The organism is Streptomyces sp. NPDC017676 (assembly GCF_044329325.1).
Lineage (GTDB): Bacteria > Actinomycetota > Actinomycetes > Streptomycetales > Streptomycetaceae > Streptomyces.
Genome location: NZ_JBIRJA010000001.1, coordinates 921,794 through 976,730 on the forward strand (window position 1 = coordinate 921,794; position 54,937 = coordinate 976,730).

The 54,937-nt window shown below is 72.9% G+C and carries 55 protein-coding genes (2 of these 55 cut by a window edge); 18 read left to right on the forward strand and 37 right to left on the reverse strand.

All coding sequences use genetic code 11. The annotated features are described in order from the left end of the window. From ACH4LD_RS04115 to ACH4LD_RS04125, 3 genes are all read right to left on the reverse strand, one after another. Positions 1-441, reverse strand: partial view of a winged helix-turn-helix domain-containing protein gene (locus ACH4LD_RS04115; RefSeq protein ID WP_398053547.1) — the 5' portion only. Its footprint begins 135 nt before the window's first position; only the first 441 of its 576 coding nucleotides appear in the window; its start codon is at positions 439-441; its stop codon lies off the left edge, out of view. A 493-nt stretch (positions 442-934) separates the two neighbouring features. Beyond that, positions 935-1,966, reverse strand: coding sequence for a glutamine synthetase (gene glnII / locus ACH4LD_RS04120; protein WP_398053548.1), 1,032 nt, complete (start codon positions 1,964-1,966; stop codon positions 935-937). Positions 1,967-2,164: 198 nt separating this feature from the next. Next, positions 2,165-2,650: a MarR family transcriptional regulator gene (locus ACH4LD_RS04125; RefSeq protein ID WP_398053549.1), complete on the reverse strand. Its 486-nt coding sequence runs from the start codon at positions 2,648-2,650 to the stop codon at positions 2,165-2,167. Positions 2,651-2,698: 48 nt separating this feature from the next. Here ACH4LD_RS04125 and ACH4LD_RS04130 point away from each other — a divergent pair, with 48 nt between their 5' ends. After that, positions 2,699-3,553: an alpha/beta fold hydrolase gene (locus tag ACH4LD_RS04130; RefSeq protein WP_398053550.1), complete on the forward strand. Its 855-nt coding sequence runs from the start codon at positions 2,699-2,701 to the stop codon at positions 3,551-3,553. A 3-nt stretch (positions 3,554-3,556) separates the two neighbouring features. On the opposite strand, the gene ACH4LD_RS04135 is transcribed toward ACH4LD_RS04130, so the two are convergent. Together ACH4LD_RS04135 and ACH4LD_RS04140 are read right to left on the reverse strand one after the other, a co-directional pair. Then, positions 3,557-4,204, reverse strand: coding sequence for a hypothetical protein (locus tag ACH4LD_RS04135; protein ID WP_398053551.1), 648 nt, complete (start codon positions 4,202-4,204; stop codon positions 3,557-3,559). A gap of 119 nt (positions 4,205-4,323) precedes the next feature. Continuing rightward, positions 4,324-4,695 carry an arsenate reductase family protein gene (locus ACH4LD_RS04140; RefSeq protein ID WP_398053552.1) on the reverse strand — a complete coding sequence of 124 codons (372 nt, stop codon included), beginning with the start codon at positions 4,693-4,695 and terminating at the stop codon, positions 4,324-4,326. Between the two features lie 163 nt (positions 4,696-4,858). Between ACH4LD_RS04140 and ACH4LD_RS04145 the strand changes: the two genes are divergently transcribed. Next, positions 4,859-5,173 carry a hypothetical protein gene (locus tag ACH4LD_RS04145; RefSeq protein WP_059263820.1) on the forward strand — a complete coding sequence of 105 codons (315 nt, stop codon included), beginning with the start codon at positions 4,859-4,861 and terminating at the stop codon, positions 5,171-5,173. A 53-nt stretch (positions 5,174-5,226) separates the two neighbouring features. On the opposite strand, the gene ACH4LD_RS04150 is transcribed toward ACH4LD_RS04145, so the two are convergent. Beyond that, a complete protein-coding gene (locus tag ACH4LD_RS04150; protein WP_398053553.1) occupies positions 5,227-6,408 on the reverse strand; it encodes a winged helix DNA-binding domain-containing protein in 1,182 nt (393 codons plus the stop codon). 191 nt (positions 6,409-6,599) lie between these two features. On the opposite strand from ACH4LD_RS04150, the gene ACH4LD_RS04155 reads away from it, so the two are divergent. Next, positions 6,600-6,881, forward strand: coding sequence for a hypothetical protein (locus tag ACH4LD_RS04155; RefSeq protein WP_398053554.1), 282 nt, complete (start codon positions 6,600-6,602; stop codon positions 6,879-6,881). Positions 6,882-6,900: 19 nt separating this feature from the next. Here ACH4LD_RS04155 and ACH4LD_RS04160 read toward each other — a convergent pair whose 3' ends face one another. From ACH4LD_RS04160 to ACH4LD_RS04180, 5 genes are all read right to left on the reverse strand, one after another. Beyond that, positions 6,901-7,485, reverse strand: a complete 585-nt coding sequence (locus tag ACH4LD_RS04160) for a hypothetical protein (RefSeq protein WP_398053555.1) — start codon at positions 7,483-7,485, stop codon at positions 6,901-6,903. A 3-nt stretch (positions 7,486-7,488) separates the two neighbouring features. Then, entirely contained in the window at positions 7,489-8,409 is a 921-nt protein-coding gene (htpX, locus tag ACH4LD_RS04165) for a zinc metalloprotease HtpX (protein WP_132783788.1), read from the reverse strand. Between the two features lie 129 nt (positions 8,410-8,538). Beyond that, positions 8,539-9,915, reverse strand: coding sequence for a hypothetical protein (locus ACH4LD_RS04170; protein ID WP_398053556.1), 1,377 nt, complete (start codon positions 9,913-9,915; stop codon positions 8,539-8,541). 209 nt (positions 9,916-10,124) lie between these two features. Next, the gene (locus ACH4LD_RS04175; RefSeq protein ID WP_014672294.1) at positions 10,125-10,379 is read right to left on the reverse strand and encodes a hypothetical protein; all 255 of its coding nucleotides are present in this window, start codon (positions 10,377-10,379) and stop codon (positions 10,125-10,127) included. 99 nt (positions 10,380-10,478) lie between these two features. After that, entirely contained in the window at positions 10,479-11,438 is a 960-nt protein-coding gene (locus ACH4LD_RS04180; protein ID WP_398053614.1) for a GlxA family transcriptional regulator, read from the reverse strand. Between the two features lie 141 nt (positions 11,439-11,579). On the opposite strand from ACH4LD_RS04180, the gene ACH4LD_RS04185 reads away from it, so the two are divergent. Then, on the forward strand, positions 11,580-12,170 hold the full coding sequence (locus ACH4LD_RS04185) for an isochorismatase family protein (protein WP_132783791.1): 591 nt from the start codon (positions 11,580-11,582) through the stop codon (positions 12,168-12,170). Between the two features lie 72 nt (positions 12,171-12,242). Here the strand turns inward: ACH4LD_RS04185 and glnA are convergent, their stop codons facing one another. Beyond that, positions 12,243-13,652 carry a type I glutamate--ammonia ligase gene (gene glnA, locus ACH4LD_RS04190; RefSeq protein WP_103817802.1) on the reverse strand — a complete coding sequence of 470 codons (1,410 nt, stop codon included), beginning with the start codon at positions 13,650-13,652 and terminating at the stop codon, positions 12,243-12,245. Positions 13,653-13,862: 210 nt separating this feature from the next. Here glnA and ACH4LD_RS04195 point away from each other — a divergent pair, with 210 nt between their 5' ends. Beyond that, entirely contained in the window at positions 13,863-14,330 is a 468-nt protein-coding gene (locus ACH4LD_RS04195) for an RDD family protein (protein ID WP_030656644.1), read from the forward strand. Positions 14,331-14,505: 175 nt separating this feature from the next. Here the strand turns inward: ACH4LD_RS04195 and ACH4LD_RS04200 are convergent, their stop codons facing one another. After that, on the reverse strand, positions 14,506-16,164 hold the full coding sequence (locus tag ACH4LD_RS04200) for an FAD-dependent oxidoreductase (RefSeq protein ID WP_398053557.1): 1,659 nt from the start codon (positions 16,162-16,164) through the stop codon (positions 14,506-14,508). 200 nt (positions 16,165-16,364) lie between these two features. On the opposite strand from ACH4LD_RS04200, the gene ACH4LD_RS04205 reads away from it, so the two are divergent. The 7 genes from ACH4LD_RS04205 to ACH4LD_RS04235 are packed head-to-tail and all read left to right on the forward strand — an operon-like array spanning position 16,365 to position 21,536. Further along, the gene (locus ACH4LD_RS04205) at positions 16,365-17,447 is read left to right on the forward strand and encodes a SchA/CurD-like domain-containing protein (RefSeq protein WP_398053558.1); all 1,083 of its coding nucleotides are present in this window, start codon (positions 16,365-16,367) and stop codon (positions 17,445-17,447) included. A 34-nt stretch (positions 17,448-17,481) separates the two neighbouring features. Then, the gene (locus ACH4LD_RS04210) at positions 17,482-17,919 is read left to right on the forward strand and encodes a cupin domain-containing protein (RefSeq protein ID WP_398053559.1); all 438 of its coding nucleotides are present in this window, start codon (positions 17,482-17,484) and stop codon (positions 17,917-17,919) included. Beyond that, positions 17,916-19,175 (forward strand): beta-ketoacyl-[acyl-carrier-protein] synthase family protein, encoded by a 1,260-nt coding sequence (locus ACH4LD_RS04215; protein ID WP_132783794.1) that lies wholly within the window; start codon positions 17,916-17,918, stop codon positions 19,173-19,175. Before ACH4LD_RS04210 ends, ACH4LD_RS04215 begins: the two co-directional genes overlap by 4 nt. Positions 19,176-19,182: 7 nt before the next feature. Next, positions 19,183-20,427 (forward strand): ketosynthase chain-length factor, encoded by a 1,245-nt coding sequence (locus ACH4LD_RS04220; protein ID WP_398053560.1) that lies wholly within the window; start codon positions 19,183-19,185, stop codon positions 20,425-20,427. Between the two features lie 22 nt (positions 20,428-20,449). Continuing rightward, on the forward strand, positions 20,450-20,704 hold the full coding sequence (locus ACH4LD_RS04225; RefSeq protein ID WP_014672284.1) for an acyl carrier protein: 255 nt from the start codon (positions 20,450-20,452) through the stop codon (positions 20,702-20,704). 1 nt (position 20,705) lies between these two features. Continuing rightward, positions 20,706-21,185, forward strand: a complete 480-nt coding sequence (locus ACH4LD_RS04230) for an SRPBCC family protein (protein WP_031027127.1) — start codon at positions 20,706-20,708, stop codon at positions 21,183-21,185. Between the two features lie 21 nt (positions 21,186-21,206). Further along, positions 21,207-21,536, forward strand: a complete 330-nt coding sequence (locus ACH4LD_RS04235; RefSeq protein ID WP_132783796.1) for a TcmI family type II polyketide cyclase — start codon at positions 21,207-21,209, stop codon at positions 21,534-21,536. Positions 21,537-21,598: 62 nt separating this feature from the next. On the opposite strand, the gene ACH4LD_RS04240 is transcribed toward ACH4LD_RS04235, so the two are convergent. The 6 genes from ACH4LD_RS04240 to lipB form a co-directional block, all read right to left on the reverse strand. After that, on the reverse strand, positions 21,599-22,663 hold the full coding sequence (locus ACH4LD_RS04240; RefSeq protein WP_258056233.1) for a methyltransferase: 1,065 nt from the start codon (positions 22,661-22,663) through the stop codon (positions 21,599-21,601). A gap of 43 nt (positions 22,664-22,706) precedes the next feature. Further along, positions 22,707-23,795 carry a right-handed parallel beta-helix repeat-containing protein gene (locus tag ACH4LD_RS04245; RefSeq protein WP_132783797.1) on the reverse strand — a complete coding sequence of 363 codons (1,089 nt, stop codon included), beginning with the start codon at positions 23,793-23,795 and terminating at the stop codon, positions 22,707-22,709. 135 nt (positions 23,796-23,930) lie between these two features. Continuing rightward, positions 23,931-24,632 carry a DUF4191 domain-containing protein gene (locus ACH4LD_RS04250; RefSeq protein ID WP_103817970.1) on the reverse strand — a complete coding sequence of 234 codons (702 nt, stop codon included), beginning with the start codon at positions 24,630-24,632 and terminating at the stop codon, positions 23,931-23,933. A 76-nt stretch (positions 24,633-24,708) separates the two neighbouring features. Beyond that, positions 24,709-24,906 carry a hypothetical protein gene (locus tag ACH4LD_RS04255; RefSeq protein WP_132783798.1) on the reverse strand — a complete coding sequence of 66 codons (198 nt, stop codon included), beginning with the start codon at positions 24,904-24,906 and terminating at the stop codon, positions 24,709-24,711. 229 nt (positions 24,907-25,135) lie between these two features. After that, positions 25,136-26,095 carry a lipoyl synthase gene (lipA, locus tag ACH4LD_RS04260; RefSeq protein WP_398053561.1) on the reverse strand — a complete coding sequence of 320 codons (960 nt, stop codon included), beginning with the start codon at positions 26,093-26,095 and terminating at the stop codon, positions 25,136-25,138. Positions 26,096-26,240: 145 nt separating this feature from the next. Further along, on the reverse strand, positions 26,241-27,038 hold the full coding sequence (gene lipB, locus ACH4LD_RS04265; RefSeq protein ID WP_398053562.1) for a lipoyl(octanoyl) transferase LipB: 798 nt from the start codon (positions 27,036-27,038) through the stop codon (positions 26,241-26,243). Positions 27,039-27,278: 240 nt separating this feature from the next. On the opposite strand from lipB, the gene ACH4LD_RS04270 reads away from it, so the two are divergent. Beyond that, complete coding sequence (locus ACH4LD_RS04270; RefSeq protein WP_132783800.1) at positions 27,279-28,745, forward strand: regulator; 1,467 nt, start codon at positions 27,279-27,281, stop codon at positions 28,743-28,745. A 70-nt stretch (positions 28,746-28,815) separates the two neighbouring features. On the opposite strand, the gene ACH4LD_RS04275 is transcribed toward ACH4LD_RS04270, so the two are convergent. Both ACH4LD_RS04275 and ACH4LD_RS04280 read right to left on the reverse strand, forming a co-directional pair. Beyond that, on the reverse strand, positions 28,816-30,180 hold the full coding sequence (locus ACH4LD_RS04275) for an NAD(P)/FAD-dependent oxidoreductase (protein WP_398053563.1): 1,365 nt from the start codon (positions 30,178-30,180) through the stop codon (positions 28,816-28,818). 248 nt (positions 30,181-30,428) lie between these two features. Beyond that, on the reverse strand, positions 30,429-31,325 hold the full coding sequence (locus tag ACH4LD_RS04280) for a TIGR01777 family oxidoreductase (protein ID WP_398053564.1): 897 nt from the start codon (positions 31,323-31,325) through the stop codon (positions 30,429-30,431). A 74-nt stretch (positions 31,326-31,399) separates the two neighbouring features. Between ACH4LD_RS04280 and ACH4LD_RS04285 the strand changes: the two genes are divergently transcribed. Beyond that, the gene (locus tag ACH4LD_RS04285; RefSeq protein ID WP_398053565.1) at positions 31,400-31,888 is read left to right on the forward strand and encodes a GNAT family N-acetyltransferase; all 489 of its coding nucleotides are present in this window, start codon (positions 31,400-31,402) and stop codon (positions 31,886-31,888) included. A gap of 12 nt (positions 31,889-31,900) precedes the next feature. On the opposite strand, the gene ACH4LD_RS04290 is transcribed toward ACH4LD_RS04285, so the two are convergent. Further along, a complete protein-coding gene (locus tag ACH4LD_RS04290) occupies positions 31,901-33,085 on the reverse strand; it encodes a MarP family serine protease (RefSeq protein WP_398053566.1) in 1,185 nt (394 codons plus the stop codon). Positions 33,086-33,389: 304 nt separating this feature from the next. Here ACH4LD_RS04290 and ACH4LD_RS04295 point away from each other — a divergent pair, with 304 nt between their 5' ends. Next, the gene (locus ACH4LD_RS04295; protein WP_398053567.1) at positions 33,390-33,623 is read left to right on the forward strand and encodes a hypothetical protein; all 234 of its coding nucleotides are present in this window, start codon (positions 33,390-33,392) and stop codon (positions 33,621-33,623) included. 21 nt (positions 33,624-33,644) lie between these two features. On the opposite strand, the gene ACH4LD_RS04300 is transcribed toward ACH4LD_RS04295, so the two are convergent. From ACH4LD_RS04300 to ACH4LD_RS04335, 8 genes are all read right to left on the reverse strand, one after another. After that, positions 33,645-34,163, reverse strand: coding sequence for a DUF4240 domain-containing protein (locus ACH4LD_RS04300; RefSeq protein WP_398053615.1), 519 nt, complete (start codon positions 34,161-34,163; stop codon positions 33,645-33,647). 59 nt (positions 34,164-34,222) lie between these two features. Then, complete coding sequence (locus tag ACH4LD_RS04305; RefSeq protein WP_398053568.1) at positions 34,223-35,206, reverse strand: helix-turn-helix transcriptional regulator; 984 nt, start codon at positions 35,204-35,206, stop codon at positions 34,223-34,225. A 61-nt stretch (positions 35,207-35,267) separates the two neighbouring features. Continuing rightward, positions 35,268-37,970 (reverse strand): pyruvate dehydrogenase (acetyl-transferring), homodimeric type, encoded by a 2,703-nt coding sequence (gene aceE / locus ACH4LD_RS04310; protein WP_398053569.1) that lies wholly within the window; start codon positions 37,968-37,970, stop codon positions 35,268-35,270. 284 nt (positions 37,971-38,254) lie between these two features. Then, positions 38,255-38,878 (reverse strand): GntR family transcriptional regulator, encoded by a 624-nt coding sequence (locus tag ACH4LD_RS04315; RefSeq protein ID WP_366758370.1) that lies wholly within the window; start codon positions 38,876-38,878, stop codon positions 38,255-38,257. Positions 38,879-39,050: 172 nt separating this feature from the next. After that, the gene (gene sucB / locus ACH4LD_RS04320) at positions 39,051-40,907 is read right to left on the reverse strand and encodes a 2-oxoglutarate dehydrogenase, E2 component, dihydrolipoamide succinyltransferase (RefSeq protein WP_398053570.1); all 1,857 of its coding nucleotides are present in this window, start codon (positions 40,905-40,907) and stop codon (positions 39,051-39,053) included. 61 nt (positions 40,908-40,968) lie between these two features. Next, positions 40,969-42,357: a dihydrolipoyl dehydrogenase gene (lpdA, locus tag ACH4LD_RS04325; protein WP_398053571.1), complete on the reverse strand. Its 1,389-nt coding sequence runs from the start codon at positions 42,355-42,357 to the stop codon at positions 40,969-40,971. A gap of 298 nt (positions 42,358-42,655) precedes the next feature. Next, on the reverse strand, positions 42,656-44,209 hold the full coding sequence (locus ACH4LD_RS04330; RefSeq protein ID WP_398053572.1) for a leucyl aminopeptidase: 1,554 nt from the start codon (positions 44,207-44,209) through the stop codon (positions 42,656-42,658). A gap of 273 nt (positions 44,210-44,482) precedes the next feature. Then, positions 44,483-45,301 carry an adenosylcobinamide-GDP ribazoletransferase gene (locus ACH4LD_RS04335; RefSeq protein WP_398053573.1) on the reverse strand — a complete coding sequence of 273 codons (819 nt, stop codon included), beginning with the start codon at positions 45,299-45,301 and terminating at the stop codon, positions 44,483-44,485. A gap of 109 nt (positions 45,302-45,410) precedes the next feature. Here ACH4LD_RS04335 and ACH4LD_RS04340 point away from each other — a divergent pair, with 109 nt between their 5' ends. After that, complete coding sequence (locus ACH4LD_RS04340) at positions 45,411-46,175, forward strand: hypothetical protein (protein ID WP_398053574.1); 765 nt, start codon at positions 45,411-45,413, stop codon at positions 46,173-46,175. On the opposite strand, the gene ACH4LD_RS04345 is transcribed toward ACH4LD_RS04340, so the two are convergent. The 3 genes from ACH4LD_RS04345 to cobT all read right to left on the reverse strand — a co-directional run bounded on the left by ACH4LD_RS04345 (position 46,115) and on the right by cobT (position 49,881). After that, entirely contained in the window at positions 46,115-46,894 is a 780-nt protein-coding gene (locus ACH4LD_RS04345) for a hypothetical protein (protein ID WP_398053575.1), read from the reverse strand. The two genes, ACH4LD_RS04340 and ACH4LD_RS04345, sit on opposite strands and share 61 nt — an antisense overlap. Positions 46,895-46,919: 25 nt before the next feature. Continuing rightward, a complete protein-coding gene (locus ACH4LD_RS04350; protein ID WP_398053576.1) occupies positions 46,920-48,716 on the reverse strand; it encodes a phosphatidylglycerol lysyltransferase domain-containing protein in 1,797 nt (598 codons plus the stop codon). Between the two features lie 64 nt (positions 48,717-48,780). Continuing rightward, positions 48,781-49,881 carry a nicotinate-nucleotide--dimethylbenzimidazole phosphoribosyltransferase gene (cobT, locus tag ACH4LD_RS04355; protein ID WP_398053577.1) on the reverse strand — a complete coding sequence of 367 codons (1,101 nt, stop codon included), beginning with the start codon at positions 49,879-49,881 and terminating at the stop codon, positions 48,781-48,783. A gap of 134 nt (positions 49,882-50,015) precedes the next feature. Here cobT and ACH4LD_RS04360 point away from each other — a divergent pair, with 134 nt between their 5' ends. Beyond that, positions 50,016-50,999 (forward strand): class I SAM-dependent methyltransferase, encoded by a 984-nt coding sequence (locus ACH4LD_RS04360; protein WP_398053578.1) that lies wholly within the window; start codon positions 50,016-50,018, stop codon positions 50,997-50,999. Between the two features lie 201 nt (positions 51,000-51,200). Here ACH4LD_RS04360 and ACH4LD_RS04365 read toward each other — a convergent pair whose 3' ends face one another. Continuing rightward, positions 51,201-52,403: a bifunctional adenosylcobinamide kinase/adenosylcobinamide-phosphate guanylyltransferase gene (locus ACH4LD_RS04365; protein WP_398053579.1), complete on the reverse strand. Its 1,203-nt coding sequence runs from the start codon at positions 52,401-52,403 to the stop codon at positions 51,201-51,203. A 127-nt stretch (positions 52,404-52,530) separates the two neighbouring features. Here ACH4LD_RS04365 and ACH4LD_RS04370 point away from each other — a divergent pair, with 127 nt between their 5' ends. Continuing rightward, positions 52,531-52,740, forward strand: coding sequence for a hypothetical protein (locus tag ACH4LD_RS04370; protein ID WP_030658323.1), 210 nt, complete (start codon positions 52,531-52,533; stop codon positions 52,738-52,740). Positions 52,741-52,776: 36 nt separating this feature from the next. On the opposite strand, the gene ACH4LD_RS04375 is transcribed toward ACH4LD_RS04370, so the two are convergent. From ACH4LD_RS04375 to ACH4LD_RS04385, 3 genes are all read right to left on the reverse strand, one after another. After that, the gene (locus tag ACH4LD_RS04375) at positions 52,777-53,856 is read right to left on the reverse strand and encodes a trypsin-like peptidase domain-containing protein (protein WP_132783816.1); all 1,080 of its coding nucleotides are present in this window, start codon (positions 53,854-53,856) and stop codon (positions 52,777-52,779) included. Positions 53,857-53,912: 56 nt separating this feature from the next. Next, positions 53,913-54,614: a methyltransferase domain-containing protein gene (locus ACH4LD_RS04380; protein WP_132783817.1), complete on the reverse strand. Its 702-nt coding sequence runs from the start codon at positions 54,612-54,614 to the stop codon at positions 53,913-53,915. A gap of 83 nt (positions 54,615-54,697) precedes the next feature. After that, positions 54,698-54,937, reverse strand: partial view of a DUF3043 domain-containing protein gene (locus ACH4LD_RS04385; protein WP_181140854.1) — the final stretch only. It continues 390 nt past the right edge of the window; 240 of the gene's 630 nt are visible here — the last part of the coding sequence; the start codon falls outside the window, past its right edge — the gene reads right to left on this strand; its stop codon occupies positions 54,698-54,700.

The window sequence follows — 54,937 nt, forward strand, 5'->3', positions numbered from 1 at the left end:
GTAGCCCCACACCGTGGTGACGAGCTGGTCGCGGGTGTGCACCCGGTGCGGGTGCGCCACCAGGTGCGCCAGCAGCTCGAACTCCAGGTAGGTCAGGTCGAGTTCACGGCCGTCGACGCTGGCGGTGCGCCGCACGGGGTCGATCCGCACCAGCGGTTCGGTGCCGGGGTCCGCCTCGGTCTCCGGCTGGTCCGGGACCGCGACCGGCAGAAACGGGGGCCGCTGGTCGGCCGGGACCAGCACCAGGTAGCCGACCATCGGCGGCTGGCCCGGGAGGGTCGGCAGGGTGTGCTGCGGCGCGGGCAGCCAGGTGGCGCCGGGCGGCAGGAAGTCAGCGACGTCCACCACCTCGTCCCGGTCGACGGCGCGCAGCCGGTGCCGGGTGCCGTTCGCGGCGGGGGCGGTCAGGGTGGCGGTGGACAGGGAACGGGAGGTCGCCATGAGAGGTCAGCTCTTTCGCGCGAGGAGTTCGTCGGAAGGTGCGGCGGCCGCGATTCGTGGTCGGGCGCGCCGGAGGACGTACGTCGTTCCGCGCTGGCCGAAGGCCGGGGTGTACGGCTTTAGAGGGCCCGCGCGTTCCTCGCGGGGCGACACACACGGTCGAAGTCGTGGTGCTGACGGGAAGGCCAGAACGGCTCAAGGTCGTGGCGACCCGTCGCGGTGATCTGCTGGAAGCCGGCCATGCGCCCATTGAAGCAGAGGCGTGCGCCGGGCAGGAGCCTCCTCTCACTGCTTGGACGCTTCCTTGGCGTGAAATTGACGTTGCGTCCACCCTGAACCCCGGCTTTCCGCGCTGGTCAGCGGCCTGCCACGGCCCATCGGTGGCCGGATCGCCGTCTCATTCTCCGGACAGCGGCGGGGCAAGGACGGGGCGTGACGCGCGCGAGGGGCGCCCGCCGTGACGGCGGGCGCCCCTCGGACGCGGCGGTACGGATCAGACCTGGCCGGCCTTCTCCAGCGCGGTGCAGCAGGTGTCCACCAGCAGGCGGGTCACCACGTACGGGTCGACGTTGGCGTTCGGGCGGCGGTCCTCGATGTAGCCCTTGCCGTCCTTCTCGACCTGCCACGGGATGCGGACCGAGGCACCGCGGTCGGAGACGCCGTAGGAGAACTTGTCCCAGGGGGCGGTCTCGTGCAGGCCCGTCAACCGCTCGTCGATGCCGGCGCCGTAGCTCTTCACGTGGTCCAGCGGCTTCGAGCCCTCGCCGAGCGACTCGCACGCGGTGATGATGGCGCCGTAGCCCTCGCGCATGGCCTTGGTGGAGAAGTTGGTGTGGGCGCCCGCGCCGTTCCAGTCGCCCTTGACCGGCTTCGGGTCCAGGGTCGCGGAGACGCCGAAGTCCTCGGCGGTGCGGTACAGCAGCCAGCGGGCCACCCAGAGCTGGTCGGAGACCTCCAGCGGGGAGAGCGGGCCGACCTGGAACTCCCACTGGCCCGGCATGACCTCGGCGTTGATGCCGGAGATGCCGAGACCGGCCTTCAGGCAGTTCTCCAGATGGGCCTCGACGATCTCCCGGCCGAAGATCTCGTCGGCGCCGACACCGCAGTAGTAACCGCCCTGCGGGGCCGGGAAGCCGCCCTCGGGGAAGCCCAGCGGGCGGGAGCCGTCGAAGAAGGTGTACTCCTGCTCGATGCCGAAGATCGGCTCCTGCGCGGCGAACCGCTCGGCGACCTCGGCCAGCGCGGCCCGGGTGTTGGACGGGTGCGGCTTCATGTCGGTGTCGAGCACCTCGCACAGCACCAGGACGTCGTCGCCGCCGCGCACCGGGTCGGGGCAGGTGAAGACCGGCTTGAGCACGCAGTCCGAGGAGTGGCCCTCGGCCTGGTTGGTGGAGGAGCCGTCGAAGCCCCAGATCGGCAGCGCGTCGAGACCGGCCGGAGCACCCGTGATGATCTTCGTCTTGGAACGCAGCTTGGCCGTCGGCTCGGTGCCGTCGATCCAGATGTACTCAGCCTTGAAGGTCACGGGGCCACATCCTTCGGGGGTGGGTCGGGTGCACCGGCGGGTGCTGCGGCGCTGCGGCACCGGTGCGCCGCTCGATCTGCCGGGCAGCCTGTCAACAGGCCGTTTCCCGGCCATTGCTCGTTTGTGAACCCCGTGTTACCTGGTCGTTCTGCGCTCCGGCTCACGTGGTGAGGCGGAGCCGGGTGGGGCAGGGGCCGTTCACTGCGCTCGGGCGGCGGCCTCGCGTACGCCGGTGAGGAAGTCCCGGATCGCCGCCCGCTGGTGGTCGTCGTAGCCGCGCAGCAACTGCGCCGACCGCTCGATCAGCGGCCCGAAGAAGGCCCAGCCGAGCTCCACCGCACGGTCCTCCACGTCGATCACGACTCTGCGCCGGTCCCGCTCCCCGCGCACCCGGCGCACCAGTCCCGCCCCCTCCAGCCGGTCGACGAGCGCGGTCGTACCCGCCGAATTGAGCCCGAGCACGCCACCGAGCCGCCCGGCGCTCATCTCCTCGCCCGCGCGCCGCGCGTCCATGAGCGCGATCAGGGCGCGCACGTCCGTGGGGTGCATGCCGTTCCGGTGGGCGAACCGGGCACTGTGCAGGCCGAGTTCGACGGTGGCGGCGCGCAGCAGGTGGACGATCTCCAGCTCGGGCCCCTCGGCGGGGCCGGACGGGGTGGACACGGAGGGCCTCCCGGCTATCATCTCGCTCGGCGAACATCTTGCTCAGCGAGATAATAAGGGGGCGGCGCCATGGCCGGACACGACGGCGGGGCGTACCGGGTTGCGTACGACAAGGTCCTGGCGAAGTGGCCCGCCGACCGCGAGGCGCTGACGGTCGCCACGCCCTTCGGCGAGGCCCACGTCAACGTCTGCGGCCCGCGTGACGCGCCGCCGCTGCTCCTGCTGCCGGGCGGCGGCGGAGCGACCTCCGCCTCCTGGTACGCGCAGGCCGCCGGCCTCGCCCGGATCCGCCGGGTGCACGCCGTGGACCTGCCCGGCGCGCCCGGGTTGAGCCGGGCCGGCGACCGCCACCCCCGTACGGTCGCCGACCTGGCCGACTGGCTGGACGCCGTCCTTGACGGCCTCGGTGTCACCGCGACCGACGTCGGCGGCCACTCCTACGGCGGCTGGATCGCCCTGCACCACGCGCTGCGCGCGCCCGCCCGGGTGCGCCGTCTGTTCCTCCTGGACCCGACCCAGTGCTTCGCCGGGTTCAAGACGGCGTACCTGCTGCACGCGCTGCCGATGCTGCTGCGGCCCGCGCCCCGCCGGGTCCGCGCCTTCCTGGAGTGGGAGACCGGGGGAGCGGCGCCGGACCCCGACTGGCTGGCCCTCCAGGAGGCCGCCGCCGGCTTCCCGGCCGTGAAGCCGGTGACCAGTCCGCGGCCGGCGCCGGACGCGCTGCGCGCCCTGCGGGTGCCGGTCCTGCTGCTCGTGGCCGCGAACAGCAGGACCCATGACCCTCACGAGGTGGTGGCGCGGGCCGGTGCGCTGCTGCCGCGCGTGGAGACGGCCGTACTGCCGGACGTCTCCCACCACGCGCTGCCGCAGACGGCACCGCCGGCCCTCATCCGCCACCTCACCGGTTTCCTGTCGGCTCCCTGAGCCTCACCCCACCTTCTCGATCACCGCGCGCCGGATGAGGAACTTGCCCGGTTCCCGGACCTGTTCGAAGGCGGCGTTGTTGAGCAGGACGCAACTGCCGGAGACGGACGTCACCTTCACCGTGGTGGACTTGTTGTTGTCCAGGTTGGTGACCTTCAGGGTCGTCCCCGCCGGGAACTGGTTGCTGGACGCGGCCGGGGCGCCGCCCTCGCCGGAGAGCGTCACGGTGGAGCCCTTGCACACCTGCTGGCCGGCGGCCTGCTGACCGCCGCCCTGCTGTCCCGCGCCCTGGCCCGCGTCGCCGCCCTGCGCCGCCTGGGAGCCCTGAGCCGACTCCCCAACGGTGCAGCCGGACGCCTTCTGCTGGACCTTGATCTGCTCGATGACCGCCTGCCGGTTGGCGATCCGGGCCGCCGACTGGGCGTCCGGTTTCGCCTTCTGGTCCGCGATGAACCTCTCGTTGTTGCCGAGGGCCGTGGCCAGCCCCTGGCAGACGGTCGAGTCCCCGGCGGACAGCGTCCTGGCGTTCTGCGGGCTCTGCGCGGCGTTGGAGGTGGACGCCAGGGCGAAGGCCCCGCCACCCGCCACCGCCGCGGCACTGACGAGCAGCGCGAGCTTCTTCTTCGTGCCGAGAGTTCTCCTGCGCGACATGCGCGCCTCCTGAAGAGGTAGGGGAGCGTACGCCGCTATGTACGAGATACCGAACGAGGTTACTCAGCGGTTACAGGAGTCACTGAAGTGACCTGCGTCACTGCGGAGTTGACCCGGCCTCAGCCCTTGCCGCTGTGGGAGATGGCCTCCCGTACGGCCTCCTCGCTGCGGGCCACCAGTGCCGTACCGTCGTCCGCGGTGATGATCGGGCGCTGGATCAGCTTGGGGTGCTCGCTCAGCGCGGCGATCCAGCGGTCCCGCGCGCTCTCGTCCCGCGGCCACTCCTTGAGCCCCAGCTCCTTGGCGACCGGCTCCTGGGTGCGGGTGATGTCCCACGGTTCGAGGTGCAGCCGATCGAGCACGGCCCTGATCTCGTCGGCGCTCGGCACGTCCTCCAGGTAACGGCGGACGGTGTACTCGGCCCCCTCGGCGTCGAGCAGGCTGATCGCGCTGCGGCACTTGGAACAGGCGGGATTGATCCAGATCTCCATGCCGCACACGGTACGCGAAACCCGTTCGGCACCCCCGTCACTGGAGCCCCGAAAGCCCTTGTGGCCAGGGGCTTTTGTCAGTGGTGGCCCGTAGAATAGAAGCAGTGTTCGAGGGTGCGCGCCGGACCCCGGTGCGTGCCCTGACCGCGACAGGAGGATGCCTGTGCCCGCTGCCGCCCTGAAGCCGAAGCCGTTGCCGACCCAGTCCACCGCCCAGCGTTCCGTGCTGTTCGACTCGCCCTACGAGCCCGTGGCGAAGCGACCGCTGCCGGCCGGCCGGCCGCGCGAGTGGTACGTCACGCACAACCGGCGTCTGAAGGCCATGCGCCTGGCCATAGCCCTGCTCGACTCCGGCGTGTATCTCCCGGACCAGGCCCGGAACGAGACGATCCGCGGCACGGCGGAGCGGATCGGGATGCGCCCGCCGTCCGACACCACGTGCCACATGGTGCGGGCACTCATGCGTTACTCCCGCTGAGCCGGCCGTGCCGCAGGGTGCCCCGCGTCACCGGCGCGGGGCACCCGGCACCGTCACGCCGTCAGTTCCCGCTCCAGCGGGGTCCGGAAGCGCGGGGTGACCCGGGCCGCGCCCAGCCAGTCGCGCAGGCGCTCCGCCTCCGCCGTGACCTCGGCCGCGGCCTGTCTGCGGACGCCCTCCTCCGGGATCCGCCAGACGATCTCGCCGTCCGCGCGCTGGGCCCAGCCGCCCACCACGCGGCCGTTCCACCACACCGTCGGACCCACGTTGCCGCTGCGGTCGAAGAGCAGGGGGCGCAGCGCCGGGTCCAGATACCAGTCGCGCAGCTGCCAGGCCATGGCCGTGGGGTCCAGGGCGGGCAGCAGCGCCGCCCAGGGCGCGCCGGGGCCCGTCACCGGCTCCGCGTCCCCGGCGTCGACGTATCCCGTGCCCTCGTCCAGGGAGACCTCCTCGGCGCCGATGGCCGCCAGCGCGCGGCGGACCTCCCGGAGCGTCCAGCCCGTCCACCACTTCAGGTCCGCCTCGGTCGCCGGGCCGCACGCCCGCAGCCAGTGCCGCAGCAGGGCCGCCTGTGCCCCGGCCACGTCCAGTTCTGGGTGGGGCGGCGCCGGCGCCCAGCGGAACCGGCTCGACGTCCAGGAGCCGAGCGGGCGGCCCCGGACCACCTTGCCCTCCACCCCGAGCACGCGCAGCAGACGGGTCGAGACCGTGTGGACGCCCTCGTAGCTCTTCCCGGCCGAGTGGACGAACCGTTCGCGCAGGCGGGGCTCGTCCGCCGCCAGCTCCGCCGCCGTCGCCTGGCCACGCCGGGCCAGCGCGGCGAGCGTGGCCTCCTCGACCTCCGCCAGCCACGCCGCGTCCGGGGCGCCGGCCGTCGCCATGTCCCGCAGCAGGGCCGCGCGCTCACGGGCGGCCACCGCGAGGCCCGTCGAGGCGTGGACGACGGCCGTCAGGTCCGCGGGGAACACGAACACCGTGTGCCGCATGCCGTGCATCCGCACCAGCGTGCGGTCCTCGTACAGCGCCCGTTCCGTCTCCGCCACCGCCTTGGCGGGTTCGGTCAGCCGGGCGGCCACCGCCAGGTGCACGGTCGCCGGGTCCGAGCCGTGCAGGGCGACCAGACAGCCCGCGACCTCCTCGGGCGTCGCCGCCCGTGCCGCCCCGGCCAGCCGGTGCCGCACGGCCAGCCGGGCCCGCCGCTCCCTCACGTCGACGTACCGCCGTCCCTCCGCCATACCGGCCTCCCCTTCGACTCACGATGCCGTGCCGCCATGGTCGCCGGTGCCACTGACAATGCGCGCGGGGCAGGGCACGCCTCGTGGCGCGCCCCGTCGCGCGCCCCGGAAAACGGGGTGCACGCACCGTCACGGTCTCCCTACGCTGGGCGAACGGAAGCATCCCCGCGACTCACCCCAGGAGGTCCGTCATGCGTGGCATTCTCGCGACCGGGACCGTCGTCCTGGTCATCCTCGGAACCGGAAACCGTCTCTGGTGGCTCGCCGCCGTCGCCCTGCTGTATCTGTACGCGACGCACGGCCGTGGCTCGCCCGGCACCACGCCGCCGGCCGGGACCGGCGCCGGTCCCCCGCCCGACAGCTACCGGGCGTACCGGGACCGCCGGGACCGGCAGGCGAAGTGGGAGCGCCGCTACCGCCGCGAGCGGCCCGTCGAGGCCCGGCGGCAGGAGCGGGAGCAGAGCAGGAAGTGAGCGGGGGCGTCGCCGGCCGTCACAGGCCGGGGGCGCCCCACACCGGGAACCAGCGGCCGAGGTCCTGCTCGATCCGCAGGTCGTTGTCGAGCGTGGCCTTGAGCTGGAGTTCCAGCGCGGTGTCCCGCCGCTCGGCGGTGCCGGGCAGCGGGGCGAACGGGTAGAAGGTGCCGCGCTTGTAGAGGTAGACGAGCGCCAGCTTCCGGCCGGTGCCGTCCGTGAACCCGGCCAGCGAGCACAGCAACTGCGGGCCGAAGCCGTTGACCTCCAGCGAACTGTTCACCGCGTGCAGATCGTTGACCAGTTCGGGCAGCTGGTCGGGGGAGCGCTGGGACACCAGCCAGGAGTAGCCGTAGGCGTCCCGGCGCAGCTCCACCGGCGGGCCGGTCCGGTCGACGTCCGCGTCCAGCAGCGCCTGCACCTCACGGTGCATCTGCTCGAAGGCCGCGCCCTCCACCGTGGCGAAGCACACCGCCCCTGCCCCGGTCGGCGTGAATCCCGCCGCCGCCTCCAGCGTCACGGCCGCCGACGGCAGCGCGAAGAGCCGGTCGAGATCGGGCGCCACCGGTTTCGTACGGCCCAGCAGGATGTCCAGCAGCCCCACCGGTCAGCCCGCCTTCCCCGGGGTGGCGGCCTCGCCCAGCTCCGCCGAGATCCGGGCCAGCTGCTCCAGCCGCTGCTCCAGGGTCGGGTGCGTGGAGAAGAACCGCTCGATGCCGGGCTCCCGGCCGGTCGCCGGGGTGAAGTAGAACGCGTTGAACGCCTGGGCCGTGCGCAGGTCCTTGGTCGGGATCCGCGCGATCTCCCCGGAGACCTTGGTGAGCGCCGCCGCCAGCGCCGAGGGCCGGCCGGTCAGGTGCGCCGCGGCGCGGTCCGCCGCCAGCTCCCGGTACCGGGACAGCGACCGGATCAGCAGGAAGCTGATCGCGTACACGGCCACCGAGACGCCCAGCACGGCGGCGAACACGGCGGCGGTGTTCTGGTCCCGGCGGCCGCCGCCGAAGACCTGGGAGTAGAAGGCGAACCGCACGATCAGGCCCGCGAGCACCCCGAGGAACGACGCGATCGTGATCACCGCGACGTCCTTGTGCCGCACGTGCGACAGCTCGTGCGCGAGCACGCCCTCCAGCTCCGCCGGCTCCAGCCGGCGCAGCAGCCCGGTGGTCACACAGACGACCGCGTGCTCGGGGCTGCGCCCGGTCGCGAACGCGTTCGGCATGTCCATCGCCGACACGGCGACCACCGGCTTGGGCATGTCCGCGATCGCGCACAGCCGGTCGACCACGGCATGCAGCTCGGGATACTCCTCCCGCTCCACGACCCGCCCGCGCATGGCGAACATCGCGATCCGGTCGGAGAACCAGAACTGCGCCACGAACAGCGCCCCGATCAGGACGGCGACCAGCACCCAGGACTTCAGCAGCACGATCAGTGCGGCGACGAAGCCCACGTACAGCAGCCCGAGGAGGAACAACGTGAGACCCATGCGCACGGTCAGTCGCCGATCGCTCCGGAACCGGCTCCGCATCTTGCATCACCCCGCAGTCAGGCACTCGTCCCGCTGTCCAGTGTGCACCTGCGGATGGCCATGAGCTGGTCCCGAACGTCCCCAGGAGCAGCAAAATGTCCCTGTGTGTCACCGGTGCGGTGCCGTGGGTCAGCCCAGCAGGGCGCGGCCCCGGACCAGCAGCCGGACGACCTCCGGTTCCGACCGGCTCCCCACTCCCCAGCGCAGTGCGCGCCGCACCACCGCTTCCGCCCGCGTCCGCAGCCGTTCGTCGGGACCGCCGAGCAGCGCCACGGCCGCCCGCAGGCGTGCGACCTCGCCGTGCGCGTACAGCAGCCGCCACGCCGACACCCGCACCCAGCGGGGGCGTGCCGGGTCCAGCCGCCGCACCAGTTCCTGCCCCGGCAGCCCGGCGGCCGACGGCAGCAGGGCGAGCGTGGCCTCGCGCACCACGCCGGGTGCCGGGTCGTCCAGCATCCGCCACATCCGCCGTACGTCCGTCACGTCCAGCGTCCGCAGCCCGGCCACGGCCCGTGCCCGCACCCCCGGTGCCGGATGATCCAGCAGCGGCCACAGCAGGGCGGCGTCCGCGCGCGTCCCGCACTCCGCGAGGCCGATCGCGGCACCGGGCGGCAGCACCGGGTCGGCGGCCCCGGCACAGCGCGCCCGGTACCAGGGCAGCGGATCGGTCCCGTGCTGCCGCAGGACGTAGCGGGCGCAGGCCCGCACCAGCGCCGACCGGTCCGCGAGGAAGTCCGCCGCCCGGTCCGGCCGGTCCAGCCGCCGCAGCGCGGTCACGCCGGCCGACCGGGCCCGCGGGCTGCGGGCGCCGAGCAGAGCGTCCAGCACCTCCGCCGCGGTGTCGTGTGTGACGGAGGTGAGCGCCGCGTCCGCGCACAGCGTCTGTACGACGGCGTCGCCGTCGCGGGCGGCGGCGCGGGCCAGTTCGGCGGGGGAGAGGAAGCCCTCCTCGACGGCGAGGCCGTACGCGAACCGGCGTACCGCACGGTCACCGGACGCGAGCAGCGGGGCCAGCCGCTCCCGGGGCGCCCGCCGCAGGACGTCACCGAGCAGGCCCATGGCGAAGTCGCCGCGGTGACGGTCGCCCAGGCGCCGGACCAGCGGGGCGAGCGGTGCGGCCGTCACGGCGTCCAGCGCCTCGGTGAGCCGGTCCCGGGCCCGTGCCCGCACCGGCTCCGCCCAGTCGGTGCACCGGACGACCACGAGGGGGAGCAGCGCCGGACGGCCGGCGACCCGGCCCAGCGCACGGTACCGGACCCTGCCGTCACGGTGGCACAGGGCGACGGCGAGCCGGGCGTCGCTCAGCGGATCGCCGGCGGCCAGGGCGGCGAGCAGGGCTCGCTCGTCGGCCGACCGCTCCCAGCCGTGGGCCGACGGCCCGCTCCACTCCACCGCCCGCACGCCCTCGTCCAGCTCCAGCCAGGCCGCCGGGTCGCCGGTGTCGAGCACGTCCGCCGGCGCCGCTCCCTCGACGAGGCGAAGTGCCGCCGCGATGCCCTCCCGCAATGTACGTCTCCTGTTCGTGTCGCCCGCTCGGTTCTTCCGGCTCGGCTCCCAGGGTCTTTCGTTCGGACCAGGCCGGATCAGGGAGCGGGTCTGGTGCCGTGCATCGCAAGGCGGAGGAGGGCGCCATGGCGGAGCCATGGCAACCGACGACAACGCGGCGAGGCGCGGTGCCAGGGCCCGCGAGCCCGGCATGATCCGAACGAGAGGCCCTAGTACGGCGAGCGCATCTGGGCATAGCCCAGCAGGACGATGACCACGGCCACGCAGCCGAGGACCACGGCCGTCGAGACCCAGGAGGACCGGCGCGGCACCGGGTCCGGGTCGGCGCGGAAGGGCGCCGGGTTCGGCGGGTTCTCCTTCCAGCGGGCGGCGAGCATGCGGGCCCGGGCGGAGGGCTCCTTGTGCTCGGCGGAGTTCGCCCAGGTGTGATCGAACTCGCGCTCCCAGTCGTTCTGTTCCGGCATCCCCGTTCAACCTCTCTCGTCCGTCACGGTCCGGAGGGATGATCTCCCGACAATAGGAAGTCTGGGAAGCGGGAAAGGTTGCACGGGGGCGGAAGCCGGTCAGCCGCAGCGGCGGAAACGGCTCCGGTACTCCGTGGGTGTGGTGTCGAGCGTGCGGCGGAACGCCCGGATCAGCGTGTCGGTCGTACCGAAGCCGCACGCGGAGGCGACGCGGTCCAGGGTGTCGTCCGTGGTTTCGAGCCGGTTCCGGGCCGCCTCGACACGGGCCGCCTCGATGTAGGCGGCCGGGGTCATGCCGAGCTCCGCCTTGAAGATCCGGGCGAGCTGGCGCTCGCTGAGGTGGGCGTGCCGGGCCAGGTCGGCGAGGGTCAGCGGCCCGGCGAGGTGCTCGGCGACGACATGGCGCAGGCCGGCCATGCGCGGGGTGGCCGAGACGGGTTCGACGGGCACGCTGAACTGGCTCTGCCCACCCGGCCGCTTCAGGTACATGACCAGCTGCCGGGCGACCCGCAGGGCGACGGCCTCCCCGAAGTCCTCGGCGACCAGCGCGAGGGCCAGGTCCAGGCAGGCGCTGATGCCCGCGCCGGTCCACACCCCGCCGTCCCGGATGAAGATCGGGTCGGCGTCGACCTCGACCGAGGGGTGCTCGGCGGCGAGCTGCCGGGCGGTCGACCAGTGGGTGGTGGCCCGCCTGCCGTCCAGCAGACCGGCGGCGGCGAGCAGGTGGGCGCCGACGCAGACGGAGGCGACGCGCCGGCTGCGGGCGGCGAGCGTCCGCACCCAGGCGACGACGGCGGGGTCGGCCAGGGCGTGCACCCGCCGCTCCTCGTCGACCTCGACCGAGCCCGGCACCAGCAGCGTGTCGACGGCACGCCCGGACGCGTCCGCGAAGGTGAGGTCGGGCAGCACCCGCACCCCGGCGGCGGTGGTGACCGGGTCCATGGTGGCGGCGGCCAGAGCCACCTCGTAACCGGTCTCCTCGCCGCTCTCGCGCCGGAACAGGGCGAACACCTCCGGCGGTCCGGTGACGTCCAGCAGGTCGACGCCGTCGAACAGCATGATCAGCACGAACCGCCGGCTCCCGCTCACGCCCTCCCCCTCCGGATGTCCGGATCTGCAAGTTACCTGACATTGCTGCCATGCGGGGCGGCTGCCTAGCGTGATCGCCGTACCCACGCCACCACCCGAGGAGGGGCTGCCATGCCCAGCACGACCCTGCGCGACCTGAACGGCCTCGACCAGACCCCGGCCTCGCTCGCCGGCTCCACGCTGATCCTGGTCGACTACCAGAACACCTACACCCGGGGCGTGCTGGAGCTGGCGGGCTGGGACGCCGCCCTCGACGCGGCGGCCGGACTGCTGGCGGCGGCACGGGACGCGGGCGCCCGGGTGATCCACGTCGTCCACGACGGCGGCCCGGGCACCCCGTACGACATCCGGGCCGAGATCGGCCGCATCCACCCCCGCGTCGCCCCCCTCGACGGCGAAGCAGTCGTCGTCAAGACCGCCCCCGACGCGTTCCACGGCACCGACCTCGCCGAGCACGTGGACGCCGCCGGCCACCAGGACGTCGTGATCGCCGGCTTCATGACCCACATGTGCGTCCTGTTCACCGCGCAGGGAGCGTTCCTGCGCGGCAACCGCCCCACCGTGGTGGCCGACGCCTGCGCGACCCGCCCGCTGCGGACGCCGCTCGGCGAGGTGACCGCGGACCAGCTCCACCACAGCGCCCTCGCCACCGTCGCCGACCTCTACGGCGTGGTCGTACCGTCGGCGCCCGCGCCGGCCTGAGCCCGACGAACGCCGAGGCCCCGCCGTTCCCGGGGGAGCGGCGGGGCCTCGGTCAGCGCCTCGGCGCGTCTGTCACACGTCGAAGTACAGCTCGAACTCGTGCGGGTGCGGACGCAGCTGGAGCGGGGCGATCTCGTTGGTGCGCTTGAAGTCGATCCACGTCTCGATCAGGTCGGACGTGAACACGTCGCCCTGGAGGAGGAACTCGTGGTCGGCCTCCAGCGCGTCGAGGACGGCGTTCAGCGAGGTCGGGACCTGGGCGACGTTCGCGTGCTCCTCCGGAGCCAGCTCGTACAGGTCCTTGTCGATCGGCTCGGCCGGCTCGATCTTGTTCTTGATGCCGTCCAGGCCCGCGAGGAGCAGGGCCGAGAAGGCCAGGTACGGGTTGCCGGAGGAGTCGGGCGCGCGGAACTCGACGCGCTTGGCCTTCGGGTTGGAGCCCGTGATCGGGATGCGCATCGCGGCGGAGCGGTTGCGCTGCGAGTACACCAGGTTGATCGGCGCCTCGAAGCCCGGCACCAGACGGTGGTACGAGTTCACCGTCGGGTTGGTGAAGGCCAGCAGCGACGGGGCGTGCTTGAGGATGCCGCCGATGTAGTAGCGGGCGGTGTCCGACAGGCCCGCGTAACCGGCCTCGTCGTAGAACAGCGGGTCGCCGTTGCTCCACAGCGACTGGTGCACGTGCATGCCCGAGCCGTTGTCACCGAAGATCGGCTTCGGCATGAAGGTCGCGGTCTTGCCGTTGCGCCAGGCGACGTTCTTCACGATGTACTTGAAGAGCTGGAGGTCGTCGGCGGCGGCGAGCAGGGTGTTGAACTTGTAGTTGATCTCCGCCTGGCCGGCCGTGCCCACCTCGTGGTGCTGGCGCTCGACCTTCAGGCCGGACCGCTCCAGCTCCAGGGAGATCTCGGCGCGCAGGTCGGCGAAGTGGTCGACCGGAGCCACCGGGAAGTAGCCGCCCTTGTAGCGGACCTTGTACCCACGGTTGTTCTCCAGCGCGCCGGTGTTCCAGGCGCCCGCCTCGGAGTCGATGTGGTAGAAGGACTCGTTCGCGGAGGTGGCGAAACGCACGCTGTCGAAGACGTAGAACTCGGCCTCGGGGCCGAAGTACGCGGTGTCCGCGATCCCGGTCGAGGCCAGGTACGCCTCCGCCTTCTTCGCCACGTTGCGCGGGTCACGGGAGTACTGCTCGCCCGTGATCGGGTCGTGGATGAAGAAGTTGATGTTGAGGGTCTTGTCGCGGCGGAACGGGTCCACACGCGAGGTGGACAGGTCGGCGCGCAGAGCCATGTCGGACTCGTGGATGGCCTGGAAACCACGGATCGACGATCCGTCGAAGGCCAGCTCCTCGTCCGGGTCGAACGCCTCAACGGGCACCGTGAAGTGCTGCATGACGCCCGGCAGGTCGCAGAAGCGGACGTCGATGAACTTGACGTCCTCGTCCGCGATGAACTTCTTGGCCTCGTCGGCGTTCTGGAACATCCAGCTCCTCCTACTCCCGACCGTCCTCGCCGGGGTGGTAGATCGTTCGTGCGGCCAGTGCGGTGGCACACGCTGGTCTCGACCCTAGGGACGGGTGATTTCTCGGGCGTGACCCGTTTGTTTCGCAGAAGTTAACCGGCCACGTGTCCACCGTAGCCCCGACACACCCCTGTGCGTAGTGCCCGAAACCGGGCACAGTACCGTGGAGGCGTGGACAACAGGCAGGCAATCGGATCGTGGCTCTCCGGGCCGCGCGCGGCCATGGAAGAGGCGGGCGCCGACTTCGGGTACCGCGGCGAACAGCTCGGTCTCCCGGAGCACGGACCGAACTCGATCGCACGGCCCGGACGGCGCCTCGGCGCGATCGCCGTGGACTGGGCGCTGTGCGTCCTGATCGCATACGGCCTGATCACCGACGGCTACAGCCCCGCTACGAGCAACTGGGCGCTCGGCGTCTTCTTCGTCCTGAGCGCCCTGACCGTCGGCACGGTCGGCTTCACCCCCGGAAAGCGCCTCTTCGGCATCCGGGTCGTCGCCCTCCGGACCGGCACGGTCAACCCGGGACGCGCCCTGCTGCGCACGGTCCTGCTCTGCCTCGCGATCCCCGCCCTGATCTGGGACCGCGACGGCCGCGGCCTGCACGACCGGCTCGCGAAGACGGTCGAGGTACGGATCTGACGGAGCGCCCCCGCCGAGGACGCGGCTCGCCCGCGGCCGGCCGCGTCAGCGGGGCCGAGCCGTATGGGGCAACGGCCCCGTCCCGGCGCGGCCCCGTCCCGGCGCCGCAACGCCGGGCTCCGCGAGAGCGCCCGGCGCCGGGCGCAGCAGCCACCCGCAGGCCCCGGTACCTCCGTCACCCCCTCCGCAGCACCGCCCTCAGCACCGCCCGCAGCTCCGCCTCCGCGTCGGTCGCGGCGTCCGTCGCGCGCCAGGCCACGAATCCGTCCGGCCGGACCAGCACCGCCCCGTCCGGCGTCGTGCCGTGGAGGGCCGCCCAGTCGGTGCCGGCACCGGGGCCGTCCCCGTCATAGGTGAGGTCGGCGTTCGCCCCCGTACCGATCCGGTACGCCTCCAGTCGTACGCCGTCCGTGCGGGCGATCCCCCGGGCGGCGGAGTGCCAGGCCGCTCCCGCGGCCGACCCGGCGTCGCAGAGGAGCACCAGTGACCGCTCGTAGAGGTCGATCGTGGAGAGCCGGTCGCCCGCGCGGCGCAGCCACAGGTGCGGCGCCCGGCTGCCCGGGTCCGCCGTCAGCCGCACCTCGTCGGGTACGACCGGCTGGGCGGGGTCGGCGCCGATGACGGCCCCCTCCAGATAGCGGTAGGCGAGGACGACGGGGAGGATGCCGCTGCGCGGGCCGCCGCCGACGCCGGGCGTGGGCGCGAAGCCGGGGTGGCTGTGCTCCACCGAGCGGGCGGAGGCGCGGGCGCTGGTCGCCAGCGCGACGGGCCGGCGCTCGCTGTCGTAGGTCTCCAGCAGGTCGGGCCCGGCCCAGCCGTCGAGGACGGCGGAGAGTTTCCACGCCAGGTTGTGGGCGTCCTGGATGCCGGTGTTGGAGCCGAAGGCGCCGGTCGGGGACATCTCGTGGGCGGAGTCGCCGGCCAGCAGCACCCGGCCCGCCGTGTACCGCTCGGCGACGCGTTCGGCGGCGCGCCAGGACGCCTTGCCGGTGATCTCGATGTCCAGGTCGGGGACGCCGACGGCCAGCCGGATGTGCCGCTGGAGCCGCTCCTCGGTGAACTCCTCCAGCGTCTCGCCCTGCTCCGGGTGCCAGGGCGCGTGGAAGACCCAGTGCTCCTTGTTGTCGACCGGCAGCAGGGCGCCGTCGGCCTCGGGGTTGGTGAGGTAGCAGCAGATGAAGTGCCGGTCGCCGACCGTCTCGGCGAGCAGCTTGGACCGGAAGGTGACGCTCACGTTCGCGAAGAGGTCGCCGGGGCCGCTCTGCCCGATGCCGAGCCGGCGCCGGACGGGACTGCGCGGGCCGTCGCACGCGACCAGGTAGTCCGCGCGGACCGTGTACAGCGCGTCGCTGTCCCGGTCCCGGACGAACGCCGTCACTCCTTCGGGGTCCTGCTCGAAGCCCTCCATCTCGTGGAAGTACCGCAGGTCCCCGCCGAGCGCACGGGCGCCCTTCAGCAGCACCGGCTCCAGGTCGTTCTGGCTGCACAGGCACCAGGCCGTGGGGCTGAACCGCGCCAGTCCGCCACCCGGGTCGATGTGCTTGAACAGCCATTCGCCGGCGTCGCCGACCAGGGTCGGGGTCTGCAGGATGCCATGGTTGGCCGCGAGCAGCGAGGCCGCCGCCTTGATGTCCGGCTCGATGCCGGCCACCCGGTACAGCTCCATCGTCCGCAGGTTGTTGCCGCGGCCACGCGGGTGGATCGAGGTCCCGGAGTGCCGCTCGACGAGCATGTGGGGTACGCCGAGACGCCCCAGGAACAGGGAGAGGGACAGGCCCACCAGCGAACCGCCCACGACGAGGACGGGCACCTGGTGATCGGCTTTGTGCTGCATCAAGGCTCCAGAGGCAGGGGTCGGGATGTGAGGCGCGTTGCTGTTTCTGTGCCCTCTGGGACGGCTTTCGCGTGCTCAATCACCCACGTGGTTCACGCGAGTCGCGCGTTGTGCGGGAAGCGGCACAGGATCAAGAAGCGCTGACGTCGCGTCATCGGCGGCCGGCGTTCGCCTCTGCCCCCGTGAAGGAGATGCGCAGCATGACCACCTTGTCGGAAAAGATGTCGGACCAGTCGACGCGTCAGGTGTCGAAGAAGGTCTCCCAGTCCGTGTTCGACGGCTCCCGTCTCCGGGTCGTCCTGCTCGTGGACGTCAACGACGGCGCCCAGCAGCAGTTCCTGGAGGCCTACGAGCAGCTGTGCAACCAGGTGGCGCGGGTGCCCGGCCACGTCAGCGACCAGCTGTGCCAGTCGATCGAGAACCCCTCCCAATGGCTCATCACCAGCGAGTGGGAGAGCGCCCCGCCGTTCCTCACCTGGGTGAACAGCGAGGAGCACGTGCGGATGGTGGAACCGCTGCACAGCTGCGTCCGGGACACCCGGTCGCTGCGGTTCCACATCGTCCGCGAGACGGGCGGCGAGCCGGCCGGGGCCGCGTCACGGCGTCGGCTCCAGTCGTCCCCGCGGATCGGGGACGGCGTGATCCGGCACGCGCTGACCTTCACGGTCAGGCCGGGCAGCGAGGAGAAGGTCGCGAAGATCCTCGCGGACTACGCCTCGCCCCAGGCGCGGGTCGACGAGACCACCCGGCTGAGCCGCACCTCCCTGTTCATGCACGGCAACCGGGTCGTGCGGGCCATCGAGGTGCGCGGCGACCTGCTCGCGGCGCTGCGGCACGTCGCCCGGCAGCCCGAGGTACGGGCCGTCGAGGAGGCCATCAACCCCTACCTGGAGCAGGAGCGCGACCTCAACGACCAGGAGTCCGCGCGGGTGTTCTTCACCCGGGCGGCGCTGCCGGCCGTGCACCACGTCACCGCGGACGAACTCGCCGAGGGCGAGCGGCAGGCGCTGTACTACCCGGCCCGGCCGGACTGCGGGATGCGGCTGGCGGAGCTGCTCGCCCAGCAGGACGAGGCGGCGGCGGAGGACCCGGACAGCCCGGTGCTGCGCAGCACGATCTTCCAGCGCGACGACGTCGTCGTCCGGCTGATCGACGTACGTCCCGGCACGGGCGCCCGCGCCCTGCTGCCGGAGCCCGGCCGTCAGGCCGAGCTGAGCACCCTGCTGGACGGCGAGCCCGTCGGCATGGACCTCGTCACCGACCGCCGCTCGCCGGACGCCTGAGCCCGGCAGGCCAGCACACCAACGGAGGAACGTCGTGATCAAACACCTTCCGAAGATCGTGGACCTCAGCGAGATCGAGCCCAACACCCGGCGCGGCGGCGATCTGCGCGCCATGCTCACCCCGGCCACGGTGGGCTCCACCAGTGGCTTCATGGGCGTGGCCATCGTGCAGCCCGGCGACCGCATCGGTGAGCACTACCACCCCTACTCCGAGGAGTTCGTGTACGTCCTGTGCGGGCAGCTGGAGGTGGACCTGGACGGTGAGCCGCACCCGCTGAAGCCCGAGCAGGGGCTGATGATCCCCATCAACATGCGGCACCGCTTCCGCAACGTCGGCAACGTGGAGGCGCGGATCGTCTTCCACCTGGGTCCGCTGGCCCCCCGGCCGGCCCTCGGCCACGTCGACACCGAGGAGACGGAGGCCGTCGCCGTCACCGCCGATCCGGCCGACCGGGCACGGGTCCGCTCATGAACCGGCGCGTGGCGGTCACCGGCATAGGCATCGTCGCCCCGGGAGGGATCGGCGTACCGGCGTTCTGGGATCTGCTCGCCGACGGCCGTACCGCGACGCGGGGCATCACGTTCTTCGACCCGACCGGGCTCAGGTCCCGGATCGCCGCCGAGTGCGACTTCGAGCCCGCCGCGTACGGCCTGGACGCCGAGCAGGTCGAACGGGCGGACCGGTACATACAGTTCGCCCTGGTCGCCGGCGAGGAGGCGGTCCGGGACTCCGGTCTCGACCTCGGCCGGGAGGACCCCTGGCGGGTCGGCGTCTCCGTGGGCACCGCCGTCGGCGGCACCACCCGGCTGGAGCACGACTACGTCCTGGTCAGCCATCGCGGGCAGCGCTGGGACGTCGACCACACCGAGGCGGAGCCGCAGCTGCACCGGGCGTTCTCGCCGAGCACCGTGGCCTCCGCGGTGGCGGAACGTTTCGGCGCCCAGGGCCCCGTGCAGACCGTGTCCACCGGCTGCACCTCGGGACTCGACGCGGTCGGGTACGCCTTCCACACCGTCCAGGAAGGCCGCGCCGACATATGCATCGCGGGAGCCTCGGACTCTCCGATCTCCCCGATCACCATGGCCTGCTTCGACGCGATCAAGGCCACCTCGCCGAACAACGACGACCCCGCGCACGCCTCCCGGCCCTTCGACAACAACCGTGACGGCTTCGTCATGGGCGAGGGCGGCGCGGTGCTCGTCCTGGAGGAACTGGAGCACGCCCGGGCCCGCGGCGCCCACGTGTACTGCGAGTTCGGCGGCTACGCCACCTTCGGCAACGCCTACCACATGACCGGCCTGACCAAGGAGGGACTGGAGATGGCGCGTGCCATTGACAACGCCCTCGACCAGGCGCGTCTCGACCCCACGGCGATCGACTACGTCAACGCGCACGGCTCCGGCACCCGGCAGAACGACCGTCACGAGACGGCGGCCGTGAAGCGGGCGCTCGGCCACCACGCCTACGACACCCCGATGAGCTCCATCAAATCCATGGTGGGGCACTCCCTCGGGGCGATCGGCGCCATCGAACTCGTCGCCTGCGTCCTGGCCCTCGCCAAGCAGGTCGTCCCGCCGACCGCGAACTACGAGATCCCCGACCCCGAGTGCGACCTGGACTACGTCCCGCGCGTCGCCCGCGAACGGAAGCTGACCAGCGTGCTGTCCGTGGGCAGCGGGTTCGGCGGATTCCAGTCCGCGGTGATCCTGACCCGGCCGAGGGAGTGAGGACACGATGAGCGAACCGAAGGACCGGCACGCGGCCATCACCGGCATCGGGGTGGTCGCACCCAACGGCACCACCACCGGCACCTTCTGGAAGGCCACCCAGGAGGGCCTCAGCGTCCTCGACCGGATCACCCGCGAGGGCTGTGAGCACCTTCCCCTCAAGGTGGCCGGTGAGGTCCGCGCCTTCGAACCGGCCGACACGATCGAGGAGCGCTTCCTCGTCCAGACCGACCGGTTCACGCACTACGCCATGGCCGCGGCCGACTTCGCACTGGACGACGCCCGGCTCGCCCTGGCCGACATCCCCGACGCGCCGTACTCCATCGGCGTGGTCACCGCCGCCGGGTCCGGCGGCGGCGAGTTCGGCCAGCGCGAACTCCAGCAACTGTGGGGCAAGGGGAGCCGGTTCGTCGGGCCGTACCAGTCCATCGCCTGGTTCTACGCCGCGAGCACCGGCCAGGTGTCCATCCGCCGCGGCTTCAAGGGACCCTGCTCGGTCGTCGCCTCCGACGAGGCCGGCGGTCTGGACGCCCTCGCCCACGCGGCACGGGCCGTGCGGCGCGGCACCGACGTCATCGTGGCCGGCTCCACCGAGGCGCCGCTCGCGCCGTACTCGATGGTCTGCCAGCTCGGCTACGAGGAACTGAGCCGGGAGACGGACCCGTCCCGGGCCTACCGCCCGTTCACGGACGCGGCCTCGGGATTCGTGCCCGCCGAGGGCGGCGGGATGCTCGTGGTCGAGGAGGCCGGCGCCGCCCGGGCCCGCGGCGCCGACATCAAGGCCGTCGTGGCCGGCCACGGGGCCACCTTCACCGGCGCCTCCCGCTGGGACCGGTCCCGGGAGGGGCTCGCCCAGGCCGTCCGCCAGGCCCTGGCGGAGGCCGGGTGCGCCCCCGAGGAGGTCGACGTCGTCTTCGCCGACGCCCTCGGGGTACCGGAGGCCGACCGGGCCGAGGCGCTGGCGATCGCCGACGCCCTCGGCGAGCACGGCACCCGGGTACCGGTCACCGCACCGAAGACCGGGATCGGCCGGGGGTACTGCGCGGCCCCCGTCCTGGACACCGCGGCGGCCGTGCTCGCGATGGAGCACGGCCTGATCCCGCCGACGCCGAACGTCTTCGACGTCTGCCACGACCTCGACCTCGTGACCGGCAGCGCCCGCGCCGTCGAACTGCGGACGGCGCTGATCCTCAGCCGCGGACTCATGGGGTCGAACTCGGCGCTGGTGCTGCGACGCGGCACCGCGCAGTGAGTACAGAGAAGGAGGAGAGCACATGCCCCAGATCACCGTGGAAGAACTCGCCGCGCTGATGAAGAAGGCCGCCGGCGTGACCGTCAGCCCGCAGCAGCTGAAGGAGAAGCCGGACACCGGCTTCGACGTCCTCGGTGTCGACTCGCTCGGCCTGCTCGGCATCGTCGGGGAGCTGGAGAACACGCACGGCACCCCGATGCCGGTCGACGCCGAGCGCTGCAAGACACCCCAGCAGTTCCTCAACCTCGTCAACAGCACCCTCATGGCAGGAGCCTGAGATGGCAGGACACACCCAGAACGAGATCACCATCGCCGCCCCGCTGGACCTGGTCTGGGACATGACCAACGACCTGGAGCGCTGGCCCCAGCTCTTCAGCGAGTACGCCTCGGTGGAGGTCCTCAAGAAGGAGGGCGAGAAGACGACGTTCCGGCTCACCATGCACCCGGACGAGAACGGCACCGTCTGGAGCTGGGTCTCCGAGCGCGAGCCGGACCGCGCCACCCGCACCGTCAGGGCCCGCCGGGTGGAGACCGGGCCCTTCGCCCACATGGACATCCACTGGCGGTACGAGGAGGTCCCGGCCGGCACCCGGATGGTCTGGACCCAGGACTTCGCGATGAAGCCGGACGCGCCGGTCGACGACGACTGGATGACCGACAACATCAACAAGAACTCGAAGATCCAGCTGGACCTGATCCGGCAGAAGATCGAGAAGGCGGCGGCCGGCGAGCGGCCCGCCCCGGCCCTGGCCGACTGAGCCGGACGACAGGAGACGACCGTGCACCAGGCCCTGATCGTCGCCCGTATGGCCCCGGGCTCCGCCCCCGACATCGCCAAGGTGTTCGCGGAGTCCGACCGCGGAGAGCTGCCGCACCTCGTCGGAGTCGTCCGGCGCAGCCTCTTCCAGTTCGGCGACGTGTACATGCACCTGATCGAGTCCGAGCGGGAGCCGGGACCGGCCATCGCCAAGGTCACCTCCCACCCCGATTTCAAGGAGGTCAGCGAGCGGCTGTCGGCGTACGTCAGCGCGTACGACCCGGAGACCTGGCGGTCCCCGAAGGACGCCATGGCTGAGCGCTTCTACGTCTGGGAGCGCGACGCCGGCTGAGCGCTCCGCCGGAACGGCAGCGAAGGCAGTTCCCCGCGCCCCTTCGGGGCGCGGGGAGCCGGTCATGCCGGGACGACGCAGTCGAACGCGTGCAGGTACGGGTTGACCGGCCGGATGTCGCGGACCGCCAGGCCCGCCGCCTCCAGTCGGCCGACCATGCTGTCGGTGGTGTGCTTGGCCCCGCCGACGTTCAGGAGCAGCAGCAGGTCCATGGCCGTGCTGAACCGCATCGACGGGGTGTCGTCGACGAGGTTCTCGATCACCACCACCCGGGTGCCGGGACCGCCCGCCTCGACCACGTTGCCCAGCAGCCGGGCCGTGGACTCGTCGTCCCACTCCAGGATGTTCTTGATGATGTAGACGTCGGCCTCCACCGGGACCGCCTCCCGGACGTCGCCGGGCACGATCCGCGCGCGGTCGGCGAGGTCGCCGCCCTCGCGCAGCCGCGGCAGGGCGTTCTCCACCACCCGGGGCAGGTCGAGCAGGCTGCCGCGCATCGCCGGGTACTTGTCGAGCAGGCACGCCACCACATGCCCCTGGCCGCCGCCGAGGTCCGCGACCGAGCTGCTGCCGGACAGGTCCAGCAGGGCCGCCACCTCACGCGCCGACTGCTCGCTGGAGCGGGTCATCGCGCGGTTGAAGACGTCCGCGGACTCGGGGGCGTCCTCGTTGAGGTAGCTGAAGAACTCCTTGCCGTAGAGGTCCTCCACGACGTTCCGGCCGGTGCGCACGGCCCGGTCCAGCAGCGGCCAGGCGTCCCAGGTCCACGGCTCGGTGCACCACATGGCGATGGCCCGCAGGCTGTTCGGGTCGTCCTCGCGCAGCAGCCGGGACATCTCGGTGTGGGCGAACGTCCCGTCCGGCCGCTCGGCGAAGACGCCGTAGCAGGACAGGGCGCGCAGCAGCCGGCGCAGCGGCTTCGGTTCGGCGCGCACCGCGGTCGCCAGGGTCTCCACGGTCATGGGGGCGTCCCCGAGCGCGTCGGCGACGCCCAGCCGGGCGGCGGCGCGGACCGCGGCGGCGCAGGCCGCCCCGAACACGAGCTCGCGCAGCCGCATCGACGGGGGAGGGGAGGGGGGTGCCCCCGGCTCCGGGGGAGCCGAGGGTGCGCCGGATGGTGCGGTCATGTGCCGCCTTCCTTCCTTGCGTGGATCGGGTACGGCCGTCCGGTCAGCACAGGCCCGCGGGCCTGGAGACCCGGCAGGAGTTGCCGGTGAAGGCGTTGCCGGTCTTGGTGGCTTCCTGGTTGACGAGGTCCGCCGGGGAGTTGTCCGCCAGCCGGTTGCCGGTGATCCGGTTCTTCTCGCTCGTGGCGCCCACGAAGCTCTTGAACAGGACGATGCCGCCCGACAGCGGGGACCTGCCCGTGTGACCGGTGACCCTGTTCCGCGTCACCAGGGCCTTCTCGGTGCCGGTGAGCACGATGCCGGAGCCCTTCAGATAGGGCAGCCGGGCGGTCTTCGGGCAGTACTTGTTGTTCCGGTCGACCAGGTTGTCGCTGACGGTGAGGGCACCGGCACGCGGCTTGTTCTCGTCGCCGACGACGAACACGCCCGCGCAGTTGCCGAGGACGTAGTTGCGGGTGACGGCGAGGTTGCGCAGCCGGCGGACGGTGATGCCGATCCGGTTGTCCTCCAGCCGGTTGTGGTCGACCACCGCGCCCTTGCTGTCCTTGGCCCCCTGCTCGGCCTTGACGTTGTTGGCGAGGAAGATCCCCGCGTCCCCGTTGCTCCGGGCGGTGTTGTACCGGAACACGCCACGGGTGGAGTGCTCCTGGGCGATGCCCCACTGGCCGTTGTGCTCGGCGATCACGCGCTTCACGGTCAGCCGGTCGGTGCCCATGGTGAACACGCCGGACTTGGCGAAGCCGGTCACCTTGAGGTCGGAGACGGTGACGTCCTTGACGGGCTTGTTCTTGCCCCCGACCACACAGATGCCGTTGCCGTCCGAGAGGCAGGTGATGGCGGCCTTCTTGCCGTGCGGCGCGGGCTTGGTCTTCTTCTTGGGGGGCTGGATCACGGTGCCCGGGCCCGCGCCCCGCAGGGTGAGGCCCGCCGTCTTCACCGTGACGCTCTCACGGTAGGTGCCGGCGAGCACGAACACGGTGTCGCCGGCCTTGGCGGCGTTGACCGCCTTCTGGATCGACTGACCCGGATGCACCACGAGGGTCCTGTGGGCAGCGGACGCCGGAGTGGCGCCGATGATCGTGCCGACGAGGGTCGTGGCGCATGCCAGGTACGCAATGTGTCGTTTTGTCACATTCCGAAGGCTAGGAGCGCATGAGCCGATTACCGGCCGGATACTCCGTTCGGCGGCGTGTCAGAGCCCCGCGCTCCGGAGGGAACGCGGGGCCCGTGCGGCCAGTCGTGCCGGCGCCGCAGCCGGACGGGGCGGTCAGCGGCCCCGCGGCCCGCCCTTGGGCAGCTTCATGCCCTTCGGCATGGGTCCCTTCGGCAGCGGCATGTTGCTCATCAGGTCGCCCAGCGCCCGCAGCCGGTCGTTGGTGGCCGTCACCTGGGGGCCGGTCAGCACGCGCGGGAGCTTCAGCATGGTCGTGCGGAGCTTCTTCAGCTCGACCTGGCCCTCGCCGTTGCCGACGATCAGATCGTGCACCGGTACGTCGGCGACGATGCGGTTCATCTTCTTCTTCTCGGCGGCCAGCAGGCTCTTCACCCGGTTCGGGTTGCCCTCGGCGACCAGCACGATGCCGGCCTTGCCGACGGCCCGGTGGACCACGTCCTGGCTGCGGTTCATCGCCACCGCCGGCGTCGTCGTCCAGCCCCGGCCGATGTTGTCCAGCACGGCCGCGGCGGCGCCCGGCTGGCCCTCCATCTGGCCGAACGCGGCCCGCTCGGCGCGGCGGCCGAACACGATCGCGGTCGCCAGCAGGGCGATCAGCAGGCCGAAGATGCCCAGGTAGACCGGGTGCCCGATCAGGAAGCCGATCGCGAGGAAGACACCGAGGGTGCCGATGCCGACGGCCGCGAGTACAAGACCGATCTTCTTGTCGGCCTTGCGGGTCATCTTGTACGTGAGGGCGATCTGCTTCAGTCGCCCTGCGTTCGCGGCGTCCGCCGCGGTTTCCTTCCTCGCCATGCCACGAAGTCTACGTGCCCCCGGGAGCGCGGACGACGGCAGTGTCCGGCGGGCGGGACGGGCCCGCCGGGCGGCGTCAGGACTGGCCGGCGGCCTGGTCCAGGAAGCGCTGGGCCTCGACCCGGTCCTTGGCGCGACGGCGGTCCTCCAGGACGGAGGTCCAGGCGTTGCGGCGGGCGGTGCGCTGACCGCCGCTCATGAGCAGGGACTCCACGGCGCGCAGGGCGCCGGTGAAGGACGGGATGGCGGTGGCGCGTACGGGTGCGGCCTGCATGATCGAGGTCCCCCCTCTGAGCGATGGAGATACGGGGCGTGATACGAGAGTCACTGATTGGTGTTACCAGCGCGTGACCGACCGGTCAAACACGGATGAAGCCTTGATGTGACCGACTGGAACGCCGACGCGGCCCCGTCGGCGCCCTCATCTGCGAGGACGGTCGGGACCGCGTCGTCTCGGCCATTACTGGCCAGTAGGAACTTGTGCGCGAATTCACACGCGCGGCTCACACCGCCTGGGCGGCGATGAACGCCCCACGCTTCTCCACGGCCATCTGGTAAAGCCGCCCGGCGCGGTAGGAGGAGCGCACCAGCGGGCCGGACATCACACCGGAGAAGCCGATCTGCTCGGCCTCCTCCTTCAGCTCCACGAACTCCTGCGGCTTCACCCAGCGCTCCACCGGGTGGTGGCGCACCGACGGGCGCAGGTACTGGGTGATGGTCACCAGCTCGCAGCCCGCGTCGTGCAGCTGCCTCAGCGCCTCGCTGACCTCCTCGCGGGTCTCGCCCATGCCGAGGATCAGGTTCGACTTGGTCACCAGGCCGTAGTCGCGGGCCTCGGTGATGACCTTCAGGGAGCGCTCGTAGCGGAAGCCCGGGCGGATGCGCTTGAAGATCCGGGGGACCGTCTCGACGTTGTGCGCGAAGACCTCGGGACGGGACGCGAACACCTCGGCGAGCTGCTCGGGGACCGCGTTGAAGTCCGGGGCCAGCAGCTCCACCTTCGTCCGGCCGCCCTCGCGCTCCGCCGTCTGCTGGTGGATCTGGCGCACGGTCTCGGCGTACAGCCAGGCACCGCCGTCCGCCAGGTCGTCACGGGCGACACCGGTGATGGTGGCGTAGTTCAGGTCCATGGTGACCACGGACTCGCCCACGCGGCGCGGCTCGTCGCGGTCCAGCGCCTCGGGCTTGCCGGTGTCGATCTGGCAGAAGTCACAGCGCCGGGTGCACTGGTCGCCGCCGATGAGGAAGGTCGCCTCGCGGTCCTCCCAGCACTCGTAGATGTTCGGACAGCCGGCTTCCTGGCACACCGTGTGCAGGCCCTCGCTCTTCACGAGGTTCTGCATCTTCGTGTATTCGGGGCCCATTTTCGCCCGGGTCTTGATCCACTCGGGCTTGCGCTCGATGGGGGTCTGGCTGTTGCGGACCTCAAGGCGCAGCAATCGCCGCCCGTCAGGGCTTGGCATTTGCTTCCCGTCGGGTGCGACTGCGGACACGACCGGCTCCCTGTGACTTCGATTCTTCGGCGTACCCCAGGGTACGCCCGTACTGTGTGCGCCCTGCCGCTCGGGCCAACCCCGCTGTCGCAGGGCGCATTCCCCCGGCGGACGATCAGGCGGACGCCTTCTCGATCACCCGCGGCTTCAGGTCCGCGTTCTCCAGGACGTCCCGCAGGTGCTTCTCGACCACCGGCAGGACCTCCTCGACCGTGACGTCCCGGCCCAGCTCGTTCGCGAGGGAGGTGACGCCCGCGTCCCGGATGCCGCACGGGATGATCCGGTCGAACCAGGCGTTGTCCGGGTTCACGTTGAAGGAGAAGCCGTGCATCGTGACGCCCTTGGCGACCCGGATGCCGATCGCGGCGATCTTCCGGTCCTCGCGCCGCTGGCCGGCGTTGGAGGGGGCGTACTCCGGGCCGTTCAGCCGGGGGTCGAACTCCTCGTCGTCGAGCCGCGGGTCGAAGTCGAGGGAGAGTCCTCCGAGGGCGGGCCGCTGCTCGACCGGGTCGCCGAGCACCCAGACGCCGCTACGGCCCTCCACCCGGGTGGTCTGCAGGCCGAACTCGGCGCAGGCGCGGATGATCGCCTCCTCCAGCCGGCGCACGTGCGCGACCACGTCCACCGGGCGGGGCAGCTTCTGGATCGGGTAGCCCACGAGCTGGCCAGGACCGTGCCAAGTGATCTTGCCGCCGCGGTCCACGTCGATGACCGGGGTGCCGTCCAGCGGGCGCTCGCTGTCCTCCGTGCGCCGGCCGGCCGTGTACACCGGGGGGTGCTCCAGGAGGAGCACGGTGTCCGGGACCTCGTCGGCGAACCGGGCGGCGTGCACCCGGCGCTGCTCGTCCCACGCCTCCTGGTAATCGACGGCATCCGCACCGAACCCCATGCGGACGAACCGCAACTCACTCACGGCAAGCGCCTCCCTCAGCGACCGGTGTGTCAGGCACGTAACGCGCCCTCGCCACTGTACGTCCGACCGGAGTACGTCAGCCCTGCGGGCGTTCCTCACACGATCGGATGAATGCACGGCGAAGTGTGCGATCGTCTGCTCACTCTCCGCTACATTCGCGCCGTTCGTGAGGCCATAAGGGCTGCTCAAAGGCAATCCGGGCACATCGACCGGCCCGGAAGGCAGGAGACCGCACCGCAGATGACGGACCGACCCGCGCAGCGCACCCCCAACCGCCAGCTCGCCGCGCTCATCGCAGAAGCGGGGTTCTCCAACGCGGGTCTGGCCCGTCGCGTCGACCAGCTCGGCCTGGAACACGGGCTGGACCTCAGATACGACAAGACCTCGGTCACCCGCTGGCTGCGCGGCCAGCAGCCACGCGGTACGACCCCCGCCCTGATCGCCGAGGTCTTCACACGCCGGCTCGGGCGCCGGCTCACCGCCCAGGATCTCGGCCTGGACGCGTGCGCGCCGGTGTACGCCGGGCTGGAGTTCGCGGCCACCCCCGAGGAGGCCGTCGACATCGTCAGCGGGCTGTGGCGCAAGGACTCCGGCAGCCACGCCGAACTGCGCAAGATCGCCTTCACCCCGGCGGGGCTCGTGGTGCCCAGCCGGGACTGGCTGATCGGCAAGGCCGACGACCGGGTGGCCCGCGAGCCGGTGCCCCGGGTGCCGCCGCAGGGCCGGCCCGCCGCGGCCAGGGCACCGCGGCCGGCGCCGCTGGTCCCGCCGCGGCTGCGGACGCACGCCGAGCGCGCCCCCGGCCACAAGGTCACCGGCGGTGACATCGCCGCGCTGCACTCGGTGGGCGAGCTGTTCCGCACCCTCGACGACCGGTTCGGCGGCGGCCACGCCCGGCAGGCACTGGTGCGCTACCTGGAGCACGAGTGCGAGCCGATGCTGCGCGGCAGTTACGACGAGCAGACCGGCCGGCGCCTGTTCGCCGCCGCCGCCGACCTGACCCGGCTCGCGGGCTGGACGTCGTACGACATCGCCGCGCACGGGCTGGCCCAGCGGTACTTCGTGCAGGCCCTGCGGCTCGCCCAGGCGGCCGGCGACCGGGCCTACGGCTCCTACGTCCTGGTCACCATGAGCCGCCAGGCCGTCTACCTCGGCCACGGCAGGGAGGCCGTGCAACTGGCCCGGGTCGCCCAGCAGGGGGTCGGCACGGGCGCCCCGCCCGTCGTCCAGGCGCTGCTGCACGCGTCCGAAGCGCGGGCGCACGGCGTGCTGGGGGAGGTGCGGGCGTGCACCGCCGCGCTCGTGCGGGCCGAACGCGCCCTGGACGCGGCCCGGCCCGGGGACGAGGTGCCCTACTGGGCCGCGTTCTTCGACGAGGCGCAGCTCGCCGACGAGTTCGGCCACTGCCACCGGGATCTCCAGCAGTTCCGGGCCGCCGCCCAGCACGCCGAGCGGTCCCTCCAGCTCCGGGCGCCCACCTATGCCCGCAGCCGCCTGTTCTGCCGGGTCGTCCTCGCCACCGCCCGCCTCGGCCTCGGCGAACTCGACCAGGCGTGCGCGATCGCCGCGGAGGCGGCGGGGCAGGCCGCGGAGATGCGGAGCGCTCGCGCGGTGGAGTACGTGAAGGAGTTCGAGCGGCGGCTGGAGCCCTATCGGGACGCGGCACCGGTGCGGGTGTACCGGGAGAAGGTGGCGGCCCTGGGGTAGTTCCGGTGGTTCGTCGGGTGCCGCGCCGATGTGGCGGAGCGCGCAGTTCCCCGCGCCCCTTCGGGCGCGTTCACGCCGCCCTCGGCAGCGTCGGGACCGGGTCCGCGCTGTGCATCGACCCCGTCGCGCCCAGGTCCGCCAGGATGGCTGACGCGGCCCTGTGCGCCGAGTGCAGGGCGCCCTGGACCGTGCTGGTGTCCCGGTGGTCGCCGCAGACGTAGAGGCCGGCCAGGAGGCGTACCGGGCGGCGCAGGTCGTGCGGCGGGCGCATGGCGGGCACCGCCTCCGGGGTGTGGTGCACGGCCAGCGTCTCCCAGCGGCGCGTGGAGGTGCCGTAGAGGCGGGAGAGGTGGATGCGGACGGCGGTGTCCACCCCTTCCGGTGGCGTGCCCAGGACCGTCGAGGAGATCAGGACCCGGCCGGCCGGTGCCCGGCTCGGGTCCACGTTGCTGAGGACCGCCGTGTGCGCCACCGGCCCGCCCCGGTCGGCGTCCAGCAGCAGCGAGGTGCCCGTCGGGAACGCCGCCGCCGGCTCGTCCGTGGTGTGGTGGACGACCGTCACCGGGTGGAAGTCCGGCACCCTGAGCCCCGGCAGCAGTCCGGCCGCGGCGCGCGCGTCCGTCGCCAGCAGCACCGCCCGGCAGCGGAGCTCTCCGTGCTCGGCGGTCGTCACCGAGGTCGTGGACACCGAGGTGACCCGCACCCCGGTGTGCACGGTGCCCGGCGGCAGCCCCCCGGCCAGCAGCTCCGGCAGCACCTCGGCGCCGCCCTCCGGCACGCACAGCCGCCCGCTCGCGAAGGCGCGCAGCGCCAGGTCGGCGCACCTGCTGGAGGTGGTCAGATCCGGGTCGCACAGCAGCGTGGCGAGCAGCGGGCGCAGGAAGCCGTCGACGGTACGCGCCGGGACCCCGCGCTGGGCGAGAGCGAGCGCGGCCGGCATCTCGGGGCGGGCCAGGATGCGTTCGACGGGGGTCGCGGCGATCCGGCCGAGCGCCGCGCCCAGCCGGGCCTGGTCCACCGCGCCGCCCACCGGCGCGCCGGGCGTGGCCGCCGTACCCCGGGGGGCGTTGGCGAGTGCGCGCACCACGTGGAGTGCGCCCCGTGCGCCCCGCGCGCTCCCACCGCCCGCCGGCGCGCCGGCGCGCTGGGTGCGGCCGTCGCGGTGCAGCAGCACGCCCGGTGCGAAACGGCGCACGGTCAGGGCGTCCAGGCCCGGACTCAGGCGGAGTTCGGGGTAGGACGTGGACAGCAGCTGTCCGATGCGGTCGAGCCGGAAGCCGTCGACCTTCTCGGTCGACATGCGGCCGCCGACGTACGGGGCGGCCTCCAGGACCGCGGTCGTGATTCCTGCGCTGGTCAGCCGATGAGCCGCCGAGAGACCGGCGATTCCGGCTCCCACGATGACGACGTCCACCTGGTACGCGGGCTCAAGCACGAGGCCCCTCCTGTGGTTGCGCGACCGGTGGAGACGTCATGCCCCCGACTGGCGCAAGGGATACCCGGGTTCGGGTCGAGGGTAGGAGCGTGATCGGTCAGAGACAGTCGCGCATCAACAGGTGCACGGTCGCATGGAGGTCGCATACGGTCACTTTCGTTCGCCGGAGTTGTCAGCCGGCTCACCCCGCCGCGACCGTCGCACCCGCTCACGCCATCCGCTCACCCCGCCGCGACCGTCGCACCCGCTCACCCCGCCGCCCGGATCGCCTCGTCGATGCCCGGGAACGCGAACCGGAACCCCGACTCCAGCAACCGTTTCGGCACGACCCGCTGACTGCCCAGCACATCACCGGCCATCTCCCCGAGCGCCGCCCGCAGCACCGGGGCGGGCACCGCGAACACCGCCGGCCGGCGCAGCACCCGTGCCATCGCCTCCGTGATCTCACCGTTCGTCAGCGGCTGGGGCGCCGTCAGGTTGAACGGCCCGGACAGGCCGTCGCCGTCGATGAGATGCCGGATCGCGGCGACCTCGTCGTGCAGCGCGATGTACGACCAGTACTGCCGCCCGTCGCCCAGCCGCCCCCCGAGGCCCGCGCGGAACAGCGGGAACAGCCGCCCCCAGGCCCCGCCGCCCCGGGCCACCACCAGGCCCGTGCGCAGGAACACCGTCCGCACCCCCGCCTCCACCACGGGCGCCGCCGCCTCCTCCCACTCCACGCACAGCGCGGACAGGAAGCCGTCACCCGGCGGCGCGCCCTCGTCCACCACCCGGTCGCCGGTGTCGCCGTAGAAGCCGATCGCGCTGCCGTTCACGAACACCCGCGGCGGCCGGGGCAGCGAGGCCGCCGCCTCCGCCAGCGCGGCCGTGCCCAGCACCCTGCTGTCCCGCAGCAGCCGCTTGTACTCCGGCGTCCAGCGCCGCTCGCCCACCCCGGCCCCCGCCAGGTTGACCACCACGTCGCACCCGGCCAGCCCGGCCGCGTCGACGTGACCCCGCTCGGGGTCCCAGCGGACCTCGTCCGCGCCCCGAGGCTCCCGGCGCACCAGCCGGACCACCTCGTGCCCGTCCGCGGTCAGGGACCGCACCAGAGCGCTGCCGATGAGACCGGACGCGCCGGCCACCGCGATACGTGAACGTTCCATGGCCCCAGCATGACCGCACCGCGGGCCGGAAACCCGTTGGGGCCGCCCGGACCGCCCGCCGTAGGGTGATCGCCATGCCGGAGCCGTACATACGCAACGCCCAAGCCGCCGACGAGGAGCCGCTGGCCGTCCTCGACCGGGCCACCTGGTCCCCCCTGCACGCGGTGATGCCCCAGCCGCAGCCGCCGTACCCGCCCTTCTTCGACGAGCGGCACCCGCCGGAGCAGTACCTCGTCGCCGAGGCCGACGGGCGCGTCCTCGGCTACATCCGGCTCGCCCACCCGACCCCGCTCGCCTCCAACGCGCACGTCCTGGCCATCCAGGGCTTCGCCGTCGCCGACGAGGCGCGCGGGCGGGGCGTCGGACGCGCGCTGGTCCGGGCCGCCGTCGCCGAGGCGCGGCGGCGCGGCGCGCGGCGCCTCACCCTGCGCGTGCTCGGGCACAACACCCCGGCCCGGGCGCTGTACGAGTCCGAGGGCTTCGCCGTCGAGGGCGTGCTGCCCGGGGAGTTCCTCATCGACGGCGCGTACGTCGACGACATCTGCATGGGCCGTGCCCTGTGAGCCCCGCGGTGCCTACGAACTGACCAGCTCGCCCGTGTCCACCGGCACCGTCGCCGTGGCCGCGCGCCGGGCGTCGCCCGCCACCTCGGCCGCCGTCAGCACGTACCCCGTCTCGGCGTCCGAGGTGGAGCGGGCGAAGACCACCCCGAACACCCGGCCGTCCGTGGTCAGCAGCGGGCCGCCGGAGTTGCCCGGCCGGACAGTGGAGCGGATCGCGTAGATCTCCCGGGTGACCGTGCCGTCGTTGTAGATGTTCTGGCCGGTCGCCCGCACCCGGTTCCCGACCGTCGCCGCCTGGAGGTTCAGGCTCCCGTCCTGCGGATAGCCCGCCACCACCGCCGAGTCCCCGCGCACCGCACCCCCGTCGAACCGCAGCACCGGGGCGCTGAGATCCGGCACGTACAGCACCGCCACGTCCCGGTCCGGGTCGAACAGCACCACCCGGGCCGCGTACGACGGCCCGACCCCGCCGACCCGCACGCTCGGCCGGTCGATGCCGGCCACCACGTGCGCGTTGGTCATCACACGCCGGGGCGCGTACACGAACCCGCTGCCCTCGCGGCCCTCGGTGCCCACGACGCCCTCGATCTTGACCGTGCTCAGCCTGGCGGCGTTCGTCGCGGCAGGCGTGACGCTGTCACCGGTCGGCCGGGCGACCCGGGCCGTCGACTCGTTCTCGAACGGGTTGAACACCTGCGGGAAGCCCGCCTCGGTCAGCGCGGACGTGGCCCGCGAGAACCACGCGGGGGTGGTCCGCGGCATCGCCTCCTGCACCGCGCCCAGCACCGTCGAGTTCCGTATCGCCGTCGTCAGGGTCTGGGAAGGGGCCGCGCTCAGCACGCTCGCCGCCACCCAGGCCACGATCAGCACCGCGACCGAGTTCGCCGCCGCGCCCCCTATCCCGTCCGCCACCCGGAGCGGCCCCCGGTCCAGCTCCCCGCGCAGCCGCAGCGCCAGCCGGCCCGCCAGCTCGTGCCCCACCACCGCCGGCACCAGCACCGTCAGCACCGCGAGCACCGTCGCCGTCGCCGTGCCCCGCTCCACCTGGCCCGTCACCCACGGCAGGACCCACACACCGACGACCGCGCCGCCCACGAACCCGGCCAGCGAGACACATCCGGCCACCAGTCCGCGGCGGTATCCGGACACCGCGTAGACGACGATCACCAGTACGAGCACCAGGTCGAGCAGGTCCACCGAGCCGCCTCTCTCTCAACCTCTCACTACGGACGGGACCGGTCCGCTGATCAGCCACGCGCACGCGAGGCCGCCATCGGGCCACGGAACCGGTCACGTACGTCTGTACCACCGGAAACGACCCGGACCTGGACGATGGTTCCACCGGGTGGCACAGCGCACATCGCGGGCACGCGCGGCGGTCCGGGAGCGCGGTCGCACCGGGGCACAGGGAGGCCACAGGCGGCACGCGGTCCGCACCGAGCCACCCGCCCTACGGTCGTGCACGACACAGACCGATCGCAGGCGGGGACAGGTGAGGTTCATGGGCGGCGTCCGTACCGACGGTCGTGGCGGGGAGTCCGGGCGGGAACGGGCCGGCTGGGCCCGGACCGTCCGCGGGTCCTGGGCGCTGGTCGGCGCGGTCGTGACCGTCGTCCTCGGCCCGGCCGCCGTCACCGCGTCCGCCCTCGACCGGGCCAACGCCGCCCCGCAGCACCAGGCGGCCGAGGCCGTCCGGCCACAGGCCCCGGAGCGCGCGGCAGGGACGGGAACGTGACGACGGGACCCGGCACCGCCCTCACCCCCTGAACCGCTGCCACAGGCGGGGATAGCGTTGTGCGAGCACCCGGTCGTCCTCCAGGTCCAGGGGCGTGCCCTCCGGCTCGGCCGGCGCCGGGGCGATGCCCAGGTCCGGCGCGACGGTGCCGGTCAGCTGCTCGTACGCCTCGTCCGCCGCGTACCCCAGCTCCTCGCCGTCGCCGTCGATCTCCTCGTCGAAGTCGTCCAGCAGCCCGGCCAGCGCGTCCGGCTCGTGCACGGCGCCCTCGAAGACCTCCCGGCCCTGGCCGATCAGCCAGCACCGGAAGAAGTCGAACGCGTCGTCGCTGCACCCGTCCAGCAGCAGCCACGCGGCGCCCCACAGGTCCCAGCGGTAGGCGCGGTTGTAGCGGGCCTCGAAGTGACGGGCGAAGTCCAGGACGAGATCGGGCTCCAGCTGGAGCAGCCGTTCCACGAGCGCGTCGGCCTGCTCCTCGGGATCGCCCCCGGCGGCCTCGCGGGTGGCGTCGATCAGCTCCCAGAACTCCGTCTCGTCCATCACGCCACCAGCATCGGGCCTCGGCCGGTGGGGCGCACGCGGAGTACGGCGGATCGTCCTCAGCCGTCGTCACGGCGGTACAGCGCGGCGAGCCGGGCCGCGTCCGCCGCGCAACGCTCCCGCAGGCTCGCCGGAGACAGCACCTCCGCCTCGGGCCCCAGCGCGGTCAGCTGGCCGTGCGCCACCTCCTCCGACTCCACCGGCAGCGTCACCGTCACCCAGCCCTCGGCATCCGGGGCGCCCGCGCCCGCCAGCGCCTCCCGCGCGCCGAGCGGATCGACGGCGTGCGGCAACCGGCGCACGCCCTCGGGGGACAGCCTGACGACCACCTCGGCGCGCAGGATCGACCGGGCGAACCGCTCGGCCTGTTCCGCCCAGAAACCGGGCAGGTCGAACCCCGGGTCGCGGTCGAACCGCTCGTCGAGCGCGGCCACCGCGGCGAACCGGTCGATCCGGTACGTCCGGAAGGCACCGGCCCCGGCCACCCGCGCGCACAGGTACCAGACACCCGCCTTCAGCACGAGCCCGTACGGCTCCAGCCGCCGCTCGACGGTCCCGTCACCACGCCGGTAGCCGACGTCGGTCCGCCGGTCCTCCCACACCGCCTCGGCGATCACCGGCAGCCACGCGGGTGCCTCGGGCTCGCGGAACCAGGCCGGGGCGTCCAGGTGGAACCGCTGCGCGGCGCTGTCCGGCGCGTCCCGCAGCGAGGGGAGCAGCGCCGCCGACACCTTCAGCCGGGCCGCCGAGGCCGCGTCCTCAAGCCCCATCTCGCGCAGCGCCCCCGGCACCCCGCTCAGGAACAGCGCCTCCGCCTCGCTCCGGGCCAGCCCGGTCAGCCGCGTCCGGTACCCGCCGACCAGCCGGTACCCGCCGGCCCGGCCCCGGTCGGCGTACACCGGCACCCCCGCCTCCGACAGCGCCTGCGCGTCCCGTGTCACGGTCCGCTCCGACACCTCCAGCTCGCGCGCCAGCTCGGCGGCGGTCATGGCGGGCCGGGACTGCAGGAGGAGGACCATCTTGATCAGACGTGCGGCGCGCATGCCCACATCATGCAGGAGGCCCCCGCCGGAGCGGGGGCCTCCGCAGAGGATGCGCGGTCCTTTACAGCCCGTACTTCTCCCGGGCCTCCTTGACCGCCGTGGCCTTCACCTCGCCGCGCCGGGCGAGCTGGGCCAGGGACGCGACGACGATCGACTGGGCGTCGACGCCGAAGTGGCGGCGGGCGGCCTCACGGGTGTCCGACAGACCGAAGCCGTCGGCGCCCAGCGAGGACCAGTCCTGCTCGACCCACTGCGCGATCTGGTCCGGGACCTGGCGCATGTAGTCGGAGACCGCCAGCACCGGACCCTCGGCGCCCTGGAGCGCCTGGCGGACGTACGGCACCCGCTCCTCGCCCCGCAGCAGCGCCGCGTCGGCCTCCATGGCGTCCCGGCGCAGCTCCGACCAGGAGGTCGCCGACCACACGTCCGCGGCCACGCCCCACTCCTCGGCCAGCAGCTTCTGCGCCTGGAGGGCCCAGTGGATCGCCGTGCCCGAGCCCAGCAGCTGGATGCGCGGGGCGTTGGCGGGCACCGACACGCCCGCGGACTCGGCCGTGTTGAAGCGGTACAGACCCTTGACGATGCCCTCGTCGATGCCGAGGCCCTGCGGCTTGGCCGGCTGCGGCAGCGGCTCGTTGTAGACCGTCAGGTAGTAGAAGACGTCCTGGTCCTCGCCCGGCTTGGCCTCGCCGTACATCCGGCGCAGACCCTCACGGACGATCACCGCGATCTCGTAGGCGAACGCGGGGTCGTACGTCAGCGCGGCCGGGTTGGTCGCGGCGATGACCGGGGAGTGACCGTCGGCGTGCTGGAGACCCTCACCGGTGAGGGTGGTGCGGCCGGCCGTCGCGCCGACGAGGAAGCCGCGGCCGAGCTGGTCGCCGAGCTGCCACATCTGGTCGGCGGTGCGCTGCCAGCCGAACATCGAGTAGAAGATGTAGAACGGGATCATCGCCTCGCCGTGCGTCGCGTACGCGGTGGACGCGGCGATGAAGTCGGCCATCGAACCGGCCTCGGTGATCCCCTCGTTGAGGATCTGGCCGTTCCTGGCCTCCTTGTAGTACATCAGCTGGTCGCGGTCGACCGGCTCGTACGTCTGGCCCTTGGGGGAGTAGATGCCCAGGGACGGGAACAGGCTCTCCATGCCGAAGGTGCGCGCCTCGTCGGGGACGATCGGCACCCAGCGCTTGCCCGTCTCCTTGTCGCGGACCAGGTCCTTGACCAGCCGGACGAAGGCCATGGTGGTGGCCACGTTCTGGGAGCCGGAGCCCTTGTCGAAGGAGGCGAACGCCTTCTCGGCGGGGGCCGGCAGCGGGGCCAGCGCGTGCGTGCGGCGGGCCGGGGCCGGGCCGCCGAGGGCCGCGCGGCGCTCCTGGAGGTAGCGGACCTCGGGGGAGTCGGCGCCCGGGTGGCCGTAGGGCACCACGCCGTCGGTGAAGTCGCTGTCCTTGATCGGCAGGCCGAGCAGGTCGCGCATCGCCTTGAACTCGTCCACCGACAGCTTCTTCATCTGGTGGTTCGCGTTCTTCGACGCGAAGCCCTCGCCGAGGGTGTGGCCCTTGACCGTCTGGGCCAGGATCACGGTCGGCGCGCCCTTGTGCTCGACGGCGGCCTTGTACGCGGCGTAGACCTTGCGCGGCTCGTGACCGCCGCGGGAGAAGTGGAAGCAGTCGAGGATCTTGTCGTCGCTCAGCAGCTTCGCCATCTCGGCGAGTGCCGGGTCCTTGCCGAAGAAGTCCTCGCGGATGTAGGCGGCGCCGCGGGTCTGGTACGTCTGGACCTGCGCGTCCGGTACCTCGCGCAGCCGGCGTACCAGCGCGCCCGTGGTGTCGAGCTGGAACAGCTCGTCCCAGGCCGAGCCCCACAGCGTCTTGATGACGTTCCAGCCGGCGCCGCGGAACTGGGCCTCCAGCTCCTGCACGATCTTGAAGTTGGCGCGGACCGGGCCGTCCAGGCGCTGCAGGTTGCAGTTGATGACGAAGGTGAGGTTGTCCAGCTCCTCACGCGCGGCCAGCGCGAGGGCCGCCGTCGACTCCGGCTCGTCCATCTCGCCGTCGCCGAGGAAGGCCCAGACGTGGGACGCGGAGACGTCCTTGATGCCGCGGTTGGTGAGGTAGCGGTTGAAGCGCGCCTGGTAGATGGCGGAGAGCGGGCCGAGGCCCATCGACACCGTCGGGAACTCCCACAGCCAGGGCAGACGGCGCGGGTGCGGGTACGACGGCAGGCCGTTGCCGCCCGCCTCCTGGCGGAAGTTGTCCAGGTGCTGCTCGCTGAGCCGGCCGTCGAGGAAGGCGCGGGCGTAGATGCCGGGGGAGGCGTGGCCCTGGATGTAGAGCTGGTCGCCGGAGCCGTCACCCTCCTTGCCCTTGAAGAAGTGGTTGAAGCCGGTCTCGTACAGCCAGGCCGCGGAGGCGAAGGTGGCGATGTGGCCGCCGACACCGTACTTCGCGCCGCGGGTCACCATGGCGGCCGCGTTCCAGCGGTTCCAGGCGGTGATCCGGGCCTCCATCTCCGGGTCGCCGGGCAGCGCCGGCTCCGCGGAGGTGGGGATGGTGTTGACGTAGTCCGTTTCGAGGAGCTTCGGCAGCGCGATGCCGCCCGCCTCGGCGCGCTCCAGCGTGCGGCGCATCAGGTACGCGGCGCGGTGCGGCCCGGCCTCCCTGGCGACGGCGTCGAGGGAGGCCTGCCACTCGGCGGTCTCCTCCGGGTCGCGGTCCGGGAGCTGGTCGAGCGCGCTCGGCTGGATGGCGTTGGGGTCGGTCATGTCGCCGCCTTCCTCAGTCGAAGGGGTTCCCTCATCGGTAAGGGTTCGGGGGTGCCCTTGGTCTTTGGCAGGACAGGGCAGGCGGACCTCGATGGCGGCGTCGTTGTGCGACTCCGTCGCGCGTCCGTCGGTGACTGTAACTCCCTGATCGATGATCGATCAAAGGGTTGAGGGTCAAAACCTCTTGATTTGGAGAAAGTCGGCACGCGGTGCCTTTGCGAATGGCACCCGGTGACGTTGAAATGCCTGGTTTTCGCAGGTGAGCGCGGGGTTGCTCGACTGGGTCAGGCGCGCGGGGCGCACCCCAGCACATGGGCCTTCACCAGCTCGGCGATCCGGGGGTCCCGGCGCTTGAACGCCTGCACCAGCTCCTCGTGCTCCTCCGCGTACGACTGCTGCACGGTGCCCAGCCAGCGGATGGACAGCGCCGTGAACACCTCGATGCCCAGGCCCTCCCAGGTGTGCAGCAGCACCGAGTTGCGGGCCGCCCGGACCAGCTCCCGGTGGAAGCCGACCGTGTGCCGCACCTGCGCCGTGCCGTCCGCCTCCCGGTCGGCCTCGTACAGCGCCAGGACGTGCGGCTCCAGCGCCGAGCAGTCCTGCGCGAGGCGGTCGGCCGCCAGCTCCGCCGCGATGGCCTCCAGACCGGCCCGGACCGGGTAGCTCTCCTCCAGGTCCGCCGCCGTCAGGTTCCGTACCCGGACGCCCTTGTTGGGGGCCGACTCGATCAGGCGCAGGGACTCCAGCTCGCGCAGGGCCTCGCGGACCGGGGTCTGGCTGACCTCCAGCTCGGTGGCGATCCGGCGCTCCACGATGCGCTCGCCCGGCTGCCAGCGCCCGCTGACGATCCCCTCCACGATGTGCTCGCGGATCTGCTCGCGCAGCGAGTGGACGACGGGCGCGGTCATGAGGGCTCCTTAGGGAGGGCTGACGTTTAGACAATACGGCCGGTTCGCTCCGCGGGTAGGGCGCGCCGGGGTGCTTTGGTGCAGGTGAGACGAGGCTTACACGCTCCGTATGCCGACAAACACGAACACCCCGCCCGGAGAAGCTCCGGACGGGGTGCCGCAGGGACAGGAGTTACAGGCCGAGCTCGACCTCGAACTCGCCGGCCTCCAGGATCGCCTTGACCGCCGTCAGGTAACGGGCCGCGTCGGCGCCGTCGACCAGGCGGTGGTCGTAGGAGAGGGTCAGGTAGGTCATGTCGCGGACGCCGATGACCGTGCCCTCCTCGGTCTCGATGACGGCCGGACGCTTGACCGTGGCACCGATGCCGAGGATCGCGACCTGGCCCGGCGGCACGATGATCGTGTCGAACAGGGCACCGCGCGAACCGGTGTTGGAGATGGTGAAGGTCGCGCCGGACAGCTCGTCCGGGGTGATCTTGCTGGCCCGGACCTTGCCCGCCAGCTCCGCCGTGGCCTTGGCGATGCCCGCGATGTTGAGGTCACCGGCGTTCTTGATGACCGGGGTCATCAGGCCCTTCTCGGAGTCCACCGCGATACCGATGTTCTCGGTGTCGAAGTAGGTGATGGTCCCCTCGGCCTCGTTGATCTTGGCGTTGATGACCGGGTGGGCCTTCAGCGCCTGCGCGGCGGCCTTGACGAAGAACGGCATCGGGGAGAGCTTGACGCCCTCGCGGGCCGCGAAGGAGTCCTTCGCCTTGGCGCGCAGCTTCATCAGACGGGTGACGTCGACCTCGACGACCGACGACAGCTGGGCCTGCTCGTGCAGCGCCTTGACCATGTTGTCGCCGATGACCTTGCGGATGCGAGGCATCTTGACGGTCTGGCCGCGCAGCGGGGAGACCTCCAGCGCCGGGGCCTTCCTGGCGGCGGCAGGGCCCGCGGCAGTCACGGCGGCAGCGGCCGGAGCCGGGGCAGCGGCGGCGGCCTTCGCGGCCTCGGCGGCGGCGATGACGTCCTGCTTGCGGATACGGCCGCCGACGCCGGTGCCCTTGACGGTGGCCAGGTCGACGCCGTTCTCGGCGGCGAGCTTGCGCACCAGCGGGGTGACGTACGCGCCCTCGTCCGTCGCCTGGGTGGCGGTCGGGGAGGTCGGCGCGGTGGCCGGGGTGACCGGAGCCGGGGCGGGAGCCGGTGCGGGGGCCGGGGCAGCGGCGGCGGGGGCCGGGGCGGCGGCCGGAGCCGGGGCGGGAGCCGGAGCCGGGGCCGGAGCGGCGGGGGCCGGGGCCGGGGCGGCGGGGGCAGGAGCCGGTGCGGGGGCAGGAGCCGGTGCGGGGGCAGCGGCAGCCGGGGCCGGGGCGGCGGGCGTCGGAGCGGCGGCCGGGGCGGCACCCGGGGCGCCGATGACGGCGAGCTTGGCACCGACCTCGGCGGTCTCGTCCTCGCCGACCACGATCTCCAGCAGCACGCCGGAGGCGGGCGCCGGGATCTCGGTGTCGACCTTGTCCGTGGAGACCTCAAGCAGCGGCTCGTCGGCCTCGACGCTGTCGCCGACCGACTTCAGCCAGCGGGTGACGGTGCCCTCGGTGACGGACTCACCGAGCGCGGGCAGGACCACGTCCGTGCCCTCGGCGCCACCGGCCGGGGCGGCCGGGGCGGCCTCGGCGGCGGGGGCCGGAGCCGGGGCCTCGGCGACCGGGGCCGGAGCCGGCTGGGAGGCCGGAGCCGGGGCGGGGGCCTCGGCGGCGGGGGCCTCGGCGGCGGCGGGGGCCGGGGCGGCGGCGGGCGCGCCCGTGCCGTCGTCGATCAGGGCCAGCTCGGCGCCGACCTCGACCGTCTCGTCCTCGGCGACCTTGATGGAGGCCAGCACGCCCGAGGCGGGGGCCGGGATCTCGGTGTCGACCTTGTCGGTCGAGACTTCGAGCAGCGGCTCGTCGGCCTCGACGCGTTCGCCCTCGGCCTTCAGCCAGCGGGTGACAGTGCCCTCGGTGACGCTCTCACCGAGCGCCGGAAGGGTTACGGAAACCGCCATGGTTTCGGTTGCTCCTAACGAATTGCGGAAGTCTGTGTCGTCGCGCCCGTTGACCGAAGGCTCAGTCGTGGGAGTGCAGCGGCTTGCCGGCCAGTGCCAGGTGGGCCTCGCCGAGCGCCTCGTTCTGCGTCGGGTGGGCGTGGATGAGCTGGGCGACCTCGGCCGGCAGCGCCTCCCAGTTGTAGATCAGCTGGGCCTCGCCGACCTGCTCGCCCATGCGGTCGCCGACCATGTGGACGCCGACGACGGCACCGTCCTTGACCTGGACGAGCTTGATCTCGCCCGCCGTCTTCAGGATCTTGCTCTTCCCGTTGCCCGCCAGGTTGTACTTCAGAGCGACGACCTTGTCCGCGCCGTAGATCTCCTTGGCCTTGGCCTCGGTGATACCGACGGAGGCGACCTCCGGGTGGCAGTACGTCACCCGGGGAACACCGTCGTAGTCGACCGGGACGACCTTCAGACCGGCCAGCCGCTCCGCCACCAGGATGCCCTCGGCGAAGCCGACGTGCGCGAGCTGGAGCGTCGGGACGAGGTCACCGACGGCGGAGATGGTCGGGACGTTGGTGCGCATGTACTCGTCGACGAGGACGTAGCCGCGGTCCATGGCGACCCCGGCCTCCTCGTAGCCCAGGCCCTGCGAGACCGGGCCGCGGCCGACGGCCACCAGCAGGACCTCGGCCTCGAACTCCTTGCCGTCGGCCAGGGTGACCTTCACACCGTCCTGGGTGTACTCGGCCTTCTGGAAGAAGGTGCCCAGGTTGAACTTGATGCCACGCTTGCGGAACGCGCGCTCAAGAAGCTTCGAGCTGTTCTCGTCCTCGACCGGGACCAGGTGCTTCAGGCCCTCGATGATCGTGACGTCGGAACCGAAGGACTTCCACGCCGAGGCGAACTCGACTCCGATGACACCGCCGCCCAGGATGATCGCGGACTTCGGAACGCGGTCCAGGACGAGGGCGTGGTCGGAGGAGATGACGCGGTTGCCGTCGATCTCCAGGCCCGGCAGCGACTTCGGCACGGAGCCGGTCGCCAGCAGGACGTGACGGCCCTGGACGCGCTGGCCGTTGACATCGACGGAGGTCGGGGAGGACAGGTAGCCCTCACCCTCGATGTAGGTCACCTTGCGGGAGGCGATGAGCCCCTGCAGACCCTTGTACAGACCGGAGACGACGTCGTCCTTGTACTTGTGGACGGCCGGGACGTCGATGCCCTCGAAGGTGGCCTTCACACCGAACTGCTCGCTCTCGCGGGCCTGGTCGGCGATCTCGCCCGCGTGCAGCAGGGCCTTGGTGGGGATGCAACCCCGGTGCAGGCAGGTGCCGCCGACCTTGTCCTTCTCGATCAGGGCGACGTCCAGGCCCAGCTGCGCCCCGCGCAGGGCCGCGGCGTAACCACCGCTACCACCGCCGAGGATCACTAGGTCGAAAACGGTGCTGGCGTCGTTCGCCACGTCACGTCCTCCATGCATGTGCGCCGTACGCCGGGCACCCTTGCCCCTTCGGGAGGTGACCGGCCGGTCGGCTGGTGTCCGGCCGCTTGATGCTTCGGCCCTTCGGTGGGGGCCCTGTCCTGCCGGGCTCCATCTTTGCACTTGTCGGAGGCGATCGAGACGCGGGGCCGGTGTGTGAGACGTCCCACGTTCCCTGGAAAACGAAGGCGCGCCGGGGCAGGGGCGCGGGGAACTGCGCGAACAGCCCCCACGCTCCTGCGGACGACGTACTACCGACCGGACCGAGTCGTCAGGCGGCTCAGCCCAGGTCACCCGCGGCGGTGAGCTCCGCGAGACGGACCAGCGTACGCACCGCCGTCCCCGTGCCGCCCTTCGGCGTGTACCCGAAGGGACCGCCCTCGTTGAACGCCGGCCCGGCGATGTCGAGGTGCGCCCACGTGATCCCCTCGCCGACGAACTCGCGCAGGAAGAGCCCGGCGACGAGGCCGCCGCCCATCCGCTCGCCCATGTTCGCGATGTCGGCCACGGACGACTCCATGCCCTTGCGCAGGTGCTCCGGCAGCGGCATCGGCCAGGCCGGCTCGCCGACCTCCTCCGCCGCCTCGTGCACCGCGGAGCGGAACGCGTCGTCGTTGGCCATCACACCGAACGTCCGGCTGCCCAGCGCCAGCATCATCGCGCCGGTCAGCGTGGCCACGTCCACGATCGCGTCCGGGTTCTCCTGCGAGGCCGCCCACAGCGCGTCGCCGAGCACCAGCCGGCCCTCGGCGTCGGTGTTGAGCACCTCGACCGTCTTGCCGCTGTACATGCGCAGCACGTCACCCGGGCGCACGGCGGAGCCCGACGGCATGTTCTCGGCCAGCGCCAGCCAGCCGGTGACGTTGACCTCCAGGCCGAGGCGCGCGGCGGCGACGACCGCGGCGAACACGGCGGCGGCACCGCTCATGTCGCACTTCATCGTCTCGTTGTGCCCGGCCGGCTTCAGCGAGATGCCGCCCGAGTCGTAGGTGATGCCCTTGCCGACGAAGGCCAGGTGCTTGACCGCCTTCGGGTGCGTGTACGACAGCTTCACCAGGCGGGGGGTGGCCGCGGAGCCGCCGCCGACGCCGAGGATGCCGCCGTAACCGCCCTTGACCAGGGCCTTCTCGTCGAGCACCTGCACCTTGATGCCGTGCTCCTTGGCCGCCGCCTGCGCGATGCCCGCGAAGGCGGCGGGGGTGAGGTCGTTCGGCGGGGTGTTGATCAGGTCGCGGGCGCGGTTCAGTTCCTCGCAGACCGCGACCGCGCGGGCGACCGCGCCCTTGTGGGCGGCGTCGCGCGGCTTGCCGCCGAGCAGCGCGGCCTCGGCCAACTGCGCCTTGCCGTTCCTGGCCTTGCCGTTGCCGCCGTTCTGGCCGTTGTCCTTGTAGGCGTCGAAGGAGTAGGCGCCGAGCAGGACGCCCTCGCCGATCGCGCCGATCGCGCCGGGGCTGTCGACGGGCAGCGCGAACGCGGCCTTCTTCGACCCGGTGAGCGCGCGGGCGGCCACGCCGGCGGCCTTGCGCAGCGCCTCGGGGTCGTAGCCGGGGCCGCCGTCCTCGCCGTCCTTGTCGGCGGGCTGAGCGCCGAGGCCCACCGCCACCACGAGCGGGGCCTTGAAGCCGGCCGGCGCGGGCAGCTTCGTCAGCTCGCCCTCGGCACCCGAGGCGCCGAGGGTCTCCAGGACGCCGGCCAGCTTGCCGTCGTACGCCTTGTCCACGGCCTCGGCGCCCGGCGCGACGACGGGCCCCTGGGCGCCCTTGGCGACACCGATCACGATCGCGTCGGCCCGCAGGCCGGGCGCCGCGGCGGTGCTGAGAGTCAGAGCAGTCACGGTGGTGAAATCTCGCTTCCGATGTGAAGTTCGCTGTGGCCGATGTGGGGTGGGTCGACCGGGCCCGGAAGCCGACCCTAGGCCCAGGGCCGGGCGCTGGTGGCAACCGGGGCCTTCACCCTGTCGGCGAACACCCGTGATGAGACTACGCCCGTTGCCGACGCGCCCCGAAGGGGCGCGGGGCCGTGCGCGGTGCGCGGCTTCACCGCGGGCACGGCCGGCCACGACGCGCCCACGGCCGGCGAAGGGGTACGACCCCGCGCCGCCACGTCGCTAACGACCGAGGGCCAGCACCACCAGTGCCGTGACCGCGGCCGTCTCCGCGACGGCGCCGAACACATCGCCGGTGACCCCGCCGAACCTGCGGACGCACCGGCGCAGCAGCAGGTCGGCGACGGCGACGGCGGCGGCCACCGCGAGGGCGGTGCGCACGCCGTCGTACCCGCCGAGGCCCGCGCCCGCCGCACCGGCCGCCGCCACGACGGCGCAGGCCACGGCCAGTGCCGTACCCTTCGGGACCACCCCGGCCACCGCCGCCCCCAGCCCCTCCGGGCGGGCCGCCGGCACCCCGGCGCGGGCGGCCAGGGTGAGCGCCAGCCGGGCCGCGACCGCCGACACCACTGCCGCCACGGCGCCCCGGGCCCAGGAGTCGCCGTAGAGCTGCGCCAGTACGGCGACCTGGGCGAGCAGCACCAGGACGAGGGTGAGCACCCCGAACGGTCCGATGTCCGACTGCTTCATGATCCGCAGCGCGTCCTCGGCGGGCTTGCCGCTGCCCAGCCCGTCGGCGGTGTCGGCGAGCCCGTCGAGGTGCAGCCCGCGGGTCAGTGCGGCCGGTACGGCGGCCGAGGCGACGGCGGCGAGCAGCGGGCCGGCGCCGAGGAGGAGCAGCAGCAGGCCGAGCCCGGCCGCGCACCCGCCGACGACCAGCCCGGCCACCGGTGCGCACACCATGCCCCCGCGCGCGGCCCCCCGGTCCCAGCGGTGCACCCGGACGGGCAGCACGGTGAGCGTGCCGAAGGCGAACCGGAGTCCGTCCCGCAGGGAGACGGGGGGCGGGGAGGAGGGGGAGGAAGGCGAGGACGTGAACACCGGCGCAGGTTATCCCGCCCGGTATCCGGAACTTTCGGGCTCCACCCCGCCGTCGGCCCCTGGCTCACGCGCGTCCCTTGCCCGACGACTGGAGGGATAAAGTGCGCACATGGGGCACTGGTGGGTGCGGAACATCGTCGAGCCGGGCAAGCTTCCGCTGCTGCTGGCGCTCACCGCCTTCGTGCTGACGTTCGTCGTGACCCGGGTCATCACCCGGCTGATCCGGGCGGGCAGGGGCCCGTTCGCCGATGTCAGGGCGGGCGGTCTGCACATCCACCACGTCGTCCCCGGGGTCGTCCTCACCGTCGTCGGCGGCTTCGGCGCGGTGGCCAGCGACCGCCACGGCGCCGGCGGGATCGTCTCGGCGGTTCTGTTCGGCATGGGCGCGGGCCTGGTCCTGGACGAGTTCGCGCTGATCCTGCACCTGGACGACGTCTACTGGACCGAGGAGGGCCGCAAGAGCGTCGAGGTCGTCGTGCTCACCGCCGCCCTGGTCGGTCTGCTGCTCGCCGGCTTCGTCCCGTTCGGTGTCAACGACCTCTCCCGGCAGGAGCTGGCCGACCGCGGCACGGTCGTCTCCAACATCGTCGCGAACTTCCTCTTCTCCCTCGTCGCCCTGCACAAGGGCAAGGCCCGCACCGCGCTCTTCGGGGTGATCGTGCCGCTCGTCGCGCTCGTCGGCGCGGTCCGGCTCGCCCGCCCCGGCTCCCCGTGGGCCCGCCGCTTCTACGGCCGCCGCCCGCGCGCCCGTGCCAGGGCCGCCCTGCGCGCCTACCGGCACGACCGCCGCTGGGCGCGGCCGAGCCGCGCCGTTCAGGACTGGATCGGCGGCAAGCCCGATCCACGCCCGGCACGCCTGCCCGGCCACCGCTGACCGCGGGCGCGACCGGCCCGGGGCGTGCCGCGGTGCCGCGCCGCCGCCAGCAGACACAGCAGCCCCACCGCCATCAGCGCGGCCAGGTGCTCCTTGCCCGCCAGGTTCTCCTTGAGCAGCACCTCGACGACCATCGCCAGCGTCACCGCGCCCGCCGTCACGTAGGCGCCGTACCGCCAGCTCACGAACACCGCGAGCCCTACGACGGCCGCAGAGGGCCCGGTGTCCACCACCTGCCCGTCGGTCCAGGGCAGGCCGAAGGGGGCGTGCGCGCCCAGGGTGATGCCGAGGCGCGCGTACAGGGTTCCGGCGAGCGTGGCGACGTAGGCGATGGTCAGCGTCCGCCACCAGCCCAGGCACAGTTCGGCGATCCCGAACACCAGCAGGATCTGCGCCAGCGCCCCCCACACCGGCAGGTCCAGCGCGGGCACGAACAGCGACAGGGGGGTGCGCAGCAGGGCGAGCCACAGCGGGTCGTCGGCCCGGACGGCACCCAGGTCCTGCACCAGCCCGTACCCCCATGGCTGGTTCTGCACATACTGCAGGAACGCCGTCAGGCCCACCGCCGCGGCCGTCAACGGGGCCGCCGCCGGGCCTCGTCGCCGCAGGGGCCCGCGCACGGCGGCGTACAGCGGCCCCCACTCGGCCCGGGCCCAGCCGGCCGGCGTCCTCAACGGACGCCCCTCCTCGAACGTTCCCCCGTCGAGCGTCGTGGCCATCGAGCGTTCCCCCGTCGTGCGTGTGTCATCGATGCGTGTCCAGGTGCCTGCGATGCAGCCACTTGGGCAGTCCCGGCGCCTCCAGGAACCCCTCCGCGCGGGCCGAGGCGAGGCCGATGCGCGGCAGGTCCGCGCTCTTCTCGAAGAGCAGGAACCGCGGCTCCCAGATGGGCCGGTACTTGGCGTTGGCGCGGTACAGCGACTCGATCTGCCACCAGCGCGAGAAGAAGCTGAGCAGCGACCGCCACAGCCTCAGCACCGGTCCGGCACCGAGGCGCGCGCCACGTTCGAAGACCGATCTGAACATCGCGAAGTTGAGTGAGACCTGCGTGATCCCGATCTCGTCGGCCCGCCGCAGCAGCTCGATGACCATGAACTCCATCAGCCCGTTGTCGGAGTCCCGGTCCCGCCGCATCAGGTCCAGGGACAGCCCGTGCGGCCCCCACGGCACGAAGGACAGCAGCGCCCGCAGCCGGCCCTCGGCGTCCGTGCACTCCAGCATCACGCACCGGCCGTCCCCAGGGTCCCCGAGCCGGCCGAGCGCCATGCTGAAGCCGCGCTCGGTGGCGCCGTCCCGCCAGTCGTCGGCGCGCTCCACGAGATGCGCCATCTCGTGGGCCGGGATGTCCTCGTGCCGGCGGATGCGCACCCGGTACCCGGCCCGCTTCACGCGGTTGTACGCCTGCCGGACGGTGCGCATCGCCCGGCCCTCCAGGGTGAACTCGGCGACCTCCACGACCGCCTCGTCGCCGAGCTCCAGCGCGTCCAGACCGTGCCGGGAGTAGACCGTCCCGGCCTCCTCGCCCGCGCCCATGACCGCCGGGATCCAGCCGTGCGCCCGCGCCTGGGCGAGCCATGGGGCGATCGCCCCCGGCCAGGCCTCCGGATCCCCGATCGGGTCCCCGGACGCGAGACTCACCCCGCCGACCACCCGGTAGGCGACGGCCGCCTTCCCGGTCGGCGACCACACCACGCTCTTCTCCCGGCGCAGCGCGAAGTAGCCGAGCGAGTCGCGGTCGCCGTGCCGCTCCAGCAGCTCGCGCAGCCGCTTCTCGTCGCCCTCGGTGAGCGGGTCGACGGCCCGCCGGGACCGGAAGGCGGCGTAGAACACGGCGAGGACCAGGGCCGTACTGAGCACGTTGATCGCCACGTTGGCCCAGTTGGGCGGGTCGATCCCGGGGAAGCGGGACTCCTCGGCCGCCACCGACACCAGGCGCAGGGTGCCGTAGTGCCAGCGCTCCGGGAACGTGGACCGGGCCGCGTCCGGCGCCTGGTTGGTGACCGTCACCAGCAGTCCGGCCAGCAGGCTCGCCAGCAGCCCGCCGCCGACGGCCACCGTGGCCGCGAGGCGGGGATTGGACCGGTCGCCCTTGGCGTAGAACTCCCGGCGGCCGACGAGCAGCGCGCCGACGAAGGTGGCGGTCAGGGCGAGGGAGACCCAGTTCTGCGGGTACCGCCGGATCTCCGGGAACGCCATGGCGAACGCGAACAGGGCCAGGAAGAGCCCGCTCATCACCAGGTTGAGGATCCACGCGGCCCGCTTGCGGCGCCGCGTGGTGATCGCGAGGAAGGCGGTGAACAGACCGGCGGCGAAGCCGGCCGTCAGCAGGTACGGCGTGAAGAAGTCGTCCTGGTTGTGCCGGCGCACGTCCTGGCCGAGCGAGACCCACACCGCGCTCAGGAAGTTGAGGAAGGCGACGGTCCGCAGATACCAGACGGCGAACGCGGCGGCCCGCCGGGAAGCCCCGGTGGACCGCCGCGCCCGCCCACCCGTCCGCGCCGCCTCGGCTCGCTGCTCATCGGCAATCCGGACATCTCCCATGTCCAGGATCATATGGGCGCGGCTCCGGCGAACCGCACTTTTCATCCCGTCGGCGGCATCGGCCTCACATGTCCCTCTCCTTCACCGGTTCCTTCTCCTCCACCGGGTCCTCCTCGGCCTCCGGCCGCTCGGGAAGCTCAGCCGCCAGGGCGGCGGCGCTCCGCACCAGCGGCAGCGCCAGCAGCGCGCCGACGCCCTCGCCGACCCTCACCCCCTGCTCCAGCAGCGGCTCCAGGGCCATCCGGTCCAGCGCCTTGGCCTGACCCGGCTCCCCGCTGTCGTGCCCGGCCAGCCACCAGTCCGGTGCCCGGAACGCGACCCGCTGCGCGACCAGGGCGCACGCGGCGGCCACGACCCCGTCGAGGATCACCGGCAGCTTCCGGACCGCGCACTGCAACAGGAACCCGGTCATCGCCGCCAGGTCCGCCCCGCCCACGGCCGCCAGCAGCTGCACCTGGTCCCCGAGCACCGGCCGGGCCCGCCGCAGCGCGTCCCGGACCGCCGCGCACTTGCGCATCCACGCCAGGTCGTCGATCGCCTCGCCGCCCCGCCCGGTCACCACGGACGCGTCGGTCCCGCACAGCGCCGCGACCAGCACCGCCGCCGCCGTGGTCCCGCCCACGCTGACGTCGCCGAGCACCACCAGATCGGTCCCCGAGTCGGCCTCCTCGTCGGCCACCGCGACACCCGCCCGCAGCGCGGCCTCGGCCTCCTCCAGGGTGAGCGCGTCCTCGACGTCGATACGGCCGCTGCCCCGCCGCACCCGGTGCCGCACCACGTCCTTGGGCAGGGCGTCCGGGTCGCAGTCCAGGGCCATGTCCACGACCCGTACGGGCACCTCCAGCCGGCGCGCCAGCACGGCCACCGGGCTCGCGCCCTCCAGTACCGCCCGCACCAGCCGCTCCGCACCCCCCGCGGGCCGCGCCGACACGCCCAGCTCCGCGACGCCGTGGTCGCCGGCGAACAGAACCACCCGGGGCCGCTCGACCGGCCGCACCGGCACGGTGCCGCGCGCGGCGGCCAGCCACTCGCCCAGCTCGTCCAGGCGGCCCAGCGCTCCCGGCGGCACGATCTGGCGCTCCCGCCGGGCCTCGGCGTCACGGCGTACGCCCCCGTCCGGGCGCTCGATCAGATCGGTGAAGTCGTCCAGATTAAGGCTGCTCATTCGCCGAACAGTACCGCCAGCGAGCGAACGCGCCCGCGCCACATCGCCACCACACCCCCACGACGTCTTTGCACCTCAGAGCGTGATCCCATACGTTCCGGTTTGCCGCGGAATGTCGCACAGGGAGCACGCCCATGCCGACCTCGCCCCTCACCCCGCAGATCACCACCCCCCACGACCCCTTCCAGGAGCCCCGCCGCGAGGACTGCCCCTGGTGCGGCTCCCCCCGCCTGCGCACCCGGCTGCGCGCGCCCGACCCGCTGCGGCACCGGTCGGGCAGGTTCGTCCTCGACGCGTGCCGGGACTGCGGCCACGCCTTCCAGAACCCCCGGCTCAGCGCGGAGGGGCTCGCCTTCTTCCACCGCGACTTCTACGAAAGACACCTGGAGCAGTTCGCCGCGCAGGTCCTCCCCGCCCGGGCCGTGCGCCGCCGGCACCGCGCCATCGCCTGGCGGCTGTCCGCGCTGCGGGAACCGGAGAGCTGGCTGGACGTCGGCACCGGCCACGCCCGGTTCCCCGAGGCGGCGAAGGAGTTCTTCCCCTACACCAGCTTCGACGGGCTGGACCCGACGGCCCGGGTGGAGCAGGCGCTGCTGGAGGGGCGCGTGGAGGAGGCGCACCGCGGTTACCTCACGACCCCCGGCATGGCGGCCCGGCTGCGCGCCCGCTACGACGTCGTCACCATGTTCCACCATCTGCAGCACGCGCCCGACCCGCGAGCCGAACTGCGCGCCGCGCTGACCGTGCTGCGGCGCGGCGGCCACCTGGTCGTCGAGGTCCCGGATCCGCGCTGCCTGTTCGCCGCTCTGCTGGGCAGGTGGTGGCTGCCGTACGGCCAGCCGCGCCACCTGCACCTGGTGCCGCTCGCCAACCTGCACGCGGAACTGCGGTCCCTGGGCTGCACGGTCCTGGTCACGGACCGCACCACCCCGCACGTGCCGTACGACCTCTCGGCTGCCGTCGCCCTCGCCGTGGCCCAGGCCCACCCGGTCGTCCAACTCGCGGCGATCCCCGTCCAGGCCCTGGCCTCGGCCCTGGACCACGGGTGCGCGCCGCTGTTCCGCCGCACGCGCTTCTCGAACGCGTACCGGGTGGTGGCGCGCAAGGACGGGGGGTGACGGGGCATCGTCACCGGCTGCGAGCCCGTCGCGGCCGCTCGCGCGCGGCGGAGCCGCATCCGCACACAGCCCCGCGTGCCCGCGGGGCGCTCGTGGCCTGCGGGCAGTCGTGCCGCCGGGGCGGCACGGGTGGGCGCGGCGGCACCCGTCGACGCCGGTGAGCGGACCACGCCCGGCCGGCACCGGTACAGGGCACCCCCGTCAGCCGCGGAGCACCAGCGCCTGGCCCGCCACCACCAGCAGGACCTGTTCGCACTCGTTCGCGAACGCCGCGTTCAGACGGCCCAGTTCGTCCCGGTAGCGGCGGCCGGAAGCCGTCGCGGGGACGATGCCGGAGCCGACCTCGTTGGACACCGCCACCACGGTCCGCCGCGTGCCCCGCACCGCGGCCGTCAGCTCCCGCACCCGCTCCCGCAACGCCTTCTCACCCCCGCCCGCCCACTCCGCGTCGTCCCACGCCCCCACGGAGTCCATCACGTCCGTCAGCCACAGCGACAGACAGTCGATCAGCACCGGCGGCCCGTCCTGCGCGAGCACCGGCACCAGGTCCGTCGTCTCCGCCGTACGCCACGACCCCGGCCGCCGCTCCCGGTGCACGGCCACCCGGGCCGCCCACTCGGTGTCCCCGCCCCGCGTGCCGCCCGTCGCCACGTACAGCACCTCCGGGAACGTCTCCAGCCGCCGCTCCGCCTCCACCGACTTGCCCGAGCGCGCCCCGCCCAGCACCAGCGTCCGCCGCGGCACGTCCGGCACCTCCTCGTACGCCCCCACCACCAGCGTCGTACCGTCCGGCACCGCCCGCGCCCCCGCCGCCGCCAGCCGGCGCCGCAACTCCGCGCCGGGCGGCACGTCGTGGTCCAGGTGGACGGCGAGCACATCCGTGGTGGGGCCGACCGAGCCGACCGCGCGGAGCCGGGCGAGCGCGTCGGGACGGCCCACGACGTCCGCGAGGAGCATGTCGTACGGCTCCGCCGTCGCCTCCTCCAGCCCCGCCGGCGCCCCGCCCGGCGGCAGGTACAGCAGCCGCTGCCCGTCCGGCCCGGTCACCGCGTACCCGGTGCCGCCCGCGTCCATCGCCACGGCCCGCACCCGATGCCCCGTCAGCAGCGCCAACTCCCGCCCGTCCGGCACCCGGCCGGGCTGCGGCAGCCCGGCCGGGACCTCCACCGCCGGGCCGTCGTGCGGATGCGACAGCAGCACCTGCCGTACCCCGCCCAGCGACTGCCCGGCGCGGGCCGCCGCGAACGCCGCGCCCGGCGTCAGGTCCAGCAGCAGCGTCCCGTCCACGAGCGCCGCGGTCGCGGCCCGCGCGTCCGGCCCGAGCGCGGTCGCGCACACGGCACAGGAACAGTCGGGGCGAGGCAGTCCCGCCGGGGCACCGGTACCGAGCAGAGTTACTTCCACGGACCGATTTTCGCCTGCCACCCGAGGTCTCGCGCGACCGGCCACCCGGATGATCCACCGCCTCTAACGGCCGACCCGGCGGAGCGCATACGCTGCGGGGGCAGGTGTTGGATCAAAGGAGGCCCAGATGACGGCATGGACGTGGCGGTTCGAGAAGGCCGACGGGACGGAGGTCCAGCCGGCGGTGCAGCCCGAGGAGTTCACCACGCAGGGGGATGCCGAGTCCTGGATCGGGGAGCACTGGAAGGCGCTGCTGGAGGGCGGGGCCGACCAGGTGCGGCTGTTCGAGGAGACGGCCGAGATCTACGGCCCGATGAGCCTGCACGCCGACGCGTGACCCGGCCGTGAACGGGGTGAGGAGGGGGCACCCTCCTCACTGCTCGCCCAGGGTCACCTCGACCTTGTTCTCGGCGCCGTCCCGCTGGTAGGTGACCGTGGTGCGCTGCCCCGGCTTGCCGTCCGCCAGCGCCTCGGCCAGCGAGGTGATGGTGGTGACGGGCCGGTCACCCACCGCGGTGATGATGTCGCCGGCCCGCAGGCCCGCCCGGTCGGCCGCGCCGCCGGCGCGGACGCTGACCACCGCGACCCCGCTCGGCTGGTAGCGGTCGTTCACGACCGTCCGCGCGGTGATGTCGAGGGCCGCCCGCCCCGACTCGACGACCTTCCCCTCCCGGACGATCTGGTCGGCGACCGTCCGCACCATCGACGACGGGATCGCGAACCCGATGCCGGGCGCCGCGCTGTTCCCGAAGGTCGGGTCGGCCGCCGCGAGCGTCGGGATGCCGATCACCCGCCCGTCCAGGTCGACCAGGGCGCCACCGCTGTTGCCGGGATTGATCGCCGCCGAGGTCTGCACCATGTTCGCGATCGTCGCGCCCGTACCGCCGCCCGAGTCACCCTCGCTGACGGTCCGTCCGGTCGCCGAGACGATGCCCTGGGTCACGCTGGACGACAGCCCGAGCGGCGACCCCATGGCCAGCACGATCGTGCCGACCTGCACCTTCTCGGAGTCCCCGAGCACCGCCGGCTTCAGCCCGTCCGGCACCTTGTCCAGCCGGACCACGGCGAGGTCCTGCTCGGGGTAGGAGTAGACCAGGCTCGCGGTGAGCGGTTCCTCGTTGTTGGCCGTGGTCACCTGGAAGGTCTTCTCCGACCCGACCACGTGCGCGTTGGTGACGATGTGTCCCTTGTCGTCGTACACCACCCCGGAACCCAGGTCCCGGCTCGCCTGGATCTGCACGACCGACGGCAGGACCTCCCGGATCACCTTCTGGTACTGGCTCTGCAGGTCGTTCGCGGCCATCGGCAGGGCCGCCCCGGTGGCCGCCGCGGTGTCCCGCCCGGCCTCGGCGGCGGGGGAGGTGCAGCCGGCGGCGAGCGCCGCGCAGCACACCAGCGCGGCGGCCAGGACGGCTCTTCGGGGGGCACGTGCGCGGGTACGGGAAGCGTCCATGTCCCGAGTCTCACCGCGCGGTGATCACCCGTCCCGCGCTGTTCCCCCGAACGTGCTCAGCCCCGTACCCCGCACAGGTGCAGCAGCGCCGCCACCCCGCGGTAGGGGTCCGTGCGCCCGGCCCGCTCCTCGACCGCGAGCAGAGTCTCCAGGTCGTCCGGGAGCGCCGCGCCGTCCGCCGCCGTGTCCGTGAAGACCCGGACGCCGTACCAGGCGTGCAGCGGGGCGGCGATGCCGTCGAGTGTGGCGGTGAGGGCCGCCAGCCGGTCGGCGCGGACGTCCAGGCCCAGGCGGTTGCGATACGCGGTGGTGTCGAAGGCGGCCAGGGCGGAGGACCAGTCCCCGGAGAGGCCCGGCCGCATGGCGAGCGCGTCGCCGTTGCGGACCAGGAGGGAGAGGAGGCCACCGGGCGCCAGTACCCGGGCCAGCCCCGCCACCAGCGGGTCCGGCTCCTCCACGTACATCAGCACGCCGTGGCACAGCACCACGTCGAAGCTGCCCGGCAGGAAGTGCACACCCGTGTCCCGACCGTCGCCCTGCACCAGCCGCACCCGCTCCCGGATGCCCTCCGGCTCCCGGGCCACGGCGTCCCGCGCGGCGGCGATCATCGTCGCGTCCTGCTCGACCCCGGTCACATGGTGGCCGAGCCGGGCCAGCCGCAGCGCCTGCGTGCCCTGGCCCATCCCCACGTCGAGCACCCGCAGCCGCTGCCCGACCGGGAACCGCCCGGCTATCTGCTCGTCGAGCTGCCGGGCCACCAGCTCCTGGCGTACGACGTCCCGCAGACCGCCCAGCCTGTCCAGCCAGGCATCGGCCGCGCCCCCGGTGAAAGCGTCAGCGCTCAGGGCCGCTCTCCGCGCTTGACCTGCGGCTTCGGCAGCCTGAGCCGGCGCATCTGCAGGGACCGCATCAGGGCGTAGGCGACCGCGCCGCGCGTGTTCTCGTCCGGGAAGCGCTCCTGGAGCCGCTTCTTCAGCCGGAAGCCGCTGACCGCCGCGTCCAGCACGATCAGCACGATCACGATCAGCCACAGCAGCAGCGCGATGCTCTGGATCGCGGGCACCCGCACCACGCTCAGCAC

What these genes read in the sequence shown, in the direction of transcription:
- ACH4LD_RS04125 (WP_398053549.1), bottom strand. Translation starts at nt 2,650, where the DNA reads ATGATAGCCGGGAGGCCCTCCGTGTCCACCCCGTCCGGCCCCGCCGAG.
- ACH4LD_RS04130 (WP_398053550.1), top strand. Translation starts at nt 2,699, where the DNA reads ATGGCCGGACACGACGGCGGGGCGTACCGGGTTGCGTACGACAAGGTC.
- ACH4LD_RS04135 (WP_398053551.1), bottom strand. Translation starts at nt 4,204, where the DNA reads ATGTCGCGCAGGAGAACTCTCGGCACGAAGAAGAAGCTCGCGCTGCTC.
- ACH4LD_RS04140 (WP_398053552.1), bottom strand. Translation starts at nt 4,695, where the DNA reads ATGGAGATCTGGATCAATCCCGCCTGTTCCAAGTGCCGCAGCGCGATC.
- ACH4LD_RS04150 (WP_398053553.1), bottom strand. Translation starts at nt 6,408, where the DNA reads ATGGCGGAGGGACGGCGGTACGTCGACGTGAGGGAGCGGCGGGCCCGG.
- ACH4LD_RS04155 (WP_398053554.1), top strand. Translation starts at nt 6,600, where the DNA reads ATGCGTGGCATTCTCGCGACCGGGACCGTCGTCCTGGTCATCCTCGGA.
- htpX (WP_132783788.1), bottom strand. Translation starts at nt 8,409, where the DNA reads ATGCGGAGCCGGTTCCGGAGCGATCGGCGACTGACCGTGCGCATGGGT.
- ACH4LD_RS04175 (WP_014672294.1), bottom strand. Translation starts at nt 10,379, where the DNA reads ATGCCGGAACAGAACGACTGGGAGCGCGAGTTCGATCACACCTGGGCG.
- ACH4LD_RS04180 (WP_398053614.1), bottom strand. Translation starts at nt 11,438, where the DNA reads ATGCTGTTCGACGGCGTCGACCTGCTGGACGTCACCGGACCGCCGGAG.
- ACH4LD_RS04185 (WP_132783791.1), top strand. Translation starts at nt 11,580, where the DNA reads ATGCCCAGCACGACCCTGCGCGACCTGAACGGCCTCGACCAGACCCCG.
- glnA (WP_103817802.1), bottom strand. Translation starts at nt 13,652, where the DNA reads ATGTTCCAGAACGCCGACGAGGCCAAGAAGTTCATCGCGGACGAGGAC.
- ACH4LD_RS04200 (WP_398053557.1), bottom strand. Translation starts at nt 16,164, where the DNA reads ATGCAGCACAAAGCCGATCACCAGGTGCCCGTCCTCGTCGTGGGCGGT.
- ACH4LD_RS04205 (WP_398053558.1), top strand. Translation starts at nt 16,365, where the DNA reads ATGACCACCTTGTCGGAAAAGATGTCGGACCAGTCGACGCGTCAGGTG.
- ACH4LD_RS04215 (WP_132783794.1), top strand. Translation starts at nt 17,916, where the DNA reads ATGAACCGGCGCGTGGCGGTCACCGGCATAGGCATCGTCGCCCCGGGA.
- ACH4LD_RS04220 (WP_398053560.1), top strand. Translation starts at nt 19,183, where the DNA reads ATGAGCGAACCGAAGGACCGGCACGCGGCCATCACCGGCATCGGGGTG.
- ACH4LD_RS04225 (WP_014672284.1), top strand. Translation starts at nt 20,450, where the DNA reads ATGCCCCAGATCACCGTGGAAGAACTCGCCGCGCTGATGAAGAAGGCC.
- ACH4LD_RS04230 (WP_031027127.1), top strand. Translation starts at nt 20,706, where the DNA reads ATGGCAGGACACACCCAGAACGAGATCACCATCGCCGCCCCGCTGGAC.
- ACH4LD_RS04240 (WP_258056233.1), bottom strand. Translation starts at nt 22,663, where the DNA reads ATGACCGCACCATCCGGCGCACCCTCGGCTCCCCCGGAGCCGGGGGCA.
- ACH4LD_RS04250 (WP_103817970.1), bottom strand. Translation starts at nt 24,632, where the DNA reads ATGGCGAGGAAGGAAACCGCGGCGGACGCCGCGAACGCAGGGCGACTG.
- ACH4LD_RS04255 (WP_132783798.1), bottom strand. Translation starts at nt 24,906, where the DNA reads ATGCAGGCCGCACCCGTACGCGCCACCGCCATCCCGTCCTTCACCGGC.
- lipA (WP_398053561.1), bottom strand. Translation starts at nt 26,095, where the DNA reads ATGCCAAGCCCTGACGGGCGGCGATTGCTGCGCCTTGAGGTCCGCAAC.
- ACH4LD_RS04270 (WP_132783800.1), top strand. Translation starts at nt 27,279, where the DNA reads ATGACGGACCGACCCGCGCAGCGCACCCCCAACCGCCAGCTCGCCGCG.
- ACH4LD_RS04280 (WP_398053564.1), bottom strand. Translation starts at nt 31,325, where the DNA reads ATGGAACGTTCACGTATCGCGGTGGCCGGCGCGTCCGGTCTCATCGGC.
- ACH4LD_RS04285 (WP_398053565.1), top strand. Translation starts at nt 31,400, where the DNA reads ATGCCGGAGCCGTACATACGCAACGCCCAAGCCGCCGACGAGGAGCCG.
- ACH4LD_RS04295 (WP_398053567.1), top strand. Translation starts at nt 33,390, where the DNA reads ATGGGCGGCGTCCGTACCGACGGTCGTGGCGGGGAGTCCGGGCGGGAA.
- ACH4LD_RS04300 (WP_398053615.1), bottom strand. Translation starts at nt 34,163, where the DNA reads ATGGACGAGACGGAGTTCTGGGAGCTGATCGACGCCACCCGCGAGGCC.
- ACH4LD_RS04305 (WP_398053568.1), bottom strand. Translation starts at nt 35,206, where the DNA reads ATGCGCGCCGCACGTCTGATCAAGATGGTCCTCCTCCTGCAGTCCCGG.
- aceE (WP_398053569.1), bottom strand. Translation starts at nt 37,970, where the DNA reads ATGACCGACCCCAACGCCATCCAGCCGAGCGCGCTCGACCAGCTCCCG.
- ACH4LD_RS04315 (WP_366758370.1), bottom strand. Translation starts at nt 38,878, where the DNA reads ATGACCGCGCCCGTCGTCCACTCGCTGCGCGAGCAGATCCGCGAGCAC.
- sucB (WP_398053570.1), bottom strand. Translation starts at nt 40,907, where the DNA reads ATGGCGGTTTCCGTAACCCTTCCGGCGCTCGGTGAGAGCGTCACCGAG.
- ACH4LD_RS04340 (WP_398053574.1), top strand. Translation starts at nt 45,411, where the DNA reads ATGGGGCACTGGTGGGTGCGGAACATCGTCGAGCCGGGCAAGCTTCCG.
- ACH4LD_RS04345 (WP_398053575.1), bottom strand. Translation starts at nt 46,894, where the DNA reads ATGGCCACGACGCTCGACGGGGGAACGTTCGAGGAGGGGCGTCCGTTG.
- ACH4LD_RS04350 (WP_398053576.1), bottom strand. Translation starts at nt 48,716, where the DNA reads ATGGGAGATGTCCGGATTGCCGATGAGCAGCGAGCCGAGGCGGCGCGG.
- cobT (WP_398053577.1), bottom strand. Translation starts at nt 49,881, where the DNA reads ATGAGCAGCCTTAATCTGGACGACTTCACCGATCTGATCGAGCGCCCG.
- ACH4LD_RS04360 (WP_398053578.1), top strand. Translation starts at nt 50,016, where the DNA reads ATGCCGACCTCGCCCCTCACCCCGCAGATCACCACCCCCCACGACCCC.
- ACH4LD_RS04370 (WP_030658323.1), top strand. Translation starts at nt 52,531, where the DNA reads ATGACGGCATGGACGTGGCGGTTCGAGAAGGCCGACGGGACGGAGGTC.
- ACH4LD_RS04375 (WP_132783816.1), bottom strand. Translation starts at nt 53,856, where the DNA reads ATGGACGCTTCCCGTACCCGCGCACGTGCCCCCCGAAGAGCCGTCCTG.